We start from the raw sequence: 57,671 nt of genomic DNA, 5'->3' as shown, positions 1-57,671 counted from the left end.
TGCATTCACAATCGCAAGCTTCTTGGTCCAGACCCCCGCTTTCCATTTTCTAAAAAGCAGATGAAGTTCCAAGCCGATCAGGAACACGACCAACGGCCAATACCCGATGAGCACATCCTGATGAAAGAACGGAGTGAATTCTCTTCCGCTGTCAGTCTTTTCATACAATCCGACGATACTTGACGCTTTAAAGTAACCGGTTGCCCAGATGATCGTCCAGGCCAAGCCTCCGAAAATCTCAAATTTGGAAATTCGTTTTTCTTTCGGGATATACGGGATGTCTTTCAGGTCATCAGGCGTCCATTCTTTCCCTTTCATGGTAATCGGAAGCTGACTGTCCGAGGTAACGGTCCGCTCAATGACGGCAAAGGTAAGGGTCAGCCAAAAGAATACCTGCATGGCTGTTCCAATCGCCTCGACAACCCCATTTCCTGCAATAGACAAAAACACCTCCATGGGATTTGATTCCCCTGAATAGTTTAAAACGGATGTTACGGCCAACACGATGAACGTGATTGCTACGGAAAGTGGGAGAATGATTTTCAATAGCGTCAAATACAGATCATAATATCTTGGCCCGATCAAATACATCGGCCGGTCTTGATAATTCGAGGCAAGCACAGCAGGATTCCCGAGTGAAGTCAGTACCTCTCTCACATCATCTTCTGTGTAATCATCAGGCAACATGTCTTCAATCGTCGATTTCAATTCCAAGGCAATATCATCCCGGTTCTTCTCCGGAAGCCTTCTCATCACTTCTTGAATATAGAGTTCAACAAGCTTCATCCTTCCTCATCCCCTTTTAATAAAATGGCCAATTCCCCGGACATCTTTTCCCATTCTGCCTTTAATTGTCCGAGAATATCAGTGCCGTATTCACTCAGTACATAATATCTCCTCGGCCTGCTTTCCGCCCGGTCCCAGCTGCTCGTGACCAGTTCCTGCTTCTCCAACCGGCGCAGCAGTGGATACAGTGTACTCTGTTCCATCGAAATCCCGCTTTTCTCAAGCAACTGGACAAGTGAATATCCATACTGCGGTGTCCGCAATTGACTTAATACCGCCAGTGTCAATGTCCCCCTCCGCAATTCCGTCGTCAAGGATGTCAGCAGTGACTTATCCATAGGTTCACCTCTTTGCTTAATAAATACTGTGTGTCGTACACTATATGCTTTATACTATGTATCATACACTATAGACGTGCAGAAAAGAATGTTTTTTTTTGAGAAGCAAGGGGACGGTTCTCGTGCTTCCTTTTTGGTTAGAAAAGAAGAAGCAGAACCGGCCCCCAAGTACATCATTTACAAATTCCCACAATTTCCCGACTACCTTTTAGTTTATTTCTATTCCTATTGGATAATGAATAATAAGAATAAAACTATAGAAATGAGGTAGTGAGAAATGAGCGAAAATCATGATCAAGTAAAGGGAAAGCGAAACCAGGCAAAGGGAGATTTGAAGAAGGGCTTAGGCAAACTTACAAACGACGATTCTAAAATTGCGGAAGGCGAACGCGATAAGGATAAAGGGAAGCTTCAAGAAAAAGTTGGAGATGTGAAAGAATCTTTTAAGAAGAGTTGGTAACGGCAGTCAGGAAGCGCGGGGTCTTTTCCCGCGCTTCTTTTCTTTCTCAAAAGGAAGCAATAGAACCGTCCCCTTGCTTCCCCCTCAACTCCTCCTTCACTTCATCACTCACAAAAGCAGCCTCCACACTATTCATATAAATCTCCCGATAGTCTTCCTCACTCATCGCAAATTCACCCCATACCAACTCACATTCCTTCGTCATTGTGGTATCCGATACCGTTCTGTTGTCTGTATTAATGGTGATCTTGATTCCGTCCCTGTGAAAATTGTAAAGCGGGTGATCCTGGAACTCTTTTACCGCTTTCGTTTGGACATTACTCGTCGGACAGATTTCAAGCACGATCCCCTTATCCTTTACAACCTGATACGCTTCCGGACAGTTTGTAATATAGACGCCGTGTCCGATTCGTTCGGCACCTAGCCATTCAACAGCCTCGAGCACATTTCTACCGATTCCCGTTTCACCAGCGTGGATCGTGACTCTGTAGCCATATTCTCTCGCCAATGCGATCGGCTCGATGAATTTCCCGCAAAACCCCTTTTCTTCAGAGGCACATAAATCAATGGCGACGACTCCTTTCCCGAGGAAATCCTTCCCCTTTTCCACGACCTCAAAGGCACTTTCCGGCGACATCGTTCTCATACAGCACAGAATGATATTCCCTTTAATATCGAATTGTTCTTCAGCCTCTTTCATTCCTTCAATGACACTTCCAATGATTTCTTCGACCGATAATCCTTTCCGCGTATGAAGCAACGGGGCAAACCGCACCTCCATATATTTCACGTTTTCACCCGCTGCATCTTCATAAAGCTCAAAGGTGATTCTCTTTAAATTTTCTCTCGACTGCATCACGTCATTAGGGATCGAGAATTTCTCCAAGTATTCATCCAATGATTCGCAGTCCAAAGGGGCAATGAGTTCCCCTCGCATCTCTTCTCTATCAAATGAAGGTAGATCGATACCGTCCTTCTTTGCTAAATCAATAATTGTCTCAGGTCTCACACTCCCATCCAGATGGCAGTGCAGTTCAATCTTTGGCATAGTAGAATAATTCATGTTTAACCTCCTCAATTTTCATAAAAAAAATCCTGATTACGAAGAAAATACAATAACAGTACCTTCTTCGTAATCAGGATTTTTTGGTTCCTGGTAGAGACCTCCAAACCATATTATTGGAGTTATACGAAAGTGAAAATCGTATGTGGTTTTTTATAACGATAATAAACTTCTGTTGGAATGTCAAGGGAAGCGGGGGGACGGTTCTCGTGCTTCCTTTTAGGTCAGGATGGAAGCACGAGAACCGTCCCTGCGCTTCCCTCCCAAAAATATGGGTAGTATCCTCAAATTATTTCCACTATAATAATGTGAAGGAGGTGAGAAAAATGGACAAGCAAATCGTGAACATGCTAACTGATATTCAACAGAACATGAAGGAGTTAAATCTAAACTATAAAGAGCTAAATCATAAGATGCAAGGGCTCGATCATAAAATGCAAGGGCTTGAAGGTAATGTACAAGGACTCGACCATAAAATGCAAGGACTTGAAGGTAATGTACAAGGGCTCGATGATAAAATGCAAGGGCTTGAGGGTAGTGTACAAGGGCTCGATGATAAAATGCAAGGGCTTGAGGGTAGTGTACAAGGGCTCGATGATAAAATGCAAGGGCTTGAGGGTAGTGTACAAGGACTCGACCATAAAATGCAAGGGCTTGAAGGTAGTGTACAAGGGCTCGACCATAAAATGCAAGGACTTGAAGGTAATGTACAAGGGCTCGATCATAAAATGCAAGGGCTTGAAGGTAATGTACAAGGGCTCGACCATAAAATGCAAGGGCTTGAGGGTAATGTACAAGGGCTCGACCATAAAATGCAAGGGCTTGAGGGTAATGTACAAGGGCTCGCGGGTAATATGAGAGAGTTAGGGAGTGACGTAAAAGAAATAAAGGAAACGGTCAACAGAATTGAAACCTCACAAACAGAAGATGTCATTGCTCTGTTAAAAGTGGGCAACCAGCGCTCTGAAACAGATTTTCGTTATTTAAATACAAGAATCACTGATATCGACAAGCGGGTTTTCACCCTTGAAAATCGTGCTGAAGGGTAATGGTCCTTTCTCGATAAAATGATGATGGTTACCCATTCTTACTCTTCGTTTCCTCTCACCATGACCCACACTTTTTGCTTCGTTTTTTCTTTTATAGAATTTCCATCAATGAACGGAACCTGACCTTATGTGGTCAGGTTCCGTTTTTTAAGCGGGGAGCGGGATTTGAGCGCGATGTCGATGACCTCATTTTCTAGTGAAATAACAACCGTCCCCACTCTACCCTTATGGATGTCTGTAATCATACTTTCCATCAGGTATATTAATTTCTCCGGCCGTCTCTTTATATTGCCAATAGATATGTTTGGAGTCTGTATTTTTTTCATTTGAAAATAAAACACCAAGGACGGCATAATTCACCGTAGCTCCTCCGTTATTCAAGTACGTTCGCACTGTGTAGGCACCGCTTGGTGATGTTTTTTCAGAGATGAGTTCCCCCGGCTCAATTCTTTCAATATTGTAAAATGCCCAATGAACTATGTAACCAAAAACGCAAAAGACCATAATGAAAACAAAAGATAAAGATATTAAAACAGGATGTCTTATAAAGAATGATGAAAAACGCTTAAACAAACATACCCCTCCTATGATCCATTTACAAAAATTGTATCACATAGATGAGAAGCAGGGGACGGTTCATAACCTACTTTTTGGTGAACCAAATGCGTTTTCACCTTGTAAAATAAAAAAGTAGAGCGAGAAACGTCCCCACCCTACCCCTGCAAAATCATATCAACATGAGGAATCCCATCATCCAGATAAGTTTCCGTTACCACCCTGAATCCAAATGATCCATAGAACTCCCGCAAATATTCCTGAGCCTGGATCTTCACCGTTTGTTCTCCCCACTCATCATGAATGAAAGCCAATCCTCTTTTAACCAGCTCGCTTGCGAACCCTCTTCCGCGAAATTCTTCCTTCACGAGGATTCTCCCGATGGAAGGTTCTTTGTAGGAAACACCCGCAGGCAAAAGTCTGGCATAAGCAACCACCTCACCGTTTTCTTCCTTATAAAGATGAAAAGAATGCCGATCTTTCCCATCGACTTCCAGGTAGGCGCATTCCTGTTCGACTACAAATACCTCGGTCCTTACTTGTAAAATTTCGTAAAGCTCGTGGGTGGATAGTTCATTAAAGTTCTTTACCTTCCAGCTCATGATATGGGACACCTCTACTGTATTATTTTGATCATTTGAGCGAGCCACCGGGACAGGCAGCTCGGTCCATTTTTTTATTGTACCATGGAAGCATAAGGAATCTATTTAGGTACTCATTAAACAAGATCCATTGGGATAAACTACTTATGACCAATTACTGGAGGTATGTAAATGGAAATCAACAGTCACCACACTAAGATAAGTGCATCAGAACTCGCAAACCTTTGGACACAATATGTGAATGATAGCTTAGCACACTGTATGTTTCGTCATTTCCTTCATTATGTTCAAGACCCGGATATTACTCAGGTGCTTGAATATGCCTTTGAACTTACGGAAAGACACCGTCAAAAGGCTGGAGACTTTCTAACAACAGAAGGGTATCCCATACCGATAGGATTTACAGATGAGGATGTTACCGTTGATGCCCCTCCTTTATTTACAGATACCTATATCATTGTTTATCTCCATATCATGGCTATTCACGGACTCACCAGATATGCTGGCGCATTAGGCAATGTCATTCGGGAAGATCAGAGGGAATATTTTATCGGGGTTATAAAGGAAACGTTGGAATTGTATGATAGGTCCACTAAAGTCCTTACACATAAAGGGATTATTGGCAAACCACCTACTTTTAACAATCACCAAAAAGTTGAGTTTATAAAGAAACAAAAATTCATGACGGGTTGGTTAGGGAAACGCAGACCGATAAGTGCAGTAGAACTAAGCGGTACCTATCTGAATTTGCAGAAAACAATGGTGAAGACTGTCCTTGAATTAGGATTCAGTCAAGTGGCTAAATCGAAAAAAGTCAGGAATTACATGGAACGGTCCAGGCAGCTATGTAATGACCACTTCAAAGTATTATCTTCTATGTTAACCGAAGATAATTTACATGTTCCAAGGACCTATGAGACGGAGGTGACTGATTCAACAACTCCACCATTTTCTGACAAACTGATGTTGTTTCATGTCACGGCATTACTCTCTTCTGCCATTGGTTATTACGGTGAGGCAATGTCGGTAAGCCAACGAATGGATCTGGCGGCGAGTTACGCTAAAATGATTGCAGAAATTGGACTGTTAGCTGAAGACGGCATGAATCTCCTAATAGAAAAAGAGTGGATGGAACAGCCCCCTCTGGCAACAGATCATAGTGACTTGGCAAAAAACAAATGATGTATAGAGATGAAAAAAAAAGATAAAATCATTGAGAGTATATTATGGAGTATAGCCCTGCCTGGATTTCCACAATTATTAAATGGACGGCTTGTCAAAGGAATTCTCTTTATTGGATTGGAATTTGTAATTAACGTGATGGCAAACTTCAATGAAATAATCCGCTTGAGTTTCATTGGAAATATTGAAGATGCAGTATCACATACAAATTATCAGTGGCTTATGTTTTATCCCTGTTTATACTTCTTCGCGATGTGGGATGCCTTTAAAGACGCTGGTGGGGGAGAAAAACCTTACTCCTATCTTCCATTCGTCAGTTCCGCATTTCTTGTGACAGTCGGAATTATGTACTCAGCACAAGCGAAAATTTCCGGAATACTATTGGGATCAGTTTGGTTTCCCATGTTCTGTGTCATTCCTGGATTAATAATTGGATTCTCTTTAAAAATACTATTAAACAAAGCAAAGATAGATTGAGAAGGAAGTATGGGGACGGTTCTCGTGCTTCCTTTTTGAGCAAAGCGGAGCAACAGAACCGTCCCCGTGCTTCCCTTTTTGGTCAAGGCAAGTAACAGAATCGCCATAAAAACCACAAAAAAAGCCTCACTCCCAAACATGGAGTGAAGCTCACCTCTACTTTATCCCTGTAGCAAATCCTTCCGAATCGGCGAAAACATATCCAGAATCACACATTCCTGGAGCACCTTCACCCGATGCTGAATGCTCGATGGGATATACTGCGTATCCCCCTGTTTCAGGATTCGCTTTTCTCCATCAACTTCGAATTCCACTTGCCCTTTTTCAATGAAGCTTAATTGTTCTTCCGGATGCTGGTCGACATCACCGACGAATCCTTCAGAGAGTTCCACCTTTACGAGCATCATGGAGCCTTCACTGCTTAACACTTCTCTTTTTACCATTGCGATCGACTCTCCTTTTTATATCCAGGCAGCTCATTAGAATAAGCCTGGGTTAATTAATTTCGGAAGGTAGAATGCCACTTCCGGTAAAAATGCGACGAATAACAAGACAACAAGGACAATCAATATATACGGCATGACGGCAGAGAAGGATTTCTCAATGCTGAGATTGCCTATTTTCGCTGCCAGTAAGAGACATAACCCGTAAGGAGGGGTGACGAGTCCGATGGCGAGCGTCATAACCACGATCAGTCCAAGATGTACCGGCTCCATTCCGAATAGATTGGCTGTCGGCAGGATGACCGGGACGAATAAGATCATGGCCGGAATCGCGTCCATGAACGTACCGATAAATAGGAAGAATGCGATGATGATCAAGATGAAGACCCACTCTGTCCCAACGTTATTCACGAAGAATTCCTGCGCTTTCACCGATAATTGATAATAGCTCATCAACTCTCCCAGTGCACTTGCAGCAGCAAGGGCAAAAAGGGACAGCGAGCTTAGTGCCAATGTGTCTTTGATGATCTTTGGAAGATCCGATAGTTTCAATGTTTTATAGAAAAACATACAAATCAATAATGTGTACAAGCACGCAACGGCTGCGGCTTCCGTCGGGGTGAAAAACCCTGAGATGATTCCACCGATAATGATGATCGGCGTGACCAGAGCCGGCACCGTTTCATAAACCAGTTTGAAAAATTCGCTGAATGTCGCGCGTTTCGATCTTGGATACCCCTTTTTCAATGCCATGATATAAATGAAGAGCATCATGCCAAGCCCGATCAGGACACCGGGAACGATTCCACCGAGGAATAATGCACCAACCGAGGCATTCGTCAATCCGGCGAAGATGATCATCGGTATACTCGGCGGGATGATGACGCCGATCGTGGAAGATGCTGCCGTCACACCTACTGCCGTTTCCGTATCGTATCCCTGCTTTTTCATGTTCGGGATCAGGATTTTCCCGACACCGGCTGTATCAGCCTGTGCTGCTCCCGAGACTCCGGCAAAAATCATCGAGACGAGGATATTCGCGTGAGCAAGACCACCCCTGATATGACCGACCATCGTCAATGAAAGATCGATAAGCTTTTGTGAAATCTTTCCGTGGTTCATCAGATTGGCAGCCAATATGAATAACGGCACTGCCAGCAGGACAAACGAGTCAATCCCGTTCAGCATCTTCATCGGGACTGTCACTTCAGGAATATAAGGAACCGTGAAAATACCAAGGAGAGCAATGATACCGATGACAAAGGCAATCGGTACACCGATCAGCATCAAAATGAGAAATAATCCAACCAATCCTATACCAATCATGCCTGTGCCCCCCTTCCTTTAAGCGCTTTGATATTGGTGACTAATTGACCCCCGGAGTAGATCATCATGGTCGCTCCCATGATTGGGATGGAAATCCATACATATCCCATCTTCAATTCAGGGATGGAGGTCCAATTATAGTTCCAGAAATTCTGTACAGTTTCAATTCCATAGTAGAAAAGAGCAAATGAGAACATTAAAATAACCGCATCAATCACAATCAGTAATGACACTTTCGACTTCCCTTGAAGCTTCCCGATCAGAAAGTCGAAGCTGAAGTGTTCCCTTTTGCTTACCATGACGGATGCCCCCATAAAGACTGACCAAATGAACGAATAGTTGGCCACCTCTTCTGTCCAGATGACAGAAATCCCAAGATGTCTGGTGACGATTTGAACCATGATGGCCGCAAAGAAGATAAGTAAGAAAATAGCACCGATGGTCATTTGAATTTTTTCAAGAGCCTTAATCATCGTGATCGTCTTCCCCCTTTTCACAAGTAAAGGGAAGAACAGATCATCTCTTCCCTTTTAACAAGCGTTTTTATTTAAGCTTTTTAATCTTTTCAAGCAGGTCTTCTGCTCCCATATCTTTAGCTGCTTTCTCTTGAAGAGGTTCTGCCAGTTTGATGAATGGTTCACGGTCGATTTCGTTTACTTTCGCCCCTTCATCGATGGCTTTCTGTTTGTACTCCTCTTCCTGTGCATAAACGGCTTCTCTTTCCGCTTTCACAGATGCCTCTGCTGCTTCAATGATGATATCCTGCTGTTCTTTTGAATAGGAATCAAATTTTTTCCCGTTCACTAATAAGAAACGTGTGGTGTAATCATGTGCTGTCTCTGTGATATATTTCCCGTTATCCGTTTTGTGATGGTTCTGCTGTACAAAGTATGGATACGAGTTTTCAGATGAATCGACGACATTTTGCTGAAGCGCTTGATATAATTCTCCCCACGCGATCGATGTCGGGATGGCTCCGACTTTCTTCCAATAGTCCGCCACTACACCTGAAGTCTGTGTTCTGAACGTCATTCCCTTAATGTCTTCCATCTTTTCAAGTGGCTTTTTCCCGTAGTAATGTCTCACACCTGCAGACCAGTACCCGATCAGTTTGAAATCATTGTTCGACTTTTCATTGATCAATTTTGCCATTTCTTCCCCGACTTCTCCGTCAACCGTCTTTTCCCAGTGATCGTAGCTGTCAAATAGGTAAGGCAATGCCAAGAGGTCAATTTCCTTGATTCCTGTCTGAGTCATAAAACCAGGTGAAACGAGTACCACATCCGCTCCCCCAAGCTTCAGCTTTTCAACAAGTTCTGATTCTTCCGTTCCGATGGTTCCTGCGTGCACTTCCACTTCGATATCCCCGTCTGACTTACTTTCCGCCACTTCCTTGAATTTCAGCAAACCTGTTTGGTATGGATTATCCGGTGATGTCTGGTTATGCGCCGCTACGATCTTGATTTTCTTCCCTGCTTCTCCCCCTGATGCTTCGTCACTTCCGCATCCAGCCAGAATGCCGGAAACAGCCAACAATAATACAAATGAAAGTAAGAAAAATTTCTTCATCCCTAATTCCCCCTTGTTATGATTAAATGGTTTGAACAGCCTTTACCTTCTGAACGATTTGCCTGTATTCACGTGCTTTCTGAGTCAAACGCTGAAAATCTTCTTGATGCTGCAATTGCTTTGTATTCACTAAGTTGCCCCCAAGACCGACAGCCAACGCACCTGCTTCCAGATATTCCGCAAGATTATCCATATTGATCCCCCCGGTCACCATCAGCGGGATCGATGGGAATGGACCGTGAATGCTCTTCACATAGCCTGGTCCGAAGGTGTTTGCCGGAAAGACCTTGATCATGTCCGCCCCGAGCTCATATGCCGTCAGGATTTCCGTCGGTGTCAGGGCACCCGGTATACTCGGGATGCCGTAGCGCTTGGTCATCTTCACCGTCTCCGGATTGAAGGATGGTGAAACGATGAATTCACATCCTGCCATGATCGCGGCACGTGCCGTTTCCGGATCGAGGACAGTGCCTGCACCGGTCAAGACCCGACCGTCCATTTCCTCTCGGACGATCTCGATCAACCTAGTAAACTTCGGTGTCTCCGCCGTGATCTCAAGCACCTTCACTCCGCCCTCATTCAAAGCTTCTGCGATCGGCAGAATCGTTTGCGGAGTGGCTTCACGGATGACGGCCACAAGGATTTCTTCTTTCATAAACTCTACTGGATTCATTCCTTCACCGACCCCTTTACTCTATATTTGCATGCCGTTTGGCCATGGTTTCATTCGTATCCCCATCATCCAGTGTCCCGATGATGACTGCGTCAAGCACCAGATGGACCGACTGATCGAACTGGTTCCCGAGAGGCTGAATCGTTTCCGGTTCCTCCGCTCTCCGGAACTTCGTCGCAGCGGGGATGATCATGATCCCGTCGCTGATCGACGCAAGCTTTGATTCCCGGTTCGTTGTAACGAGGAAAACACTCGCACCAATTTCTTTCGCTTTCGAAGCAAATTGAACAATCGCTCCTGTAGAGCCAGACCCTGAAATGGCGATGAGAAGATCTCCTTCGTCCATGCTGGGTGTGATGGTTTCCCCAATGACATAGACCGGAAAGCCTCCGTGCATCAAACGCATGGCAAATGCTTTCCCCATCAAACCGGAACGTCCTTCACCATATACGAAAATTCGCTTGGCTGTTTTTAACTGCTCTGAAAGGTGGATCGCTTCTCCTTCGTTCACCTTTGATAAAACTTCTGAGATTTCACCCGCTACCGACGTGATGATTGATTTCATTCTTTGATCAGTCCCTTCATCGCCCTTGCAGCCTCTGCTGGATCGGCTGCCTTTGTGATAGCGCTGCCAATAATGACCGTATCGGGGCTATTTTTCACAATGCCTGGCAGTGTCTCAAGTGTGATCCCTCCGGCAACAGCCGTATCGAGTCCACTGATTCCTTGTATCAGATCAAACAGGCTGCCGGTGCTTTCACCTGTTTCCTGCATGTCTTTTCCAATATGCAGACTGACAAGGGATACACCAAGTTCCTGTAATTCCCGGACTCTCTTATTCTCGGAAACTCCCAGAAGGTCGATCATCACTCTTTTCCCTCGTGATGCTGCCACCTCGAGAGTATCGGTGATCGTTTTATAGGCAGAGAACGCCATGACAGTCGTGATATCCGCCCCAGCATCAAATGCTTGAATCGTCTCATGTTTACCGGCATCGCATGTTTTCATATCAGCGACAATGATTTTATCCGGATACTTCTCCCGGATGTCACGGACAATCGCCATTCCATATTCCTTAATCACACCGGTACCAATCTCAATCCAGTCCACGTAAGGACCCGTCTTTTCCAAAATCTGAAAGCATTCTTCCCTGGTCAGGCGGTCTAGCGCCACTTGTATATTCATCCCATCCCCCTATCTTTCCACTCGTTCTTTTTCCCCCAAATGGACAAGGACATCTTCTAAATACGGCAGCCCTTCATTATCACCTGTCACACTGACGACCATCGATCCGATGATGTTCGCGAAGTGAAGCGCTTTCTCCAAGGGCCAGTTCTGCAGGATCCCGTAAATGAAGCCTGCATCGAATCCGTCACCGGCACCTACCGTATCCACCACTTTCTTCGCTTTAACAGCAGGGGCTTCAACGTATTCACCGTCCGCATATCCAATTGAACCTTCCTCACCTTTCTTAATGGCAAGATGGGTGATGCCGAATTGCTTACAATTCTCGATGATTTCATTCGTGTCTGATGTTCCGAACAGCAGCTCGGCTTCCTCGATACCCGTCAGAAGGATGTCGACATATGGGAGGAAGCTTCTCAGCACGTCCCTCGCTTCATTCTCACCCCACAGTTTTAGTCTGATATTCGGGTCGCAAGAAACCCTCACTCCATGCTTTTTAGCCTCGATTATCGCATGGCGGATGAGCTCAATATTCTTCGTTTTATCCACTGCCAGGAATACCCCGGTGATATGGAGGATCTTCGTGTTTTTCAAAAACTCTTCGTTCAGGGTTTCCTTTGTCAACACCGTTGTAGGAGAACGGTCTCTGTAGTAGAAGGTCCGTGAGCTCCCATCCCCCATGATTTCCTTGAAATTCAGAGAAGTCGGATATCCATCCGCCAGTTCTACTTCGGACACATCCACACCTTCACCGCGGACGGTGTTGAAGATATGCCTTCCGAATTCATCATTCCCAAGGCGGCTGATCCAACCGGTCTTCAATCCAAGCCGTGCACAGCCAATCGCAAAGTTCAGCTCGGCTCCCCCGATTTTCCGTTCAAAAGAAGAGACAAACCGCATCGGGCCCGTCGATGACGGATCGAGAGTGATCATCGCATCGCCTATCGTCACTACATCATTCATGGGTAACACCCTTTCTCTAACAAGATTCCCGTATGATTAACTTTGGATCAAAACGGAATACCAATCCCTCATCCTGATCCTCTTTTTTCTGGATTTTGTTTAATAAAAATTCCGCCGCTTTCTTCCCGATCTCAAACGTGGGCTGAGCCACGATCGTCAATCCCGGTTCATAGAAACCCGCAAAGGACACATCGTCGATTCCGATGATGGCCAAGTCTTCAGGAACCTTCACATGATTTTCTTTTACATATTTCAAGATTTCAATTAGTGTTAAATCATTTCCCGCAAGGATCGCTTCCGGGGGATCGTCCAGGGTTAGCAGCTCGTGAACCCCTTCTCTGATCCTGCTTACTTCCAGGCTCTTGATGTAGTCCTCCCGGATGTCCAGGCCATTGGCATTCATCGTATTCTTATAGCCGTTGATTCTCTCCATCCTTGGCGTGACATTCCGGATTACGTTCGTAATGATGCCAATCTTCGTGTAGCCCCTGTCAATGAAATGTTGGATTCCTACCCCCGCCGCTTTCTCGTTATCAAGAAGCATCGATGGAATCGGTACATCAGGCACCGTCCGGTCAACGAATACAATCGGATAGCCCTCCTTCAGCATCTCATTGTATAAGGCCGCATTATCCCCGGTTGGCAGCAGGATGATCCCATCCACCTGCTTGGCACGGAGCATTTCGATATACTTCCGCTCCTTCTCAGGATCATCATCTGCGTTACAAACAATCGTGTGAAACTCTACTTCTTGGCAGGTGTCTTCAATTGCCCGGATTACCTGAGTCGAGAATGTGTGAAGGATATTCGCCACAATCACCCCGATCGTCGTCGTCGACTTCTGCTTGAGGCTCCTTGCGACAATATTCGGTCGATACCCAAGCTCTTTGATAGATTCTTCTATTCGATTCTTCGTTTCTTCCCTCATATAATCAAAACGATTATTTAAGTACTGGGAAACGGTACTCTTAGATACATTCGCATGCTGAGCAACATCAGCAATCGTCACTTTTTTCATTCCATAGTCTCCAACTTTCATTTCCTAAACCGGTTTACTAAATCGGTTTACTAAATCGATTTATTGAAATTATATGATAATTGAAAGCGCTTTACAATATGTTTTTTGAAAATTTGTAGATTTTTTGTTTTGGGCATAGAAAAAACACGTAAGGGACGCGTTTTTATAATAATAATTTACTGTGGACGGTTCTTACCCTACTTTCCGGGAAAATACGGCATGAAGTGGGGCTATTAATAGAAAGACCCACCTTTTTTAAAAAAGAAAAGTAGAGTGAGAACGTCCTCACTCTACCTCTATTTACCACTTAATTCCTGAAGCTCATTAACCGTGACAAATGTATATCCCTGATTTGATAATGATTGTATGATCCCTTCCAGAGCTCTCATTTCCTCACCTGTTTCGTCATACATGGCATGCATTAAAATAATGGAACCTGGTGTAATTAGTTCGTTCACATATTCAATTTTATCTGCAGCATCCGTATAAAAAGTATCCGGTTCGATATTCCAAGTGATCGTGTCTCGATTATGCTTCGATAAATAATAAGGCAGTCCTACAATCTTTTTACCGTTTGGTGGTCGAAAATCAATTTCTCCTGAATAACCAGCTTTCCTAATTAAATCGTCTGTTTTTTCAATTTCTTCTTTAATAAACGAAGGTGATTTCAAAATCATTCGCTGGTGGGAATATGTATGATTTCCGATCTGATGACCTTCGTTTACTAGTTTCTGCGCTTCTTCAGGACTTTCTTCCATTTCGCTCCCGATCAGAAAGAAAGTTGCTTGGATACCATACTTTTTTAACAATGCGGTGATATCACCCACATTCTTGGTCGGACCGTCATCAAACGTTAATGCAACCATTTTTTGATTGGTTTCCACTTTATGTGTCAGCCCTCCAAATAATTGAAACGTTCTTGCATTCATCAATTTAAACGTACCGAATAATAAGAAGAAAATGATTAAAATGACTGCGCCCATAATTATGAGTTTCATTTTCATCAGTGGTCATTACCCCTTTTATGTCTTAATTCCTTTAATAGTACTCCGATTACAAACCTGCCCCTTTAACGAGCTGCCGGGACAGGTACCTCGGCCCGATTTTTAACTATTGTACCATGCAGAAGCATGGAGACGGTTCTCCACTTAAGAACAAAGGTCCGTCCCAGCGTGCATTAACGAATTAACGCACCCTGGGACGGACCTTTGAAATTACAATTACCAAACGAGGCACCTATCCACCAGACACCGCATCTTCTTTCTGTCAAACCGATGCATTCTACGCCTTCAACTTCTCATCCTTCACACTAGCCATACTTTCAGTCTTCTCATCCACTGTCTTGCCACTCTTGAACAAATGGCTCTTGAAAAATCCGAACGTCAATCCAACAGTGATGACAAATGTGATGGCCATTCCGGTAAAATAAAACGCCCAGTGTTCAGGATAAACAGAAAGGAACGATAACACTCCGCCTACCCCGACGGATGTAGCTCTCACCCCTTGTGATGCGAGGTACGCGCTTCCGATGGCGCTTCCGATCATGACGGCGATGAACGGGTAGCGGAATCGAAGGTTGATTCCGTAGATGGCTGGTTCCGTGACCCCTAGCCATGCAGACAGTGTTGCCGTTAACGACACACCTTTCAATTTCTTGTTCTGCTTTATGATGAAAAACATGGTCAACGCGGCCGCACCTTGAGCGAGTGTAACCGTTTCCCCGATCGGCCATAGCGTGACGTAGCCAAGCGTTCCAGCCATTTGCAGGTTTACTCCTAAAAAGATGTGATGCATCCCTGTGATCACAAGGGGGCCAGAGATGAATCCATACACGGCACCGGCAAATGCAGGCGAAACTTCAAATAAATAAAGTATTCCATCCGTGATCCAGTTCGAGCCTGTCATCGTGATCGGTCCGATGACTCCGAACGTCAACAGCCCCGCAAATACCAATGCAAGCGGTGCCACAAAAATCATCTGTAAATTATCAGGAATGTACCGCTTCAATTTCTTTTCCGACCAAGTCAAGATCAATGTCGCAAAAATAACCGGGAGCACCTGACCCTGATAGCCAATCTTAGCAATGTCCCATCCGAACAAGCTCCAATATTCAACATCCCCCGGATTTTCTGCATACGCATATGCGGACATCAACGAAGGGTGAACCAATAACAACCCGAGCACGATTCCGAGTAATGGGCTTCCGCCGAACTTCCTGGCAGCAGACCAGGCGATGAGTACAGGCAGGAATGTAAACGCTGTATTCGCTATCACATTAATGAACTCGGCAAAGCCTGTCCACCCCGTATGAACATCTAATAATGATTTTTCGTCGTAAAAGATGCCCGGATTGGCAAGAAGGTTATTCAATCCTAACAGCAGTCCGGCCGCAACGATAGCCGGCAGGATCGGGATGAAGATATCCGCCAGGACCCTCACACCCTTTTGGATGACATTCCCTTTCTCCGCCACTTCCTTCTTCATTTCGTCTTTGCTCACAGCCTCAGCTCCAGTTTGCTGGACAAACTCGCTGTAAACCTTTTCAACCATGCCCGGACCGATAATCACCTGAAATTGACCACTCGCCGAGAACGTCCCTTTCACGAGTTCGTTTTCTTCCAACGCTTCTATATCTACCAGACTCTCATTCACTAACACCAAACGGAGCCTTGTTACACAATGCGACACACTGCTGACGTTTTCCGCACCGCCTATATTCTTTATAATGTCAGCAACGTTTTCTTTAAATCCCATCTTCTTGACCTCCTCAGTTAATCGCTTTCATAAAAATTCTAACTTGTTTAAACAAGTTCGTTATAGTACAGTATAAATTGTTATGAATCATTGTCAAGACAATTTTGAAAAAGGAGTGTTCAACATGGATATAAGCATCACACCGATGAGCCACTTCGGTTCCTATATGGCCCTAACCTACCAGGAAAGCGATATTCCTGAAAAAAACGGATTGTATATAAATTCAGTAAGGGGGAAATCCAAGCAACATCAGAATGCCCTCAAGATCATCCCTACTGTGAACGGGGCCTCTGCCCCCTACACATATAAAGCGGATGAATTTCAAATCTCACTTTCATTCGACGGAGGGGAATTGCACCTGTGCTTTGAAGACTCAGAGCGTATTTATGTAAAAGGCATCGGGGAAAACGTCGGGCTCACACTCGATACCCAACCCGTCTTCAACTTTGAATATAACTATCTATTAGGTAATCCAGGCAAAGAGTTCAGTCTGATTAACAGCTACAAGAATCTCACTAAGTACATGATCTTCGCACCGAACGGCACCGTTTCCCTGCAACAAAATGTATTCATGGACACGACAGGCAGCACGGTAGAAGCGGATAATCTCTCCAATATCCACATTACTCAACCCGACGGTGCACAGGAATTCCTATGTGTCATTGAAGACGTCCCAACCCATGGGGCCATGCCTGAAGAAAGAGAATACAGCTTTGAAGCGGCTCTTGATAAAAGCACGAACCATTTTCTGACGTTCTTATCAAAACAGCCCCCTGCCCCTGATGGATATGAACAAACACTCAGAGAAGCTGCTTACCTGAACTGGAGCTGTATCGTCAATGAGCAGGGCCTCTTGAAACGGAAAGCGATGTACATGTCGAACCGCAACTTCCCGGGGGTTTGGAGTTGGGACAACGCCTTCAACGGTCTCGCTCTCGCCGGTGTCGATGATCGACTCGCATGGGACCAGATCCAGCTCTTATTCGATCACCAGGACGACAAGGGGCAGATCCCGGGATCCATCAGCGACTCGACCATCCGCTGGAATTTCTCCAAGCCACCGGTGCAAGGATTATTCGTATTGAAGATGATGGAAAAAATGATTCTCTCCACCGACCAATTGGAGACCATCTATTCCCAGATTAAGAGACACGTAGAATTCTATCTTCACTACAAGGATTTCAACCGTGACGGCATCTGTGAGTATCATCATGGAAATGATTCCGGCCAGGATAACAGCACCGTTTTTAAAGATGCCAATATCATCGACTCACCCGACTTGACCGCGTTCTTGATCAAGTCGATGGACATGCTGGCTATCGTATCCGAAAAACTGGGGCGTCCTCATGATATGGCCTATTGGGAAAGAGAAGCAGACAGATACATGAAAAAATTCTGCGACTACTTCCTCGTAGATGATCTTCCCGTCGCACGCTTCACAAAGGACGGAGCATTAATTGAAAGTCAAGGTTACCTGCCGCTTGTGTCGCTTATCCTTGCCGGGAAACTGCCCGAGGCTGCACGCAAAAAAATGATCGGGACGCTGAGCAGTGACCGCTACCTAACAAAATGGGGAATCGCTTCTGAAGCCATCGACAGCCCACTTTATGAAGAAGATGCCTACTGGAGGGGACCGATCTGGGCGCCGACGACACTACTTTTCGTGGAAGCATTTGAAGAATGTGGGGAACATGAACTGGCAAAAGAAGTGGCCCGAAAATTCCTCGAACTCTGCAAACACGGCGGATTCGCGGAAAACTTCCACGCCGAAACGGGAGAAGGATTAAGGGACCTCGCCCACACATGGACATCCAGCGTGTTCATCCACCTGGCTGCAAAACTGGCTCAATAATGCAAAAAAAGTGTACGGGACATATGCCTCGTACACTTTTTCATTTCCGCTGTGTCTGATCAAAGAAGACGAAATTTCCAGGTGTGTGACGCGACCGGGTATGCTCGAACATTACACCATCACCATTGAAGATGTGGCTCGTCACCACCACGACACTATTGAATCCATCCAGCTTCAAATACTTTTCGTCCGCTTCCGTTGTCCGCTCCACCACCATCTTTCGCTTCGCCGTGACCGCCCGCTGGTTCAACTCCCTGTCCAGATACTCATAAATTGAATCCTCCGCAATCTCGACCGTGAGCCCCTTCACGACATCCTTACGGAAATAATTGTAGTCCATGATCACCGGATTTCCTTCTAAGTAACGGATCCGCTTCAGATGATACACCTCAACTCCGACCGGGATCAACGTATGTGCATGAAGTGTCTCATCCACCGTCAACTCCTCAAACACAACCACCTTCGTCTCATGCTTCTTATGGTTCCTAAGGGAAAACTCCTTGAACGTCTCCGTCTCCCCGAACATATACTCATTCTGCTTGAAATCCTGATAAATCACACGAGCCCCCTGCCCATGCTTCGTCTGCACATATCCCTCGCTCACTAGATTCCCAATCGCCCTCCGCACCGTATTCCTCGAGCAATCATACTCCTTCACCAGCATATTCTCAGAAGGCAGCAGCCGCTGATACTCATAGACATTTTGTTCGATTTTTTGTTTTAAGTCTTCGTAGATTTCTATGTATTTAGTTTTTGGCATAGTGGCCTCCTAGACATAACCGTTGTTCTTATAGTAGATAGTAACATAAGTTAGGAAGCATGGGGACGGTTCTCGTGCTTCCTTTTTGAGCAAAGCGGAGCAACAGAACCGTCCCCGTGCTTCTTCTCACCCTGCCCCAGATCCAATCCACCCTTTCACCCTCGCAATCTTCACGGCATCGAGACGGTTTTTCGCTTCTACTTTTTGGATGATTTCAGAGATGTAGTTCCGTATGGTGGGAGGAGATAGATATAAGAGTTTACTCATTTCGTTTACGGAATAGCCTTCTTCAAGATGGATGAGGATGTCTTGTTCCCTTTTTGTCAGTGGATTCATTTCTTCGAACATCGAATGGGAGAGTTGTGGACTGAATACTTTTTGACCTGTTAGGATGGTCCGTAAATGCACAGCCAATTGGGATACGGGGGAATCTTTCAGGAGATAGCCATACACCCCTGCCTGGATGGCGCGCTGCAAGTAGCCGCTCCGTGCGAAGGTGGTCACGATCACAATGCGGCAAGGGTGTCCCTCCCCTTTCAGTGTTTCCGCTGCTTCAAGGCCGCTTACGATTGGCATTTCTATATCCAGGATGGCGATGTCAGGGGATGTCTGTCTTATGAGGTGCAGGCCTTCTTCCCCATTTTCCGCTTCCCCCACCAGTTCAATATCCGGTTCTAAGGACAATAGCTTCCCAATCGCCCCTCTTACCATCCCTTGATCTTCTGCGATGATGATTCTCATGTTCTCACCTCTCTTCACTTATTGGCTTTTCAATTTTTGGTACAGAAATGGTTATCTTCATCCCTCGACCAGCATTCGATGTCCAGTGCAGAGTCCCTTCAATCATGCGAAGGCGCTTCTTCATCCCCATCAAACCGCTTCCTTCATGACCTCTATTCATCCCTTCCATGCCGACTCCATCGTCTTCAATCTCCAGGATGAAAGAATCACTATTTTCATAAATGGCCATCCAACAATTTTCAGCCTGACTGTGCTTCACGATATTGGTCACACATTCCCGAAGGCACAAGCCGAGGATTTTCCCATTCACCAGAGGGATTCTTTCCAAATCCATCGTCTGGACATGGACCTCTATTCCCGCTGACTGGAGGAAATGTGAGACTTGCTCCACTTCTTCCGATAGCCTGACAGACTGCATATCACTGACCAATTTCCGGACTTGTATCAACGTATTCCGGGAAATGTCTTGAAGCTCGCGTACCTCCTGGATCGCCTCATCAGGGTTCCGACGAACGAGCTGTTCCACGAGTTCCCCCTTCAAGGTTAAAAGGGATAGAGTATGCCCGAGCGTATCATGCAGGTCTCTCGCAATCCGTTCTCTTTCCTCAATTTTGATGAGGCGGGCAATTTCTTCATTCGCACCCAGAAGCTCTGTTTTTATTTGATTCGAAATCTGTTGGTTACGGAGGAAATACGGCAACCCAATGAAAAGGATGAGGATCGGGATCCAGGACAAATCCTGTGTTCCTAAGTTAAATTCAACATGATACCATACAGACGTGACATACAAGGCGGCCATCGATCCAGTATAGACCGTGATTCTTCTAAACGAGGGAAGAAATCCGGTGACAATAGCAGGATACATTCCGAACCAGATATTCCACGGATTAAAGAGGATGATCAATGCCATTACACACAAATGCTGAATCACTATGCCTGATTCACGATATTTTACGTGTGACGTACTTCCCCAAAAGGCAAGGGCAAGCACTAGAAAAAAAACATACCCATACCACTTATCTTCAAAAGGCAGGAGCAACATATAGAAAGAAGGAATGATGAGCAGCCTCCACCAAGGAAACGTTGCGATTGTCGGCATCCTTCATCCCCCTCCCTCTACGAATCTCAAGATTTTGTTCTACTGACCGTCCGATCCATCCAGCCCGGAAGCCATGCAATGGAAAGAGTCGCCACAAATCCATGTAACGTATTCGCTACACCAGCAATACCCGGCTCTGCAGGAAACGCCCAATCAAATAGGGAAAGGGCCAATGCCACCCCAATCGTAATGAAGGCATACATCCATCGCGGTCTCGCACTTCGCTTCTTTAACTTCGCATAAATCAGTGCCCCGACGATATTCACGACAACCGACATCAAGAAGATCGACACCGGCGTTATCTTCTCAAATGTAACGTCTAACAAAAAGCATAGCAAGTAATACACCACGATTGCGGCCACACCGGAAATCGCCCCCACCATACACCCAACCTTTACACTATTCTTCATACATGCACCTACTCTCATAAACTAAAAATCTGCTTACATCGTAGCATGTGGTAATAGGTGGAAATAGTGATAAATATCATTTGTTTGGAAGCGCGGGGACGGTTCTTATGCTTCCTTTTCACCCATAGAAAACCTCAAACCTCCCCTAACTCCTCACCCAACAATCCCACCAGCATCCAATCCCGTCCCTTTATCATTGGCTATCTATGAGCCAAGGGACCTGGCCCTCAGTATCAGAGTTCACCCAATATCAGAGTAGTATCATCCATTCATATCCACTATAATAGTATGAAGAAGGTGAGAAAAATGGACAAGCAAATCGTGAGCATGTTATCCGATATTCAACGGAACATTAAAGAATTAGACAGTAACATAAAGGAATTAGACAGTAATATGAAGGAGTTCGACGGTAAACTGAAGGAATTCGGAAATGATTTAAAAGAGGTAAAGCAAACGGTAAATAGAATTGAAACATCACAATCAGAAGATGTCCTTGGTAAGTTAAAAGTAGGCAACCAACGTTCTGAAACAGACTTTCATTATCTGAACACAAGAATCACTGATATTGATAAACGGGTGTTCACCCTTGAGAATCGAGCTGAAAGGTAATCGTCATTACTCTATACAACGTTATGGCGAATTACCCTATACCTACTCTTCGTTCCCTCTCACCATGATCCACACTCCATTTCTTCGATTTTTCTTTTGTTAGACCATTCCATCATAAAACCAAAAAGGGTGTCTGACCTACTGGGGTCAGGCACCTTTTTTTCACGACTCATTTAACCATCTGTCAATCCACTGCTGGAAAGCCATGGGGACAGATACCTTCGTCTACCTTAAAAACTCTAGAAAAGAGGCCCTTCACACCTTTATCCTCCGCCCCTTCCACTTCACAGAATGAAAAACATTCACCCGAACGAAAGAATAAAGGAAAATCACCGCGAAGAATAAAAACAGCAACGGATAAAAAGGGTAATACACCCATCTGAAATCCCCGACCCTGCGGGCAAACCATGCCGTTTGAACCGCATAGAGGATATACAATACCCCATTGACGATCGTAGCGGCGGTTCTTCCCTCTATAATCGAAGAAATCAATGAAGATGCGGTGGTTAAACTGCCCGTAATCCAGAGGATCACCATCAACATAACGACGGGATGAGTGGACTTCGAACCAACGGCAAAACTTTTGCACCAGCCTTCGATAAGACTCCCCAAGCCTTCCGGATACATGCGGAACGAAATGATTCCCCTGCCGCCAAGACAGCGAACGGGAAGATTTTGATCGAGAAAGGCCTCTCCCAGTGCCAGATCATCCATGATGGCCCCCTCGATTTTTTCATGTCCTCCGGATAAAAAGTAATCGTCTCGATTACATAGAATACATGGTCCGAACGAGCCGGCTGCCTTGAACCGGGATCCCCAGACAGTAAAGAGATTCATGCCCACCACGACGATGATGTTAAAGACAATGGAGAGGTGCTCATACACACGCTCCACGGTGTGATAGGGCTGCAAGGCGAGGATACCCCTTGCTCCTTTTCCCTGGTAGTAATGAAGAAGATTACGTAATCCATCCACACTGGTAAATCGGGTATCGGCATCGAGGAACAGCAGCCAGCTCCCTTTTGCTTCCTTGGCCCCGCGCCAGCAGGCAGACGATTTTCCTGCCCCTTTATTCTGGAGGACCGTTACACCATAGCTTTCTGCGACAGCCACGGTACGATCCGATGAATCGTCATCCACCAACAGAATTTCAAATCCCTTAAATCGCTGCTCCTGCAACGACTGCAATAACGGGGAGATCCTGGCTTCTTCATTCCTGGCAGGGATAATGATGGACACAAACGGCAAGCCGTCCGTACTTCTTGAGATGAAACCCGGAACCGGCAAGGACCAAAACATAATGATGCCAATGATAATCCCCAGGAAACCCAGGATGAGATTGATCACTTCTGAAGCTGTCATTTAACCTGCCTCCTCCCTCTAGAAACTACCAACGTGACAATCCCCGTTCAACCTTTATGTAGCTACTTCCTTACAGTAGTCCGCTTCATTTCTTCCCAATGCCTGACGTGATCGCCGATATGCGGCCCCGATTGTACCGTTGAACAACAATAATCGGAAGGTTGAAGACAACAGCATACAGGATCATCACCCATCCCGCCCAAACTGGATTCCATATAAAGAACAGCGGCGCAGGGAGAATGGAGAGCCAATGGGTTAATTCCGCGCGTTTCGTTTCTGCCGCGAATATCATCAAGTCCCTCGACCTCGTGCCATGCAAGCCCTTTTTACTGTATCCCTTTTTGAAAAAAATCGTGCCATCCAGAATCAATCCCTTCCACGTTTTCACCCGGAATAAACGCTGCCACAGCTTTCCGGACTGTTCAAAAGGGAACGTCCGAAACCATAAATGGTCTTTCAGAAACCACGTCAAAGGCAGTTTCAAACAAACGGCCGAAATGGCGAGATGAAAGAACGTCCAGGCAATCACATCAATGAGTATGATCCAATGATCAGGCAGTGAGACGATCATGACACCACTCCTTTTTTAAAAAGAATCCCTCTTCACAATGCTCTCGCCTACAAGCTGGCCGCTTAAGGTCACCATCGGCATTCCGCCTCCCGGATTCACCGTCCCCCCGACAAAATAGAGGTTGTCGTAGCGTTCACTCTGTTTCGGATGCTTCAACCCTTTGTTCTTCTTACTGTCTGACACAGTCCCATAAATCGCTCCGCGGTCGGAGCCATACGTGCGCCTGATATCTTCCGGTGTCCACATATCCCTGGTGACAATGTTATCACGCAAGCCATCAAGGCCCATTTTCTCCAACTTGATCAGGACCCGCTCAGCGAATTGTTCATAGTCCTCTTGCGTATACGGATTCGCGTCCCGGATAAAAGGAATATGAGGCAGCACCTTAATATTTTCATGGCCTGGAGGTGCCTGAGTCGGATCGGTCTTATTCACATTGACGAGATATATGACCGGATCATCCGGCAGTTCATGGCGGTGGAAGATCGATTCCATTTGCTCTTTCATATTTTTAGCAAAAAAGAAATTATGATGGCCGAGCTGCGGATAACTCTTCTTCACACCCAGATGCATCACGAGACCGGAACTCGCTGGTTCGAATTTCTTTTTTAATTTATCAATATATTCGCTGTCTTCCTCCAGTAATCGCTCGTAAACCGGTATGACTTCCATATTGGACACATAATGATCGGCGGTCACCCGTGTCCCGTCTTCCAACACGGCTCCGGTAATGTCGCCATCCTTCTTTTCAAGTTTGACGATCTGCTTTCCAAGGTGGAAGGTCACCCCCACTTCTTCCGCCAGCTTCACAAGGGCGTCCGCAAGCTTGTGCAAACCGCCGGGAACGTACCATGCTCCCTGATCATGCTGCATGTAGATCATCATATTCATCACGGCCGGCGCATCGTAAGGGGACGAACCCACATACTTGATAAAATAGGAAAGCATATCGCGAAACTGCTCATGACTGATCCGCTTATCGAGGGATTTATGCACTGTGGACATCAGGTCAATGTTCTTCAAGACACTGAACAGTCCCGCCTGCTTGACGATTCCTTTTGCCGTATCCGCACCTTTAAATAAGGTTTTATCCGTCATATCGTAATGAGTCTTCGAATGCTCCAACAGACGTTGATATTCACGAATGTCCTTTTCACTGAGAGAGGCATTCTTCTCTCGCATGTCGTTCACATCTTCATATAAGTCTATGACATTTCCATCGGGGAAAAAGGAACGCCATTGATGATCCAGCTTTTCAATTTGGACATAATCTTTCATCGATTTACCGCTGGCCGCAAACAATTTCTCAAAGATCTGCGGCATCGTCAAAATGGAAGGGCCAAGATCAAAACCAAAGCCGTCTTGCTCGAGCCGGTTCAACTTTCCTCCAATGTGATCGTTTTTTTCATATAAGGAAACATCGTATCCCGCCTGTGCGAGTGTAATGGCAGCCGACACCCCGCCGAGTCCGCCTCCAATGATAAGTACCGTTTTCGTTTTCAATGGTTACCGTTCCTCCTGTTCGGAAATCTTGTTTGGAGTATGTATGTTTATCTAAAACACTTTCAACATCTGCCTGGAATTGTGCCAGTGCTTCTTTCAATACATCAAGTCTGTATCTTCCGCACTTATCTTATACCCTCACTGCCACTAAGAAAAAACGTTGAATGTGCTTGGGTCATGGTTCAATATGGAGGGGAAGCATGGGGACGGTTCTCCTGCTTCCTTTTTGAACAAGGTAAAGCATTTCAAGAAAATAGTTACAAAATAGCCCCACTCCCAATCATGGAGTGAAGCTCATCACTACCTTATCCATATAATAAATCCAAAATAGGAGAAAACATAAACAAAGGGGCGTATCCCACCTTTGGCAAAGTGAGATACGGCCCCATTTAGCTATTAAATAAGAAACTGTCGCATTTCTTCATCTGTTAAATCTTTTGGCTGAACACCGTGATCTTTGCAGTATTTGTCCAATGCCCTTATTTTCACTTTGGGGGATTCGGCGGGTGCAGGGAATGCAAATACTCCATCAGGAAAAGCATGATCAAATTTCTCGATATCTTTATGCATACTATCACTCCTGGTTATAGTATGCCCTCCTGGAGTTTTTTTAAAATACTTTGATTTCAACTTGGTTCCTGCCACCATACTACACCTCCCGGAAAATATATTTTTACAAGCCTTTCAGAGGCAATATCGTTAAACATAAAATGCTGCCCCATATGTCAGTCGAGCTCCCAGACTCTCATAAAAGGGATATTTGTTACTTTTGGATGTAAGACCTACATACCCATCATACCCTTTTTCTATACTGTACCAACAAGCGAATGCTATGAGGACTCTTCCAACATTAATATATAAGCGCTCTTTGTTAAGTACACCTTTTATGAACTTCTTATTTTGCGGTGAAGACTCAATAATATCTATATGTCAGGGGTCAGGCATCGCTTTATGTGTTGGGCAAGGGAGCGTAACCGTGGATTGTTTTCATCCTATTTCCTGATAGATTCGTTGAATCCAGCCATAGGGTGGTGTCGGCCCCCACTCCCACCTATCCATCCACCCCCGGATACACGACTGTCCCATCCTCTTCAATGATCGGCAAGGCTCCCCATTGGCCAAGTTCGTGACTGATCACATCAGCCTTTCCATCAGAATCATCGATGATGTGGGAGACATCCCAGCCATTTGCTTTCAGCACATTGCTGATCAACAGGCGGTGACACCTGGCCGGGTGGCGTTCCGAGCACGTATATGCCAATTTGTTCTCAGCAGCCGCTTCCTTCAACTCTTCAAGTCCATCCTTGAACTCATCCGTCAAGGTGTAATCTGCATAATTGTGGAACGATCGGTTGTTCCAGCCTGCGTTCAGGTCTTCACCAATCACCCCCGACAAACGCCTCCTGCCTCCGAGCTTCGGGAAATGACGGTATTCTATTCCTGCTTCATCCAGCCACTCTCCCATGCTCTCCTTCTTGAATTGAGGGTGTTTTCGACTGGCGGGAAAAGCACGGATATCCGCTATGTATTCGATTTCTACGGCATCAAGCATGGTCAGGAATTGTTCTTTGGAATGCGTCGAGTGCCCGATGGAGTAAATTTTCATGAAACCTCCGCCTTTCGTATAGAATATAATCTCCGTGTAGTTAAAAAGGGAGACAATGGAACTGCTCTTACGTTTCTTATACCCGTTCTCTTACTTCACTAGTCTTTAGAAGCATGGGGACGGTTCTCCTGCTTCATAGATGAAATCAATAACAAAAGAGGACCTCACACATAACGGAGGTCCTTTCTTATACTGAACTCTATCTTTCAATCCTCGCTTCTTTCCTTATCACAAACTGGTTACCTGTTCCCCTGGGTTAAAACAATAGAAAAGGAACCTTCTGCTTGTGGAGGGTTCCTTTTTTAGGTTAGTTTGAAAAATCCTCATTTATTATTGACCATTTCAAGATGCTCACCGACGTTTCACTGCAATGCTTCTTTAGCTAGCAGAAGTGAGCCGACAATTCCTGCGTTATCTCCTAGCCCCGGGCTTACGATATAATCAGAAAGCTCCGGTAAAGACACATAGTCATTTAAAAATTCCGGTAAATACTTATAAACAGAAGAAAACACCTGCTTCTGGTTCATGACTCCGCCGCCAAGGATGATTTTCTTTGGGGAGAGAATCAGGATGTATTGCATGAGTGCCTGGGCGATGTAGTAGGCTTCCAGATCCCAAACCTCTTCGCGCCCAATTAGGTCGATGCCTTTTGCTCCCCAGTGTTCTTCTATTGCTGGACCTGCAGCCAGGCCTTCAAAACAGTCCTGGTGGTATGGGCATTTTCCTGCATACTGGTCCTCTGGGTGCCGTCTTACGAGAATGTGTCCCATTTCCGGGTGGGAAAGTCCTTGAAGCAACTTTCCTTGAACCACTGCTCCGGCGCCAATTCCTGTTCCTACCGTAATATAAAGGCAGCTGTCTGATCCTTTTGCTGCACCAAAGGTTGCTTCTCCTAATGCAGCGGCATTTACATCGGTGTTAAATCCTACCGGAACAGCTAATGCCTCTTTTATCTCCTGAACGAATAATACGAGTCTTTTTTTCTTATAATCCGGCTCTCTTTCAATTGATTCGTAGATCATCGCATTCATCGAAGTGCCGATCATATTCATGGCTATCGGCGACAGAATTCCAAAGATCAACAATGAAATAAAGACAGGGTAGGCCGAAATCAGTACTGAGCTCAATAATATTGTAAATGAACCAATCGCAAAAACGGTAATCCGGTCCCTGGCTTTTGAATACTTTGCAAGCATATAGTAGGCCAAGATAGGAATACACTTTGGAAAACACCTGATAAGGATGTTCCAAACGCAAAAAGTGCATTCATCAGCAGATAAAACTTCAATTCCATGGAAAAAGATCTAAAGGCTCAACAAGGACTGCTTCCATCATCACCCCTCGGTTATCTTCGTTTTCACGCTATTAATTGCTTTTACCCTTAAAGTCTCCCACGGAATTTCTTTCCCTTCGGCCTGGCTTACTTTAATTGTTTTTGTCATATGAGGCTGCTGGTCAAAAAAGTTATCCTCGAGCACAAGCTGTTCGATCTCCATTTCAATCGTCATCATTCGTGCCAGAGCATCACTTGATAGAGTGATCTCATTATCTTCTCTGCTGTATTCTACAGTTAGCTCAGCATTAGGAAGCTTTACATCCTTTTGATCACGGAAGTAATAAGTATTTTCAAAGGTTTTATCGTTTAATGAACGAAGAATGATCATTGCCTCTTCCGGCTTTAATCCTCCTAAAGCCTTTCCCTCTAAAACCGTGTCTACGTGATAAACGGAATTTGCCTCAACAGAGACATTCCACCTCTTTGAGAATGCTATTTCTCCATGAAAATCATAAACAGCAAGCTCGATTTCATCCTCATATCCTTCTAATCTGTCATTAACGACCCATACTTTCAGGCTATCACAAGGATCATGATCAATGGTTAATAAGATAGGATGATAGAATTTTTTTGCATAGTGGTAGGAAGCTTTCGGCAGCAAATAATAGTCGATGACAGACCAACTCGTACCAGGCCAGCAATCGTTTAACTGCCAAAACAAAGCACCACTGGTTTGGGGTTTATTCCGGCGGTAATGTTCAATGCCGTATTTCAATCCTTCAGCCTGTGTCAGCATTGAATAAGCAATATACTCATCTAAATCCTTTGGCACTCCAATGTACCCTTCCATCAGTAAAATCCCCTTAGGATGATGGATGTCTTTATTTCTGTAGGCCATTTCTTCACTGCCCCAGAAGAATTGGTCTTCAGGGATGTTCCGTTCCAGTGTATAGCGGTTAGAAGACGCATGCATGCCGAATTCACTGGCAAACGTGGTACGATCGTTTTTAAAGTTTTTAAAAGAAAGGCCGTCAACACTGTAATTCACAGTCTGCGGCTCGCCAAAGTTGCGCGGCTCGATATTGCCGTGCCATACCTGCCAGTTATGCGAATCACCCTGCTCCCTCGAGTTGTGGTCATTTCCTCCGTACGGAGAACTCGGCCAGAACAGTCGGGTTGGGTCCAGTTCGTCTAAAATTTCCGGCATCAGTTCGTGATAAATTTTTTCGCCGTAAAAAGGATCGGTAATTTCACCTGAAGAAAACAATGCTTCATAAAGCCAATCGTTTTCATTATTCCCGCACCATAAAGCCAGCGATGGATGATTCCGCAGGCGCTTGACGACCTGGATGATTTCATTCCGGACATTGGCCATGAAGTTTTTATTGTAATCAGGGTAGAGCGCACAAGAAAACATGAAATCCTGCCAGACTAAAATCCCAAGCCGGTTGCACTCCTCATAAAAAACATCTCGTTCGTAGATGCCGCCCCCCCAAACACGAAGCATATTCATGTTCGCGTCCTTTGAAAGCTTAATTAAGTGGCTATACCGAGAGACCGGAACGGCCGCTATGAAGCTATCAATCGGAATCCAGTTCGCTCCCTTTGCGAAAATTTTCTCGCCATTAAGCACAAAGGTAAAACACTGATTCCCTTCCTCATCAACACGAAGAACTTCAATCGTCCTGAGTCCAAAATCCTCGTGTTTTTCATCGATTTTTTCTCCATCAGAATATAATTCAACATTCAATAGATAGAGGTGGGGCGTTCCCAGGTCATGGGTCCACCACAGCTTCGGATTTTCAACTTCCAGGGTAACGAAAGTCTTTTTCCCTTCAACCTTTGCACTTCCAGTGAACTTTTCTTCACCAAAAGACAGCTCTACCCGAACTTGATAGTCTTTTCCTCTTCTAAAAGCATCCACTTCAACCTCTACATCAACTTCTGCCTTATCTTCGGAAAGAGAGGTTGTTTTCGCAAACACAGAATGAATGTTGGCATATGTCCGTTTTTTCAAATGAACATCTTTCCAAATACCCGCTGCTACAAGCCGTGGTCCCCAGTCCCAGCCCCAATGGCTTTGATTCTTCCTCGTCCAGATCCGTTCCTTGCTGAATCCTGACCAGTAATATTGAACCTTCTCCTTCACATGCACATCGATGGGATCGAATTTTACAGCAAGGACGTTTTTGCCTTTTTTCAATTCCCTAGTCACTTCAAAGGAATGGCTGATGAACATATTATCCGTTGAACCAAGTTCGACTCCATTCAGGTAAATCGTCGCATACGTATCGAGCCCTTCAAACAGCAAATCATATCTTTCATCCTTATGTTCTGTTCCGTCGAATTCAAAGGTGGTACGATACCACCAAACCTTTTCCTCTACCCACTGACATTTCAAATCATTATGGCCATAGAATGGATCCTCGATTAACTTTCGGTCAATCAGGGTGGAATGGACGTCACCAGGAACCGAAGCAGTCATCCAAAAGTAATCAATAAACTCAGGTGCGGCCACCTCCAGTTCACGTGCGTCCCCCACATCGAATTGCTTAATCTTCCAGTTTTTATTAAGCTTCATAGAAACAGAACCTTTCATAATAAAGTCACTACAGGACACAAAGACCTTCATTAACATAAAAGCCAAAATCATCACGTGATTTTGGCACTAATATCGAAATTATTTAATATAAGTCAATGAATCCAGGATTTCCTGAAGGCTTAACTCAGCACATGCCATTGAAGTATCTGCAACTCCGTAATACATTTTTACAACGTCGCCTTCAACGACCGCACCGCATGAGAAGACCACATTTCCGAAGAATCCTTCCACTTCATAATCTGCTTCAGGCTCAAGGATTGGTTTGTCAGAGCGGGCGATGACCTTGGTTGGGTCTTCCAGGTCAAGCAATACAGCCCCCATGCAATAGCGGTGGTCCGTCGTTGCGCCATGGTAAAGCTCCAGCCAGCCTTTTTCCGTTTTGAACGGAACTGCTCCGCCGCCCATGCGGGCACTATCCCACATACCCTCTCGCAGGCCAAGTAAATATTTATGATTTCCCCAGTGCAACAGATTAGGAGATTCTGCAATCCACATTTCAGGCTCACCAGTACTCCTTGGAACAGGACGATGAAGAGCATAGTACATGCCGTTAATTTTCTCAGGGAAGATTAACACGTCTTTGTTTTCTGGCGCAAAAATCATTCCCCGATGCTCAGTTGTGACAAAGTCCTTTGTTGTAACCATCGATTCGCCAACACCAACAGGTGAGACAGCACTGAAGTAAATATAATAAGTATCATCAATCTTCGTAATCCTTGGGTCTTCAATCCCGAATGTTTCAAGCTCATTTGAAGGGTAAACAAATGGCTTTTCATCGACCGTAAAGATATGTCCATCCTTACTGCGGGCAATCCTTAAATAAGATAATGAAGTCAGAAAAGCGAAACGGTTCGTCTCTCCGGCTTTTTGAATCGTACGGGGATCTGAAAAATTGTACTTAGGATCGTTCAAATTGAATTCCAGAATTTCTAGCTCATTTGTTTCCGGATTATAAACAGGTGATTTCACAATCTTAGGGTCATCACTGATCGGACGCTCTGCGACACGGAGCAGCATGATAATTTCATCGTTAAAAGTCGTAATTCCCGCATTGAATGCGCCAATGACTTCAAAGTCCTCGCGATGCGGTTTTACATCCATTGGTGTCACTACCGGATTCTCTTCATATCTATAAACATTCATGTTGTAATCTCCTCAATTCAGTAAGTTTTTTGCTCGTATTGTAAAAATGGATCTGCAATCGTGATTTTTTGCGCTTCGGCATCACTGATTCCGGCATAGATATCTGCTGTGCCGTCCGCTTTCCGTACAATTCCCCCACTGAACACAACATCCGTCAGGTCAGGTCGCTTGGAATCACCTGGAAGAAAATTACTTCTCGTTGCAATCAGCTCCATATCCGAAAACACTCCTGTTTCCGGATCAAGGGCGAAAACCATCGGATAATAATGGCGGTCGCAAGCTGCATCAAACGAAGCAACGTGCCCAAGTACACCAACCAAACCATTTGCAAGCAGATGCGGCTCGTTCGCTCCTCCCCATTCTTCATCTATAAACTGACCTTCAAATAAAGGAGCCTCATTGATGACATCCAGCGTCAATTCTTCCAATGTAGAAATACGGGTCCAGCCAATCTTTCCCCTGCCTCCCTTATCTCCCTGAGGTCTTGTTAACACACCGATGCTGCCATCAGCCAGTTCAACAAGGCGCAGATCCTTCATTCCATCTGGTCCCTTGGCAAATTCCTCTAAACTTGCAATATTCTTTCCTTTATAAAAAACAGTACGCCAGCCAAATGCATTTTCGATTGCAGGATGCGGGAATATCTGTACGCCTCCGAGGACTAAGCAACCGGCAATCCTTGTGTAAAAAGGATCCTGCAATTCAAATACAGGCGCGTTTTTCCGAGGAACCCATTCGCCGTCTCTCTCCACAAAGAAATAAACGCTGGAATGCTCGCTGTCACGCGATTCTACGCGTCCTGCAATGACCTGATCACCCTCATCTTCAAAAGGTGCTGAAATATTATAGACATCCTTTCGTCCAACACCAGAGAATACGATTTTTTCTGGATGGTCCGGCTGTGCTTTCGAAGAGAACTCCTCCAAAAGCTGTTTGCACGTTTTTACATTACCTTTGGTTAAGACTGTCATTCCCAGCATCCTCCTTTAAAATAATGACTTCATTTCCTACTATCGTTAGTACCTCACTGTTTTCAACCTTATTTCGCTTATTTGAAAGCAGCAGGTTCATGTTTTTCAACTCTAATTCAAGGGATTTTTCCTCTTCAGAAAAGTTCAGAGCCACAAATGTCCGTTCCATCTCGTTGCTTCTTATGTAAGAAAGGATTCCATTCTGAAAGCGCAAGAATTCATATTCTCCTGCTTGGAAGGAAGTATGTTCTTTACGCAGTTTCAACATTCTTTTATAGAAGGAGAGCATGGAATCAGGGTTGCCTTCCTGATTTTCAACATTAGTGTGGAACGCATCCTCTGGCACCGTTATCCACGGGACAACTTCGGAAAAACCTGCATGAGGACCAGAATCCCACTGCATCGGAGTACGTGATTTATCACGGCATCGTTCGTTCGCAGCAAACAGCGCTGCCTCCTTAGATTTACCACTCTTCACTGCTTGTTCATAGGTGAGGCGCCCCTGGACATCCATCATCTTCATAATGTCATCTGGAACCCAATCCTTCATGCCAAGTTCATCGCCCTGGTAAAGGAAGGGCACACCCTTCGCTGTAAGAATCAGCACCGCTGCCATCTTCGCACGATCCTCATCACCTCCAAACCGTGAAATATGGCGTGACATATCGTGACTTGAGAAGAACAGAGTAGCAATCTGCCCGGAATCATACGCTTTCTCTGTTTCAACCAATTTCTTGTAAATCTTTTCTGCATCAAACTCTGCAATACTTCCAATGTTGAAGTTAAAGGATACATCCAATTTATTCAGTCCGGAGTACCGTTTCAGTATATTAATATCTTCAGAACCAACCTCACCGACAAGGAATTTACCCGGATATTGATGAACCACATCGGCGATTTCCTCGATAACCGATAAAATCCCTTCCTGATCCTTGTCATACAAATGTATTTGTTCCTTTTTTTCATGGTGATATGGGTTATCGATAAAGGATTCGTTGATCGTCAGGAAGTTGATGACATCCAGTCTGAACCCATCCACGCCCTTTTCCAGCCAAAACCTCATGACATCATACATCGCATTTTTGACTTCAGGGTTGGCCCAGTTCAAATCCACCTGTTCCCTAGCAAAAGCATGGTAATAATATTGACCGGTTGCCTCATCAAATTCCCATGCCGTTCCGCTGAAAAAAGATTCCCAGTTATTCGGTTCGTCTCTCCATATATACCAATCACGCTTGGGGTGATCCTTGGAGGACCTTGATTCCTTGAACCAAACATGCTCGGAAGACGTGTGGTTCAATACGATATCGACTATGACTTTGATATCTCGCCTATGCGCCTCCGCGATAAATGCTTCAAAGTCCTCCATCGTCCCATAAACCTCATCAATACAATAATAATCAGCAATGTCATAGCCATTATCAACCTTCGGCGATGGATAAAAGGGAGTGAGCCACAGCCCATCTACTCCGAGCTCCTTGAGATAATCCAGCTTGGAGGTGTTTCCCGCAAAATCCCCCAGTCCATCTCCGTTTCCATCCTTGAAACTTGGCATATATATTTCATAGAAAGCTGATTGCTTCCACCATTTAACCATTTGCTTGAACTCCAATCTCTGGTTACTTAAGTGTAAATTGCATTCCCTCTTGAAACTTCTTCGCGAAAAGCAAGAAGATGATGATAATCGGCAATGTCAATAATACGGATGCAGCATACATCGGTCCTGGATAGCCGCCATACGGGCCGAACATTTGTGATAAAAGTACGTTTAACGTAAGCATGTTATCACTCTTCGCAACAAGCATATCCCATAACAGCTCTGTCCATCTTTCCATGAACAAGAACAAGAAGATCACGGTAGTAATCGATTTTGACATTGGCAGTACAATCTTGAACATGATTTGCATTTCGCTTGCACCGTCCAATTTTGCCGCTTCAATGAATGTATCCGGGATTGCCTTGAAGAAGTTCGTGTACATGAATACTGCCCATAAGCTCATCGCCTTTGGCAGGATCATTCCCCAGTAAGAGTCGTACATTCCGACCTTTTGGATAACCAAAAATGTAGGAATTAGCAAGATGATTGCCGGGAAGAACATTTGGAATAAGACCACGTTATTAATCGTATCTCTTCCTTTAAAATGTATCTTCGCTAGCGCATAAGAAACCATTACCGCTGAGACCATCATCAAAATGGTCGAACCAGCTGATACGATAAAGCTGTTAAAGAAGGCATTGAGCCACGGGCGAGGGATGACAGATTCTCCGCCGCCAAGCAGCCATTCCCATGACTTCAATGAATATTCTGTCGGGAAGAATTTCTTATCGACCTGACTCCAATCAGCAAAGGAATTCAACACCATATAGATATATGGATAAATCATGATTAACAATAGGACGAGCGCAAACAGGTAACGAAAAACCAATCCTTTTTTCTTAGGTCCAACCATTTCGTTTCCCCCACAGTTCTAAGAGTTTTCGAATGATGTAAATCGCAATAAACGTTACAATCGATGCGATGATGGCAATAGCAGAAGCGTATCCGGCTTGCAGGTTAGAGAATGCTTTAGTGAAAATCTCCATTTGCCATGTATTCGTGGCAAAATCCGGCCCACCTCCGGTTAACTGATAAACTTCTGTGAAAATACCAAATGTAACACCAATCGATAAAATCAATACAGTAAACAACGCTGGATAGAGGAGCGGAAACGTAATTTTCCAAAAACGCTGCCAAGGTGTTACTCCATCAATCATCGCTGCTTCATAGACATCTTGACTGATGCTTCCAAAGCCCGATGTTAAAATCAACGCGTAATATCCGGTGAATTTCCAGGCAATAATCAAGGCTACAACAAAGAGTGCAGAAAACGGTGTTCCAAGCCAGTTAATATCGATGTTCAATGTACCTCTAAGGAATTCATTCAGCGGACTGTTGTAAGATAAAATCCCTTTCACGATCAGCGAGGAAACAACTCCTGAAGCCAGGTACGGAAGAAAGAATCCGATTAAAAACAATCCTCTAAATCTTGGAAGCCCTTGAACAACCAATGCCACAATAAGGGAAAAAGCAATAACTAGTGGAACAAACACGCCCATAAATTTAAAGGTTACAAAGAAGGCGCTCTGCACACCCTGACTTTTGAGTGCCTCGGCGTAATTCTCCATTCCGACGAAATTATACGTCGGCGAGATTAAGTTCCAGTCTGTCACAGATAGAAACAGTGACCAGACAAGTGGTATCAGGAAGAAAACAATTGAATATAAAAGATAAGGACTGGCAAAAAGCCAGCCCAACCATCCTTGGTTCTTTTTCATTATTTGAGAGCCCCCTCAATGGCCTCTTGCATATCCTTCCATGCAGCTTTCGGATCTTTTTCTCCTTTTACCACTGGATTGAAAGCTTTCTGGCCAATCAATGTCTGAATCTCATTGTATTTAGGGTTATCCATAGGCGGTATTGCATTTGGAACGGCAGCAGCGTATGGCTGTAATGCCGGGTTGTTTTCAAAGAACGCTTTGAAAGTATCGTTCGTTGTTAAATCATCACGTGCCGGTGGCAGGTTTGTCTTTTCAAGCCATTTCAAATCATTTTCAGGATTTGAATAGACCCACTTAATGAATTCGCCCGCAGCCTTTTGTTGTTCTTTCGTTGCTGAAGCATACACGACAAGACCCTTTGTATCTGCGAATGTCTTAACGTTTTCTGTATCCATTCCGTCTGGAACTGGAGGCAATGCTAACGCATAGGTTTCATTCAATTTCATTTTTGGGAATTTCTCTTTCCAATAAGAAATTGTCCAAGGGCCAATATCCGTAAAAATTCCCAATCCGCTTTCAAATGGATCTTTAGACTGCCTAGTCATTAAAGCATCTGCTTTTTGCAGCTTATCTACAAATCCAAGAACTTGCTTTCCTGCTTCTTTATCTGCAGTGAAATCAGTTCCCTCTACGAACTTGTTGCCATCAGATGCGGCATTATAGAGCATGAAGAAGTCGAACCATCTTTTCCACCCTGTTGGATCAGCAAGGTCTGGTTTAGCCCAAACATATTTGTCCGGGTACTTTTCTTTCAATTTCTTCGCAACTTCCAGCATTTCACTATATGTTTTTGGTGGTTCATTAATGCCAAGTTCCTTCAGGAGGTCCAATCTCCAGCCGAACAACATAGCATTCGAATAGATTGGCAAAACGTATTGGTGGCCGTCAGCAAACTGCCAGCCTTTCATTGTATCTTCCATATTTCTCTTTTTCTTAATTTCATCCCAGCCTTCTAGTTCATCCAACGGTAAAATCGCTTTACTTTCAGACAGTTGAGCAGCAAAACCACGGTTGATATTTTCTGACATCGTTGGTGCACTGCCGCCAGCAAGCGCTGATTGGATACCAGCTTCAGATGTCGGGCTTTCCTTCATCGGGCTTACGTTTACCTTGATATCCGGATGTTCTTTTGAGAACTCTTCCGCTATTTCCTTCCAATACACTTGCTGTGATGGGTTTGGCGCCGCCCAGAATTCGATTGTTGTTACTCCGTCTTTGGTGCTTCCGTTTCCTTTATCTCCATTACTACAAGCCGCAAGTCCAGAAACAGTCAGTGAGGCAGCAAGGAGTATTGAAGCTGCTTTTTTAATTTTCATCCGATATTCCCCCAATTATTAGTATGATTTCCTAACTTTATGTTTTCAGTAAGGTTCCCGGTAGAATGAGAAAACTATTAGCCTATCTTTTTAATGAGGATGTAATGATAGCGCTATCATAACTTTACAAAAAAAAGTATAATCAATTGTATCTGGGTCACTTTTTTAAATAATTTATCCTTTACCCCTCATTTCTAAAGATTTTTTATAATCATTACAAGAAAATAGGTAATTAATAAATAATGTAATTAGTAACTTTACAAATACATTATTACACCTTGCTTATTATCTGTCAAACTCAAATTAAATTAAATTTTCTGTAAGGTTGACTTTTTCATGTAGTGGTTAATCTTCCAATCTTATCAACCGCCTTATATATATAGTCGTATTTTAACACCTATAACAAGTTGAACAATTACAATGATAAGTATGTTGCTAAAAATAATTTGTAACGTTACAATATAATTACAAAACTAATTACTATTATTCACTTTCATTAAGGAGAAGTCTTATATATGAAGAAAAAAGTAACGATGCAGGATATCGCTGACCGCCTGAATATTTCTAAGAATTCTGTTTCGCAGGCTTTGTCGGGTAAGCCTGGGGTTAGTGAAGAAACAAGGATGTTAATCCAAAAAGCCGCAGATGAGTTAGGGTATACCTATTTGAATAATAGAAATACCCAAAAGCCTGATGAGAAAAAAGGAATCAACATCGCCCTTATTGCCTCTGACTATGCTTTTTCTCTTAAAAGCTTTTTCGGGGAGATTTACCTCAGTGTGGAAAAGGAAATGAGGACACGCGGCTGGAATTTATTAATTGAATCAATCGATCAGGATTCAAAGGACAAGTTAATCCTTCCCTCCCTGCTATCGAATCATCAAATCGATGGGATTTTAGTTCTATCTCATATCAGCACCGATTATATTTCAAAGATTATTAATACTGGAATCCCGACTGTGATGATTGACCATCACTCTCCATACCTGCAGGCAGATGCTATTTTGACGAACAATCGCTTTGGCGCTTATAAGGCAGTTGAGCACCTGATTCAATTAGGACATCAACACATTGCATTCGTAGGAGATATAGAGGTTTCCCCAAGCTACCAGGAGAGACTAGAAGGCTATATGCTTGCCCTGAAAAAACATGGAATAGAACCAAGTCAGCCTCTATTATTTACAGACGCAAAGGAAAACCAGGAAGAAATAAGTGGATTTGTCAACCGACTGTCTTATATGCCGACTGCATGGTTTTGTGTAAACGATGGACACGGGTTCCTTGTCCAGTCCGTACTGCAGCAAAAAGGATTCAACATTCCTAAAGACATATCAATCTGCAGCTTCGACAACGGTCAGCTATCCCAAATAGCCACACCAAAAATTACAACAGTTAATATTGATTTAAATTACTATGGTAAAAAAGCAACCGAACAGTTGAGCTGGAGGCTTAATCATAAGGATGAACCTATCCACGAAATTCTGCTGCCCACCACATTGATCGTTAGAGAATCAACCGCTGTTAATAGGTGAACCACGGGGACAGGTTCCTTGGTTCACCTCTCCAATCAACATCCTATTTTCATAGTCTATATCCACCCCAATCCCTCCCCATTTATCATCACCTATCCAAGAACCAACAAACCTGTTCCCCCAACTCACTCAAACCGAAGCAACAGAACCGTCCCCCTGCTTCAGTCCCCCCGCTTCATCCATCCCCCACGAAACCGCCCAAACTCCTTCACAAACTCCAGCTTCACCGTCCCCACCGGCCCATTCCGATTCTTCGCAATCTTCACTTCCACTTCCTGCCCGTTCTTCGAATCTGGATAATAATAATCATCCCGATACAAAAACAACACCACATCCGCATCTTGCTCAATATTCCCCGAATCCCGGAGATCCGACAACTTCGGCCGCTTGTCATCCCTGGACTCCACTCCCCTCGATAACTGGGACAACAGAATGATCGGAATCCCAAACTCCTTCGCCATCCCCTTCAGCTGCTTCGTAATATGTCCAATCGCCAGGTCATGCCGGTCAAACCGCTCCTTCACCGTAATCAGCTGCAGGTAATCAATCACCACAAGAAACGGTTCCGTCGGGTACTCCCGCTTCAGATTCATGATCCGCTGTCTGATTTCAGGCAGGGTGATCATCCCATTCTGCGAGAGTTCGAGCTCACGACTGAGCAGCCGGTGAGGATACGCTCCCTTGATCATCTTCACCAGCTCCCTGAACTCTCCCGACGTCATGCCTCCGTCACAATCTCCTCAAGCCCCTCCAAGAAGTCATCCATGTCCTGCATCGATTCCCGAGGAGTGATGTACGCCTCAAGTGCCTTCTCCAAATACTTCGGACTGTTGATCGTCAGCTTCGGATTGATGCTCTCCTGCTTGTCAAACTGCTCATCCATGAACATAATCAGCTCATCCGTAGACAACTCGCTCAAGCTGATCCGCTCCATTGCCACGTGATCCATCGGCGTCAGCAGAAATCCTTGTCCCCTCCTGCCAACGAAATGCCCGATCAGCGCCTGCAGTCTATTTACATCCATAGTGTCTCTAGTGGCAGTGGTGTTGATGTTGTTGTTCTCTAAGATCTCTTCTTTCTCTAAGTTCTTAAGTCTGTTTGCAGGTTCTCTCCGCACCTGTTTCACATCCTTTTCGCCGCACGAAGACATCCCGGAACCAGCCCCATCATCAGGCTGGTCACCACCGGATTCCTCACATCCCTCCTCCTTCTTAGACATCCCCATCCAACTCAAATACTCTCCACAGGCGAAATCCTTCGTCGGCCGGAGCGTAAACACATACCCATGCTCATACTTCTCCGCCTTCAACCACCCACACTTCTCCAACCGCTTAATCGAACGCTGAATCCGCGAATGCGAATACTCATCAATCTTCTTCCCATTATAGAACCACAGATCCTCCCGCAGCTTCCGGAGCGAACGCACATACTGCCTCTCCCCAAGCACCACACCCCCAACCTGAACCCCGCCTTTATGCGTCGCATTCAACAGAATCAACACATACAACCGAAGATCCTCCGTGTGATGAAACGTCTCCTTATCCAACATACCTGTCTCAAGCTTTCTCCATCCATTCATTACAATCACTCCTCATTCATTTTGGTTTCACCCTTTATATAGAGAGATGGGAGTGAAAGGGACACCCTATGGATAAATTTTTTATAAAAAAAACATTCGGGTGGGGTCCGAATGTTTAAAGGAGGACATATGAGCTTAATGAATACGCCATTTAATGGCATGAAAACCCTTGAACTTTCATCTATATAAACTAGACTTAAAGTAATGACCATTAGAGAGGATGACCATATGTGCAAAAGAAAACATTCACATTCAAGCTGTCTGATGACGGATATTATGAGCTCCTTAAATACATGCCCTACTTTAGAAAAGTTTACTTCTTTGGAAACATCGGAGTGTTTGTGATTTCCACAGTATTCTTTTTGTATTGGAATCATGAATTTCAAGAATCAGCCAGTACATCTTCCCCAGTGATGTTCGCATATGTATTGCAAGTGATGGTCCCGGCTCTATGGGCGTTTGGTTTATCCCTTGTCGTACATCTTGTGTTGTATTTCTATTTCCGCTTCAGAATCCATGCATTCCTAAAACAATCAGCCCGCCGTTTAAAAGAGAAATACCAGCCAGTAAACAATGAGGAATACATGATTGTGTTTGATCAGGATCAAAATGCCTTCTTACTAGGAAAACAACAACATAGGATTGGTCAGAATCTAAAAGTAGTATCTACTTCTAGACATCTTCTTTTTTATGATGGGGATGGGAAGTCTCAGGAGAAGTTTTATATTCCTAAGGATGGAGATCAAGAACATCAGGAAAATGTAGCTTATATTTTGGATTACTTAGAGAAATCATTAGAGATACAGTATAAATAGAAGGAAAAAGACAGGTGAATGTTTACGTGGGGTTAGATCGAAATGAGAAGTTAGAGCCCCTTTTGAATCTGGTAATTTAGTTTACGGAAGTGTTTTTTTTAAATAGAAATCAAGGCTTTATATACAAATTATTAAAATCTTGTATATAAAGCCTTATTTAACTTAAGAGCTCAATTGTTGTATATCATTTCTCTATTGAACAGTATGGTTTTACTGTGCAGCAAGATATCCTCTTTTAAACCTGGTTGCTTCTTCAACATAAGCCCCCTATAGTTTAAGTGAATATCCTCAAAATATTTTGTGTGGGAGCATATAAAAATGACGCCTTCCTACTAAGAACCTTGTTGAACATCTTTAAAAGCTCTCGATTCCCCTCCGAAATTGAGGAGGATTGCTCATGCTCTATAGTATTTTCTAATAAATAATATATAGTAAGAGCCTAAACTCTACATCTACCTTTACTCTTTACTTTGCTATGCTAAAAACTCACACGAAAAGATTAGACATAAGCTCCTTAGATCTTTATCTACTATCTTTATCTATAATTAATTGGTCAAATTATCCTATTACATATATTTAACATATAGCTTCTTATATTCCGCTGCAAATTCAGCAACAAGTTCTTTATCTATTGAAGTAATCCAGGTTTCATCATTATATTCAGCAGCATAAATCCAATTATATGAGCCATGCATTACTAATTCAAAATCCACAATACAAAATTTATTATGAACAAGGTTGTATCCATATGTACCAAATCCAGGAACAAATAATGCATTAAAGTCTCTTATTAACTCCGCCTTTACTTTACCATTATTAGGAGCATCTGAAGTAATAATCCTAACTTGTATGCCTTCCTTTTTCTTTGTTAAAAGTTCTTGGTAAATTACTTTGTCTGTAAACCATGCAACAGATACCCAAATAACATATTTTGCGATACGGATGCCTTGTATAATTTCTTCTCTAATCTCTTCAAATACAACAGAATGCTCTATGTTTTCAATATCTTGTCCTTCAACTGGTTTAGGTCTAATAAGCACATTTCTTAAATCATATTCTTCAGTCTCTCTCTATATAAAAGATACTAAATTTCTAAATGATTTGATTAATTTTTTTGCTTCTTTCAACATCGGTATTCTAACTCTAATAGCTATATCTTCATAGTACTGATAAGACTTTCTTGTAAAAGTTGTTGTCTTTTCAAGGTCGATTTCCGCATATCGCAAAATACTAAGCATTTTTTCTTTATTCTCGAAGTCATCACCATCCCATTTCAATGTTTCTATCATTGTTCTTAAAAATTGTTTTTCATCCATAATTTCACCTACCAAAATTTTACGATTTTATATATTCGAATTGTTTTTCAATCCATTCTTCCACCATAGTTTCAGATTTAAAAAATAGTTGTGCTAGTTCTAATAAATCAGAAAACATGATGTTGTCTGCTCTTATTAAATGTGTTCTAACAGATGCGTCTGTTATAACGCCTCCAGAAGCCAAGCTACTTCCCATTCTTTCGCTTATCTTATTATTTTTATAAATATTTATTGCTAAATCTAAATGATTCAATCGTATTTCATTGAATGGTATATCATATGAATCTATAGCATCTAAATGAATCATTCTTCCGACTAATATTCCTTCAGATAAACTCTCCTCTGACAGTTCTTCTAGTGACATACTAAAGTGTTTCTGATTCGATTCATTTTTCATAGTTGCATTCGTTTCTAATTTTCGAATCCCCTTAATACTGTACTCATAAAATTGCTTCCTTTTCTTTTCATCCTTTCCAAACTCCCCATCACCTAAATCTGGTAAGAAAATTTCACAACCCTCACTTTTTCCAGGGTATATTTTTAACCTCGCTATCCACTTTGGATTTGGTGTTCTTAAAAATTCTTCTTCTAATATCATTGGTGGTGCAACCTTACTTAACATATAAGGATCTATACGGATGTATAAATTCTCATTACCATATTTATCAATAAAATATCTTGGTATTCTACTATCTAAATATTCATTTATAAACAAATAATGCTCCTTATATTTACAAGTTCTATATTTCGGAAAATTAGGAATGGGATTATAATTAATTGCTCTTAATTTGATTAATTCTAAGTCCTTACTTCCATTTGGCTTTTTACGTAATTCATCAATTAACTCAGGAAATTTTTTGAAAACTGTTTGTTCTGAATGATACTTTTCAAATGATCGATTAGCATGGAATTCTTTACTGAATGAGAGTACATCTTGAATTATCGAGGAAACAACTAATACTATAGAAGCATCACCTTCAAGAATAACGTTGTGTAAGTAGTAAAAAACACCATTTTTATCATTTTCAGTTATTATGGCTTGTCTAGTAGGTATAAATGAATCTATCAATTGATTATTAGTTTGTAATTCTTCTTTGAAAAAGGAAGCTAAATCGAGTAAATCCCATTTTTTTATTTTTGCTATTTTTTCTATATACTCATAATATAATTCTAATTCATCCATTATTTTCTCTCCTTAATTTCTTCGATGGTCCTTCTTATTCTACTAAATCATTCCGTTAGTTTAAGTTTTTTCACTATCTCTATATATATTTCAGCATTATTATCCAATTAAAATGTAAATTATTATTCAAAAAATGGCCCGATTGTTGAACACAAGTTAACCACTCATCTTCAACAATCCGACACTATAGTTTAAGTAATATCCTTCACAATGTTATCTGAAGCTGATCCTCTTTGCTGCGCAGTATTTAGTCTATTACTCAATATAAGAGTTATTCTACAATACGTCTTCTTTGTTTCCCAGCTCGATTACACCTTAAATTAAACAAGGATTGATATGTCAAAACGCCATCTTCCCAAGCTTTATTCGTTAAATTAAATGACTTAAAATAAAAATAAATAATCAAGATGATATAAAAAAAGCAATTCAATCGGGGCATTCATACATCCAAGTCAGGAAAGGAAGTATCCATTAATGAAAGTAGAAAAATTCCGTAACCACAATAGTTACCAAGTGACATATCCTGATGAGAAAAAACAATTATTGAAAGCATTGGAGAAAGATAATCCGATCCTTACAGAAGATGAAATCAAGAAGATGTTAAAGGGCTGATGGGGGATATATAAGATTAATGACCACCACAAAGAAATATCCACACCTTCCATACAAAGGATTGGATCTTTCTAGTTAAGAAAAGAAAACCTATCACATCAAACCAGAAAACCACAATCCCAATGTCGTCCCAATATAATTCCCAATAATATACCCTAAAGTCCCCACCACAAGTATCGGTCCAATCAAATCTTTCCATCCTTTCGCAATAGCCATCGCAGCAGCGGTTGTCGGCCCTCCCACATTGGCATTGCTGGCCAGAAGGATCTCTTCAAGGTCATACTTTAATAGTTTTCCTACTGTTAAAGACACAGCCAGGTTCACTACGACAATAATGAACACAAATACAAGAAGCAGCGGAGCATTTTGGACAATGAGTGGGATTGATGCCGGAATACCAATCACCACAAAGAACAAGTAAATGAGGAACGTACCGATTTCCTGGCTTCCATTAATCGATTCAAAGTACTTCGGAAACAAGGCAAGTGCCAGGAAGGTTAATGTAGTCAACATTAAGTACTGGTCGCCGAACAATCCATTCAGCAAATTGAGAAAGAAAGACGTCTCCTCACCGGAAGGAATCACTCCGTCCAGGAATTCGGCAATTTTAAACGAAACCATCACGAGCAGGAAGGCAGTCCCTACAGACAACGCAATATCCTTTAGAGAGATATCCTTTCGCTCCCAAAAGCTTTCCGCAAGGGTCTTTCCCTCATCTTTCATTCTTCCGCTCTCAACTTTTTCCACATGCGGTGCGTTAAAGCGTCTTCTGAAAAAGCTCATGGCCGGAATCATCATCAGAACGATGAAATAAATCGCCATCATTAAATTGTCTGCGACCACGGCGGAAGAAACCATTTCCCCAGGCGCTTCGAACTTTGCTGCCATCGCTGCAAAATTTACCCCGCCACCAACATAAGAGGCACTAAGCATCGCGCCAATCTTATCAAGGACTGGTATATGATCCTTTAACAAAAAGAAACTGATGATCACCCCTGCAACCGTCCCGATGGAGCTGATCAAGAAAAGAATCAACAACCGTCCGCTTTCCTGCCAGATCTTTTTAAAGTTCACATGGAAAAGCAGCAGCGGAATCGCAAGCGGAATGATAAATGTCCAGACAGCATCATAAACCGGCGACTCTGTAGGAATAACCCCCGTATTTGATAGAATAATAGCACCTATCAGCGCAACAATGGCTCCAGAAATCTTCGCCGCCCAACTATAGCGCTGCTCTAAAATAATGCTCACCGAAGCCCACACGACAATGATTCCCCACAACGTTACATAATCATCTGCTTTAATTAAAGTCTGCTCCATAACGTTTCCTCCTTTTTACAGTTTTTCTCACTATTCATATAGTACCTGTAGTAGGTGGAAAATTCAAAATATTGGTGGTGGGGTCGAGAACTCAATTAACTGGGAACGTACCCACTCTACTTAGTAAAAAGAAGCGCTAGCTACGTCCCAGCGCTTCCAATTTAACAAACAGGGACAGATACCTCGGACCAATAGCCGAGGTATCTGTCCCTGTGAATTTGAGACTTTGAAAGGAAAGGGAGTTTCGTTCCCTCAGTTCTATCATTATTTGATTACTAATAACATAATTGAACTAAGTGATACTAAAAAAGAAACAGATAGCACAACAAAAGGTACTTTATATTTATTTTTATACGATGCAAACGACATTACTCCCGTGAAAAATAAAAAAAGAAACTGTAATCCCAGTGATTGAGCGAACGGGCCAATATAAACAAGAAATCCAATAAGCAACGCCGACACAAAAAATATTAAAATTATTTGATTCTTCATTTAATCACCTCATTATTGGCAAGCTCTTGTTCCTTACCAACTTCTTACTGAACTATATTGTCGACTAAAGGTTAACTGGGGAAGGTTGGCATTCTACTTTTCAAGGTAGAGTGAGAACCGTCTCGTAATTATTTTTGTTTTTCGAGCTTAACCTTTGTAGTCGTCCCCAAAGCAGAAACCTCATAACTTAATACCCCATCTTGGTATGTCATAGTTTTAGTATCATCCGAAGATGCAAGCATAGCATTTTCCGTTTTACTATGGTCATTTTCTGAATCCCAAGTATAAGGTTCGCCTGCAGATGTAGGAGCGGTAAATGAGCCAGCCCAATATAGAGATTTTGTGTCGCCGTTATCGCTTATCCAGTAGATTTCAATCGTATCATTGCTAATTGTAGCAGCTTGATAAGTGTCTGAGGATTTACTATTTGTCTGTTTCCACTCACCTGCTAACTCTGGTATTTTCTTTGAGGTTTTATCGCTGTTTCCTGAACTTGTTGAACTACACCCAGCAAATAGACCTGTAAGTACTGATACTAAAAGGGCAATGAATATCGTTTTTTTCATTTTTGTCATCCTCCTACTATTAATTTATCTAGTCATTTTCTGACTCGAAATGCGACTTCAAATTGGTCTGCTGGAGTTAACCGGGGACGGTTCCCTCTGTATGAGTAGAAGAGATTCCGCCCCCACTCACTCCTTAGCTTCCCTGGTACCCTCCACCGTTCATAAATGATTTCAACTCTTCCAGATTCTCACCGTCCATCAAGTAAGTCACTCCAAATGTTTCGCCTTGTCCATTATGATTTAGAGCAATGTCTAAATCGTGGACGATTCTCTTCATATACATATATGAATAATTCAAATCCAGACTGGCCGGCCTCCAATCACTCACGGCTGTTTGAGCTTCCGTCTCCCCTCCCGTGTCGTCTATATGGGCCGTTCTTACATACTGAAGATGCCCGATTGTAGCAGCAAGCAACCTGATATTCAACAAGTCGCTTGATTTAGGTTTAGCCTGAAACCTTAGGAACTCATCGACTTCATTGGATACTTTTTTAGACTTTAAATACCAATCATATTCCTTATCAAAACCAGCTTCGACCAGAGAAGCGTCCATAGGCTCATCCAAGATCCTCTTTAAGCTCTCTACGACTTTAACGGCTTCTTCCTTATTTTCCAAGAAGTTTTCCTTCATCTCATTCTGTTCTTCGTCTTGTATAGACTTGAATGATTTCACTTCTACATTCGCTACTTTTTCAACTGGTTGTTTTGGTTCAGACGTTTCTTCTGCTGAGCAACCGACCAATAATGTTCCGATTAAAATGGATGCGGTGTAGTACTTTAATTTCACCAAACTTAATTCCTCCTAAAACTCCTTTTTCCGTGTCACATGTATATCTTTTAGGTTTACCAGGGAAGGATTTCATCTTACTAAAGTAATGTTGGTTAGAAAAATGGTGCTTGACCCCTAACTAAAACATTAACGTACTAAGCGTCAGACAAATTATCTTCCTAGATTACTGACTAAACACAAAACTCCTTATCAAACTAAAAGCCCGTGCCGGCTGCTTCCTCAACAATTCCAAAGAAACAACCTCCAAAACCTCACCATCCTGCAAAACCTCAATCCGTCCACTAACCCTATTCAACAAAACCTCCACATGCCCAATCTGATATGCCAAGACCTTCCGAGCACGATCCACAGAAACATCATCCAAACTAGTAAACACCCTACTACTCAACCGCCTCAACATCCTCCAAAGCTTAATCTCCTCCCCAGACTTCATAAACAACTCCGGAAGCTCCTCAGACTGCTCCAACAATGACATTGTCGACATCATATGAGATTGGATCCCGTATCCTACAGGCTTAATCACCTTCTTCAAGACTTGCCAACTCTCCACTACAAACCTAACCTTACCGCCATTAACCTTTATATCTTCAACTCTTCCATAATACTGAATCCCATTCACAGGACCCGCCTCACTACTCACTTCACTCGTCACATACAGAGCAACATACAAACTCTCCTGCCATCCCCTCTTTAAAGAAGAAGAGTCTAGCTCAAAATACTTTTCCCTCTTATACTCTTGATAATCGGACCTGTCATTCACCGTTCCAACAAGCACCTTCACATCCAAAGAAGACTCCCAATGCTTCCAAGCACCCGTAGGCAGCACACCCTCTTCCTGCAGATCCTCAGGATTACTCTCCACCAATCGCTCCACTAATGTCTCCACTAGCACAGTCGAATTAGGCAAAAACGGCAGTCCACCAATATTCACCTCATCAATGCTCTTATAAAAAGGATGGTCTAAGTAAACCTGTTCTTCATGCCACGGAAACAACACAAACGCACCAAACGAATACCGCTCATAGCTATCTCTCTCATGATGCTTTCTCACCAATGCATCTCGATAACGATGCATCGTATTAATATCCTCTTCCAACGGCCCAACCTTTTCAGCCTGATCAGATCCAAAACCGAAATCAATCCGATACTTCGCATCAAACACATAATGATAGCGATTATGTGAGTACTTCTTCTCCACCTCAAGCATAATATCAGGCTTCTGCGTAACTGTAGGTACCTTCCCTTCTCTCTTTTGAAAAGAAAGGACAATTCGCTCTCCGGTCTGAGGGTGCGTGAACACCTGTTTTGCGTTAGAAGTTTGGTCTAAGTCAACAAATAATGCGCCATGACGAATTGCCACAACATCCTGATATTCGGGCACATACTTCGCTCGTAATATCTGTCCCATCTTCAGGTACGTCCAATACTCATAAAGCGTCGCGACATCCTTCACCGACATTTTGAAAAGCTCACCTTCAAGCATCAACCCTCTGGTCACAACAAGATAGATTTTATACGCATCCCGATAACCAATCTTTCTCTGGATCACCATGCTTGTGACCGTTCGATCCACACTACTTATCCCTTTCCAAAATGGTTTATTCAAATAAGCTTTCAGGGTACCTTGCATCCCTTTGACCTTGAGCAGCAAATCTTCATCTACCTTCCGCTCATACCTACCCGATTGACTGCTTATCTTAGCAGCAAGATCCGCTAGCTTATGAGTTAGCCGCTCCATTATCCACTTCACAAATCGGTTTTCTAACGTATCATAAGTAATCGTTTTTCGAGCATTTAACCCCTTCACAGGAAAAACAGGCTTATCATGCAGTACTAGTCCATTGTCTGCTTCCATAAGCAACTGAGGATTGCTTCGTAAATGCTTACGTCCCTTGCTATCTAACCTCTTAATCCGTTCCCCTCTCACCATTTGATGCTCCGTCAACAGCTGGTGATGAGGCTGTTCCTCAATCCGTTGAATCGACTTAATAAAGCTCTGAAAATAGAACTCTATCAACCGATAAAACTCCGCCAAAGAAGGATTCTCCGATAAGTGGTTAGAAGCCCCGAGAAACGTCTTCTTAATAAAATGAAAAGCAAGATTATACACTTCATCATTTACTTCCTCTAGAAGCTTACGATAATCATCCTTATAACCTAATTTCGTTGGGAAAATTTCAAGCTTCACTTCAAGCAATGTTTTCTCATGATGCTTAATCGAAAAACTCGTATATCCCACTTCATTCATAAACTGTAAATTCCCCATCAGGATCGGATGACTTCCTCTACCAACTGGTTCAACCGCATTCCTTAAACCTGGATGCTCATGATAAAAAGACAGGCTTTTATCTTTCTTTGGAGAAATCACAAACTGATACACTCCATTTTCAAAGAAAATAGGTGAAAATGGCTGACCCTGCACTTCTTCAAGAGAATCCGTTTCAACATCGTACAATTCTACCGATTGAACGCTCTCACCTCTATAGGTAAACGCCATAACTTTTTTCTCAAGAGCAGAATGCTTCCGATACTGTGTTAAACTCTCAAATCTCGCATTATACGGCATACCCTTAATATAAAGGGAGAAATCGTCAGTCTCAATATACAGCAGCTCTTTCGTTTCCAATCCATTCATCCTTAACTACCCCAGAAGGAAGTGAAGCCATCATGCATGATTTTCGGAATCATATTAGACAGCTTTTCCGCTGATTTAGAAAAACGAGCTTCCTTCACGATCGAGGCTGCATTCATCTCATCCCACTCATGGCTTGTACAGAATAGAAATAGCTTCTTCAATGCCTCTTCCGTTTTCAAATCGTTCCCTGTTAATCTTGGAAGAACCTTTTGAACTAACTGATAATCAAAAGCGTCATCAAACTTCATCAGTTGTCCCTCATCGTTATAAATCATGTAGAAGCAAACTTCATCACGTACCCGGTACCCGAAATGAGCCTTAATCGGTTCCAATATTGTATTTACTTCAACAAGCAACCCAGTAACCTTTCTCACAAGATCCTCATGATCAAAGAAAGCATCCTTCAGATTTAGAAACCTTCCAGCCATTTGTTTATTGTCTATATCTACTGGTTCAGCAATCGAATCCTTTGTTAAAAATCCAAAATGATCTAGCACCACGTCATTGTATTCAATCGTATTCGCCCGATCTAACACCTTTGGACTGAACGGATGAGTCGTCTCATCCATGTTCACTGTGCCAATAATGTAGAAATTATCTCGTAAAAGAAGTCTTCCTACTTCTTCTTCCTCCACAACAGGAGCTGATACCATCTCACCATTCTGACGATCACGACTTTCCATCACACTCAACAAGTCACTAAAATAGTATTCTACTCGCGCTAGATTCATCTCATCCAACAACAAGAAATAAGGCTTATCACGGTTTTCTGGCTTATTCGCTTCCATTAATACTTTTGTTAACGGTCCTGCCTGAAACTCTCCTTTAATATCCCGATATCCAATTAGATCGGATCCGTCACTCCAGTCAGGTCTTACTGGAATTAGGGCAAACTGTCCATTTTCTGCCGTAGCACCAAGACTTTCAGCAAAGAGTTGTACGATTCTTGTTTTTCCGGTACCTGAGATACCGGAGAGGATGACGAATGGTTTTGTTTTAAGAGATAGATATAGGTTAATGATATCTTTTCGTTCATAGTAAAAACCTTTGTTTGAAATGTAAGAGTGAATATGATCAATCCCTTGCTGGTCAGTAGAAAAAGTCATAATTTCACTCCTTATATTTTCATCATTAATATCATCTGTTACCTGAAGATGATTAACGATTTCTTGAGGTAATCTATCTTTAAATTTATTTAACAATTTAGTACTAAAAGAATTTGATACTTTGTAAAAATACCCCTGCTTTACATTTCCATTGCGATCAAACGGACCATCTTCATCCTTTCTCCATTGCTCAGGAATTTCTGCCTTATTTATAACTTGATCTAAGGTATTGAACAGAACCTTCAAGTAATTGCCTTGCTCTTCCCAATTACTATGGCTAGAAAATGAAGAAGGCTTTGGCTTATCTTCTGAAGCTCTTTCTACTATACATATAGAACGAATCGCAACATCTGAATAAGCAAATACAATATCACCGGGTTGCGCTAGCATGACATCATTATGGTGGGCAAGGGGCGTACCTTTTTTATCTGTTTTCGGTGACCATAGGAAGCCTCCTTCAATCTGAAGTTTGGCGCTTTGTCCTTGGTTTACCCACCAGAAGTTAACACTCTTAGAACTATTAAGATCTGCAAACCTAGAAACAACATCTAAATTGTTATCAATAAGTTTAAATCCTTGTAACCAAGATAAAGTATCTCCTAATCTTCTAGTTGCAACCGACTCGGTTATTGGAGTACCTGTTGTAGAACTTTTAATTGTTAAATACATAATTTCCAACAAAATATTCCTCTTAATCTGTGGCGATAACCTTCCCATGTGATCTAGAAGATTGTATATTAACCTAAAAAAAGGTGACTTTAAAATTAATTCCCTATTAAGTACATTTTGATCGGTTAGAAAGTTCATTGAATCATTAAAATGTCCTGGAAGATCCGATGTCCTATAAGATCTAATTTCAATAGTATTATTTTTTTTAGCTTCAACAAATGGAAGTAACTTTAACATATAAAATACTAAGGCCTCTATTGATTTTTCATCTTTGTTATTAAAAGATATATTCCTATTTTGAATTAAATGCTCAAAATATTTTAAGAATACATTTTTCTTAATAAAGACTTCACTTGTTTTATTTTGATTAATATGTAATAGAAAACCGTCTATTTTTACATCCACTTTGAATTGAGTAAAGGCGGCGAAATTTACAATGTTATTTTTTGAAAAAAAGCTATCAAAAAATTGTTCAAACATTTTGTTTTGCATTTTATTACCCCTATTTCTTAATAATAACTAATACCATTATATCCTAAATTAAAACACCCACGAGACTTACCAATTCTAGTGGGTATTTGATAAAATTTAATTATTCTATTTTATATTAGTAGTCGGCCAAGTAAAGTTACTTTTATAGTATCGTGATTTTAATTTCGTCAAATCATATTCCCATTCACCGATGGCATAGCTAAACTTTTTCGTTTCATTTTTTTGCCCTTTTCTTAACTTGACATGTTGTGCTATTGTATATGCTACTTTACGTAATCCAATTTGTTTAACAGCGATTTCGAGAACTTTCCATCTTTTCTCTCTTGATTTACCTGTGATTTGATATCCCATTTTTCTTAAATCACTTTCCTCATTCAATAAGTTATTATCTTCGGATCTTATACCACTATGGTTAGTAGATAGTTCAGTACTTGGCCATGTAAAGTCATTTATATTTCTCTTTTGACTCTTCATTTGATCTTCATCATTGCTTTCTCCTTTGTATTCTCTTACATCAACCCACATATTTCCGACCTTTTTTACTATTTCTTTAAAAAGCTTATGAGTAACATATGCTTTTCCTAATTTATTGTCAGAAAGCGCCTTTACTAATACATAACCTTCTTCTTTTCTTGAGAAGGTATCTTTGAAAACTTTTAAATATATCCACTCTTCAAATAGTTTCTTATTTGTGTCTGGTAGTTGATATTCATTTCCATTTATTTTTATTACATACCAGATTTTCCTATGGTTTCTCTCGATATTTTCTTGTGCATTGCTATTACCCGGCACTTTTTTTGTTTTCCTTTCAAATCTTTCAAGTCTCTTGTCTATAGACTTAAAAATCTTTTCTTTTTCTTTAAGATCCAGAAAGATTACCTGCTTTTGATAGGATTCAACTTTTTTAAAATCTGTATGTGAAACATTATTCCCTTTTAATATACTTGTACATAGTTTATAAAGAGCAAAATCTTTTTCGGGCCGTGTTAAATAAGCTTTAGAGGCTTTAGTTTTCTTGAGCAAATTTTCATCCTTATCTAAATAAAATGCTAACCATAGTATCCTAACAAAATCTTTTTTATCTATAGTTGAATCAATATAATCCCATTCATTTATGATTCTATCAAGATAACTCATAAGAATATCGTTCATATCAAAGCATAAATAAAGGCTTCCGAGCTCAGAGATAATGTTTGGTTCATTTGTGTCTATAACTTGTTCGGAGATTTGTTTTGCATTAGTACGCATGAAGCTCTTGATTTCTTTCAAATGATTCAAATTTTTTATAAAGTCGAAAACAGCCTTGTATGAAGTATCTAGTTCATGTACATCTTGCGGCCGGTATTTAAACAACTCAGAAAAATATTGTGTAAGAAGTTTAAGTGTTTCCTTATTGTATGAACTAGTTTCCAATGTATTAAGAGCCACAATAGTATCCTTACTTTGTAGAGAATCAACTTTACTCTCTATTTTACTGAGCCGATTTAAATAATGATTTGTCTCTTTTTGTTGAACAAGTTCTATTTGATCAACTTTCTTTTCTTCATCAAATGCTTGAAATCTTAGTTTAAGTTCATTATTTTCACTTGAAATAACGTTTATTTCTTCTTTTAAATTCAATATCTGGTGATCAAGTGACTTATTCACTCTCTTTAATTCCTGAATCTGCAACTTATACTCCTCAATCATTTCACTTAGCTGACTGTCAATCAAAGCTAGAATACTATCTTTAGTAGTAGAAGTTTTCATCTATACTTGCTCCCTTTAAATCACTTATTCCTTGTATATTTTTATTATCGGATTTTACAGGAAACTCTTTACAAACCTATGGTATATATATCATTCCTATTTTGCTCAATAAGCAGGACCACAAAAAAAAGAGCTGGCAAACGCCAGCTCAAAAAGTAATTAATTATTTTACATACCTCTTATATTTGTTCTTAAATGTTACTGTACTCATCATTAATTCGGGAACTTTTACTCCTTCCCAAGTGTTTGTTGTATTAATACCATCATCATACAAGGAGATTATTTCTTCACAAACATCAATGACATCATTTAGTGAGTAATCCTTTCCTTCTTCATCTAATTTTTTCTTAATATGAACTGGTATTTGTTCTGGCCATTTGGATTGTTTTTTTGCAATAGGCTCTGCCATCGTTAAACTCATTCCTTCGTTATTATCTACTTAAGAGCAAAATCAACGATATCTAAATCGTCTGTATCTCTTAGATCATAGTCAAACTCATTTATCAACTGATACATATTCTCTAATAAATCTTCCTCGTAATTTGAGGTTGTTATATCTGCAAGAAGTTTTTCATGCAGCTTCTCAACACCACCAAGAACGTAACTTATAAATATTTTATTGTTTTCTTCTGTTGATTCTTTACTGCCTTCTTTGAAAGCCATCTTTATTCTTTCTTCTGCATCTGATTTTTGAGAATTTAACAACATAACTAATCTGTAAAGAAACTTTAGTCTCCTTTGTTCTTTTATTAAAGTTTCTACAAATATTTTTGTGGTTTTTCCAGTATTCTCTTCATCTACCACGTGGTTATAGTGAAGTCCTATAAGGGGGGCAATAAACAAGACATCAAGGTTTCTATTAAAAATTCCGTATTCTTTATCGGTTAACTCATTTACAAGTTCTGCATGCTTACCTTTGAATATAAATTCTTTATCGAACATATATCTAACACTCCTTGAGAACGGTACTAGTCTCTGATTGCTTTTTTAATTCATATGTTTTAGCTATTTTATTTTTCAACACTTTTTCTGCATGATTCCAGTCCTTGTGCATTACAAATATTAATATCTGTTCAGCTACTTCAGGCATAATCTTAGCGATATTTTCAATATGTTTTTCATCAGCATTCGAGAATGGTCCATCCATTACAAGGGGATAAGGTTCAGAGGTAAGTTCTAAACTGTTGTCAATACGATTTATATTCTCTCTTGCTAACTTGACTATTCCACATATAAACGAAAAGCTGGTTACAATCTCAAGGCCTTTTGATTCATCAGCTTTATTAGAGAACCCTTGATTAATATTTGGCGTATCTAATTGATAGACATATTTTTCATTGATTTTGATTGACCTTGACCCATGATACATCTTTTTGAAAATCTCATTTACTTTTTCTTCAAGTTTTGCACGAAACTCTTTTTCATTTTTATCATAAGAAGATTTTAGAATATCATTAACGACTTGAGCATATTTAATATATTCACTTATATGTTTGTTCTTTTCATCTGCTGAACTAAATTCCGTAATTTTTTTGACAATATCATTGATTTGTTGATCAATGCTTCCCAATCGTTCCTTTAATGATTCTCTATGGCTGTTATATTCACTAATTTTTCCTTTGAATAATTTGTTTTCTTTTTCAACTTCTCCAATGTCTTGGAAAGAAGAAATATCATCACTAATTTCATCATTTTTCTCATGTAATATTGAAATTTCATTTTCATTTTCTCTAAATTTCTTATATTGATTGATAAAACTCTCCTTTAGGTTGTTGGAGGGAGAAAGATGAAGAGAAGCATCGTTTCTAAAATTATTGATTAATGTACCTAATGATTGTGGTGGTAAGTAAGATTGTTCTAGTTTCAAATGATTGATTGCATCTTCATTAGAATTTATAATTGTTCCACACACACACTTACCTCTTTTTATTAAAAAATCGATTGAGTCACCATGCATCTCAGGTATTCCTTTATCATGCATTTTTTGCTTTTCTAGTATTTCTTGTGATTTTGAGATCAACTTAGTGCCAAAATACATAAATTTCTCATTGAATTCTTTTTTTATACCTTTGTATATTTCATTGTTCAACTCTCTCTTTGTTGCAATTGAATCTTCATTATGTTTTCTTCTTAGTTGTATCTCTTTGATTTCTTGATTTTCCTTTAATATCTTCTCATTCTTTTCAACCTGATTTTGGAAATATTCAACTGAATTTAAATTTGAAGTTATTTGTTCTTCGATTGATTTTTTCTGGTCTAAAAGATCACTCTTATTTTTTTGAGATGTGTTTAATTCTGCATTTCCACTTAAATCTAGACTTTCTCTAAAACGTCCTATAACTGAATGCTTATGCCCCGCACTTAAATGTTCAACTGCATTGTTTAAGGCTTCAAGCCCTAATACTGTTTTTACCGCACGGGCTAGATCTTCTTTGCCTTTTTTCTCATTTCTCCCTAAATTCTCTATTCTTTCTCCATCAAAAAAGAAATAAGATGTTAATTCTTCTGGAATGATTTTATTTACTGTATCTTCTAGATCAAAAGAATCTACGAATTTTGTTTGGCCATCTTTATCTTTATAACTTATTGACTGCTTAGCCTGCATTGGATTAACACTTTGGGATGTATTTTTGTACTCTTGGCTTCTCTCTATCGTATATTGAGTAGAATTATGCATTAATACTAGTTTCACTTTAACAGTTTTAGACTCATTAACTTTTAAATCCTGAGCGAGCTCAAGATTTAATAAAAAATCCTTTGTTTTGAAATTTGCTTTTCCATATAATACCCAATTGAATGCTTGAAGAAGAGTCGTTTTCCCGCTAGTATTCTCCCCTAATATAACTGTCACATTCTTATCTTGAGAAGTGCCAAAATTAATTGTATGTTTATTTTTATATTGTCGGAAATTTTCAAGTGTAATACTCTTAATAAACATTCTTTTTGACCTCCTCTTCTATAATTTTTTGAATTTTTTTTAGCATTTCTTCTTTTCGATATTTCTTTGTTCTCAAGTTATCTTTTTCAAGTTCCACAATTCTACGCATAATATTTTTGACTTTTCCTTCGTCTAAATTATTCAATGATTACACCTCTTTAATACTGTATGCTTCCTTTAACTCGTTAATAAGTTTCAGGCCTTCTGCCTCATTTAAGGCTAAACTTGAAAAGTCATTGATTCTTTCTATCTCTTTTTTCACCAAAGAAAGGTCAGTAGCAATCTCTTGTTCATT

General features: G+C 41.8%; 58 protein-coding genes and 1 riboswitch (2 of these 59 running past the window's edge). Of the genes, 9 read left to right on the top strand and 49 right to left on the bottom strand.

The genetic code is table 11. From position 1 onward, the window contains the following. Both AC0VXY_RS04675 and AC0VXY_RS04670 read right to left on the bottom strand, forming a co-directional pair. Positions 1-786, bottom strand: the 5' portion of a protein-coding gene (locus tag AC0VXY_RS04675; protein WP_475527090.1) for an HAAS signaling domain-containing protein. Its footprint begins 228 nt before the window's first position; the window shows 786 of its 1,014 coding nt (coding positions 1-786); it begins with the start codon at positions 784-786; the stop codon falls past the left edge of the window. Then, on the bottom strand, positions 783-1,124 hold the full coding sequence (locus tag AC0VXY_RS04670) for a PadR family transcriptional regulator (RefSeq protein ID WP_475527089.1): 342 nt from the start codon (positions 1,122-1,124) through the stop codon (positions 783-785). The genes AC0VXY_RS04675 and AC0VXY_RS04670 overlap by 4 nt, the downstream gene beginning before the upstream one ends. Positions 1,125-1,401: 277 nt before the next feature. Here AC0VXY_RS04670 and AC0VXY_RS04665 point away from each other — a divergent pair, with 277 nt between their 5' ends. After that, a complete protein-coding gene (locus AC0VXY_RS04665) occupies positions 1,402-1,584 on the top strand; it encodes a CsbD family protein (protein WP_435992924.1) in 183 nt (60 codons plus the stop codon). A gap of 46 nt (positions 1,585-1,630) precedes the next feature. Here AC0VXY_RS04665 and add read toward each other — a convergent pair whose 3' ends face one another. Continuing rightward, a complete protein-coding gene (gene add, locus AC0VXY_RS04660; protein WP_475527088.1) occupies positions 1,631-2,647 on the bottom strand; it encodes an adenosine deaminase in 1,017 nt (338 codons plus the stop codon). Between the two features lie 50 nt (positions 2,648-2,697). Beyond that, a riboswitch (purine riboswitch) is annotated at positions 2,698-2,797 on the bottom strand. A gap of 176 nt (positions 2,798-2,973) precedes the next feature. On the opposite strand from add, the gene AC0VXY_RS04655 reads away from it, so the two are divergent. Beyond that, positions 2,974-3,696, top strand: coding sequence for a hypothetical protein (locus tag AC0VXY_RS04655; RefSeq protein ID WP_475527087.1), 723 nt, complete (start codon positions 2,974-2,976; stop codon positions 3,694-3,696). A 225-nt stretch (positions 3,697-3,921) separates the two neighbouring features. Here AC0VXY_RS04655 and AC0VXY_RS04650 read toward each other — a convergent pair whose 3' ends face one another. Both AC0VXY_RS04650 and AC0VXY_RS04645 read right to left on the bottom strand, forming a co-directional pair. Beyond that, on the bottom strand, positions 3,922-4,269 hold the full coding sequence (locus tag AC0VXY_RS04650) for a DUF5412 family protein (RefSeq protein ID WP_475527086.1): 348 nt from the start codon (positions 4,267-4,269) through the stop codon (positions 3,922-3,924). 140 nt (positions 4,270-4,409) lie between these two features. Further along, positions 4,410-4,853, bottom strand: coding sequence for a GNAT family N-acetyltransferase (locus tag AC0VXY_RS04645; RefSeq protein WP_475527085.1), 444 nt, complete (start codon positions 4,851-4,853; stop codon positions 4,410-4,412). Between the two features lie 171 nt (positions 4,854-5,024). On the opposite strand from AC0VXY_RS04645, the gene AC0VXY_RS04640 reads away from it, so the two are divergent. Together AC0VXY_RS04640 and AC0VXY_RS04635 are read left to right on the top strand one after the other, a co-directional pair. Further along, complete coding sequence (locus AC0VXY_RS04640) at positions 5,025-6,035, top strand: DUF3231 family protein (protein ID WP_475527084.1); 1,011 nt, start codon at positions 5,025-5,027, stop codon at positions 6,033-6,035. A gap of 9 nt (positions 6,036-6,044) precedes the next feature. Next, positions 6,045-6,512: a hypothetical protein gene (locus tag AC0VXY_RS04635; RefSeq protein WP_475527083.1), complete on the top strand. Its 468-nt coding sequence runs from the start codon at positions 6,045-6,047 to the stop codon at positions 6,510-6,512. 161 nt (positions 6,513-6,673) lie between these two features. Here AC0VXY_RS04635 and AC0VXY_RS04630 read toward each other — a convergent pair whose 3' ends face one another. The 11 genes from AC0VXY_RS04630 to AC0VXY_RS04580 all read right to left on the bottom strand — a co-directional run bounded on the left by AC0VXY_RS04630 (position 6,674) and on the right by AC0VXY_RS04580 (position 16,443). Further along, positions 6,674-6,955, bottom strand: a complete 282-nt coding sequence (locus tag AC0VXY_RS04630; protein WP_475527082.1) for a cupin domain-containing protein — start codon at positions 6,953-6,955, stop codon at positions 6,674-6,676. A 36-nt stretch (positions 6,956-6,991) separates the two neighbouring features. Next, positions 6,992-8,281, bottom strand: coding sequence for a TRAP transporter large permease (locus AC0VXY_RS04625; RefSeq protein WP_475527081.1), 1,290 nt, complete (start codon positions 8,279-8,281; stop codon positions 6,992-6,994). Then, positions 8,278-8,778, bottom strand: a complete 501-nt coding sequence (locus tag AC0VXY_RS04620) for a TRAP transporter small permease (protein ID WP_475527080.1) — start codon at positions 8,776-8,778, stop codon at positions 8,278-8,280. The genes AC0VXY_RS04625 and AC0VXY_RS04620 overlap by 4 nt, the downstream gene beginning before the upstream one ends. Positions 8,779-8,824: 46 nt before the next feature. Then, positions 8,825-9,850 carry a TRAP transporter substrate-binding protein gene (locus tag AC0VXY_RS04615; protein WP_475527079.1) on the bottom strand — a complete coding sequence of 342 codons (1,026 nt, stop codon included), beginning with the start codon at positions 9,848-9,850 and terminating at the stop codon, positions 8,825-8,827. A gap of 22 nt (positions 9,851-9,872) precedes the next feature. Next, a complete protein-coding gene (locus AC0VXY_RS04610) occupies positions 9,873-10,523 on the bottom strand; it encodes a bifunctional 4-hydroxy-2-oxoglutarate aldolase/2-dehydro-3-deoxy-phosphogluconate aldolase (RefSeq protein ID WP_475527078.1) in 651 nt (216 codons plus the stop codon). Between the two features lie 16 nt (positions 10,524-10,539). Next, entirely contained in the window at positions 10,540-11,088 is a 549-nt protein-coding gene (gene hxlB, locus AC0VXY_RS04605; protein WP_475527077.1) for a 6-phospho-3-hexuloisomerase, read from the bottom strand. Then, positions 11,085-11,708 (bottom strand): 3-hexulose-6-phosphate synthase, encoded by a 624-nt coding sequence (gene hxlA / locus AC0VXY_RS04600; RefSeq protein WP_475527076.1) that lies wholly within the window; start codon positions 11,706-11,708, stop codon positions 11,085-11,087. The genes hxlB and hxlA overlap by 4 nt, the downstream gene beginning before the upstream one ends. Positions 11,709-11,717: 9 nt before the next feature. Beyond that, entirely contained in the window at positions 11,718-12,671 is a 954-nt protein-coding gene (locus AC0VXY_RS04595; protein WP_475527075.1) for a sugar kinase, read from the bottom strand. 16 nt (positions 12,672-12,687) lie between these two features. Beyond that, positions 12,688-13,689, bottom strand: coding sequence for a LacI family DNA-binding transcriptional regulator (locus AC0VXY_RS04590; RefSeq protein ID WP_475527074.1), 1,002 nt, complete (start codon positions 13,687-13,689; stop codon positions 12,688-12,690). A 296-nt stretch (positions 13,690-13,985) separates the two neighbouring features. Beyond that, the gene (locus tag AC0VXY_RS04585; protein WP_475527073.1) at positions 13,986-14,693 is read right to left on the bottom strand and encodes a polysaccharide deacetylase family protein; all 708 of its coding nucleotides are present in this window, start codon (positions 14,691-14,693) and stop codon (positions 13,986-13,988) included. A gap of 277 nt (positions 14,694-14,970) precedes the next feature. After that, positions 14,971-16,443: a PTS transporter subunit EIIC gene (locus tag AC0VXY_RS04580; RefSeq protein ID WP_475527072.1), complete on the bottom strand. Its 1,473-nt coding sequence runs from the start codon at positions 16,441-16,443 to the stop codon at positions 14,971-14,973. Positions 16,444-16,567: 124 nt separating this feature from the next. Here AC0VXY_RS04580 and AC0VXY_RS04575 point away from each other — a divergent pair, with 124 nt between their 5' ends. Beyond that, the gene (locus tag AC0VXY_RS04575) at positions 16,568-18,295 is read left to right on the top strand and encodes an amylo-alpha-1,6-glucosidase (RefSeq protein ID WP_475527071.1); all 1,728 of its coding nucleotides are present in this window, start codon (positions 16,568-16,570) and stop codon (positions 18,293-18,295) included. Between the two features lie 40 nt (positions 18,296-18,335). On the opposite strand, the gene AC0VXY_RS04570 is transcribed toward AC0VXY_RS04575, so the two are convergent. From AC0VXY_RS04570 to AC0VXY_RS04555, 4 genes are all read right to left on the bottom strand, one after another. Continuing rightward, positions 18,336-19,055, bottom strand: coding sequence for a UTRA domain-containing protein (locus AC0VXY_RS04570; RefSeq protein ID WP_475527070.1), 720 nt, complete (start codon positions 19,053-19,055; stop codon positions 18,336-18,338). 126 nt (positions 19,056-19,181) lie between these two features. After that, positions 19,182-19,796, bottom strand: coding sequence for a response regulator transcription factor (locus tag AC0VXY_RS04565; RefSeq protein WP_475527069.1), 615 nt, complete (start codon positions 19,794-19,796; stop codon positions 19,182-19,184). Positions 19,797-19,800: 4 nt separating this feature from the next. After that, the gene (locus AC0VXY_RS04560) at positions 19,801-20,895 is read right to left on the bottom strand and encodes a sensor histidine kinase (RefSeq protein ID WP_475527068.1); all 1,095 of its coding nucleotides are present in this window, start codon (positions 20,893-20,895) and stop codon (positions 19,801-19,803) included. A 26-nt stretch (positions 20,896-20,921) separates the two neighbouring features. Beyond that, positions 20,922-21,305, bottom strand: coding sequence for a DUF6069 family protein (locus AC0VXY_RS04555; RefSeq protein WP_435992942.1), 384 nt, complete (start codon positions 21,303-21,305; stop codon positions 20,922-20,924). A gap of 306 nt (positions 21,306-21,611) precedes the next feature. Between AC0VXY_RS04555 and AC0VXY_RS04550 the strand changes: the two genes are divergently transcribed. Then, positions 21,612-21,914, top strand: a complete 303-nt coding sequence (locus AC0VXY_RS04550) for a hypothetical protein (protein ID WP_475527067.1) — start codon at positions 21,612-21,614, stop codon at positions 21,912-21,914. Between the two features lie 255 nt (positions 21,915-22,169). Here AC0VXY_RS04550 and AC0VXY_RS04545 read toward each other — a convergent pair whose 3' ends face one another. The 13 genes from AC0VXY_RS04545 to AC0VXY_RS04485 form a co-directional block, all read right to left on the bottom strand. Next, positions 22,170-23,276 (bottom strand): glycosyltransferase, encoded by a 1,107-nt coding sequence (locus tag AC0VXY_RS04545; RefSeq protein ID WP_475527066.1) that lies wholly within the window; start codon positions 23,274-23,276, stop codon positions 22,170-22,172. Between the two features lie 85 nt (positions 23,277-23,361). Beyond that, positions 23,362-23,847, bottom strand: a complete 486-nt coding sequence (locus tag AC0VXY_RS04540) for a glycosyl-4,4'-diaponeurosporenoate acyltransferase CrtO family protein (RefSeq protein WP_475527065.1) — start codon at positions 23,845-23,847, stop codon at positions 23,362-23,364. Positions 23,848-23,862: 15 nt separating this feature from the next. After that, positions 23,863-25,350 carry a phytoene desaturase family protein gene (locus AC0VXY_RS04535; protein WP_475527064.1) on the bottom strand — a complete coding sequence of 496 codons (1,488 nt, stop codon included), beginning with the start codon at positions 25,348-25,350 and terminating at the stop codon, positions 23,863-23,865. A gap of 396 nt (positions 25,351-25,746) precedes the next feature. Continuing rightward, entirely contained in the window at positions 25,747-25,998 is a 252-nt protein-coding gene (locus AC0VXY_RS04530; RefSeq protein WP_435992952.1) for a hypothetical protein, read from the bottom strand. A gap of 403 nt (positions 25,999-26,401) precedes the next feature. After that, a complete protein-coding gene (locus AC0VXY_RS04525; protein ID WP_475527063.1) occupies positions 26,402-26,956 on the bottom strand; it encodes a DUF488 domain-containing protein in 555 nt (184 codons plus the stop codon). A 362-nt stretch (positions 26,957-27,318) separates the two neighbouring features. Further along, positions 27,319-28,164: an ROK family protein gene (locus AC0VXY_RS04520; RefSeq protein WP_475527062.1), complete on the bottom strand. Its 846-nt coding sequence runs from the start codon at positions 28,162-28,164 to the stop codon at positions 27,319-27,321. Positions 28,165-28,290: 126 nt separating this feature from the next. After that, positions 28,291-30,813 (bottom strand): beta-mannosidase, encoded by a 2,523-nt coding sequence (locus tag AC0VXY_RS04515; RefSeq protein ID WP_475527061.1) that lies wholly within the window; start codon positions 30,811-30,813, stop codon positions 28,291-28,293. A gap of 99 nt (positions 30,814-30,912) precedes the next feature. Continuing rightward, positions 30,913-31,977 carry a BtaManbiosPhlase gene (locus tag AC0VXY_RS04510; RefSeq protein ID WP_475527059.1) on the bottom strand — a complete coding sequence of 355 codons (1,065 nt, stop codon included), beginning with the start codon at positions 31,975-31,977 and terminating at the stop codon, positions 30,913-30,915. Between the two features lie 17 nt (positions 31,978-31,994). Then, positions 31,995-32,948 carry an MTP-1 family protein gene (locus tag AC0VXY_RS04505; RefSeq protein WP_475527058.1) on the bottom strand — a complete coding sequence of 318 codons (954 nt, stop codon included), beginning with the start codon at positions 32,946-32,948 and terminating at the stop codon, positions 31,995-31,997. Then, positions 32,926-34,545, bottom strand: a complete 1,620-nt coding sequence (locus tag AC0VXY_RS04500) for an alpha-glucosidase (RefSeq protein WP_475527057.1) — start codon at positions 34,543-34,545, stop codon at positions 32,926-32,928. Before AC0VXY_RS04500 ends, AC0VXY_RS04505 begins: the two co-directional genes overlap by 23 nt. A 22-nt stretch (positions 34,546-34,567) precedes the next feature. Then, on the bottom strand, positions 34,568-35,398 hold the full coding sequence (locus AC0VXY_RS04495; RefSeq protein ID WP_475527056.1) for a carbohydrate ABC transporter permease: 831 nt from the start codon (positions 35,396-35,398) through the stop codon (positions 34,568-34,570). Further along, positions 35,385-36,263 (bottom strand): carbohydrate ABC transporter permease, encoded by an 879-nt coding sequence (locus AC0VXY_RS04490; RefSeq protein WP_435992967.1) that lies wholly within the window; start codon positions 36,261-36,263, stop codon positions 35,385-35,387. The genes AC0VXY_RS04495 and AC0VXY_RS04490 overlap by 14 nt, the downstream gene beginning before the upstream one ends. After that, positions 36,263-37,582, bottom strand: a complete 1,320-nt coding sequence (locus tag AC0VXY_RS04485) for an extracellular solute-binding protein (protein ID WP_475527055.1) — start codon at positions 37,580-37,582, stop codon at positions 36,263-36,265. The genes AC0VXY_RS04490 and AC0VXY_RS04485 overlap by 1 nt, the downstream gene beginning before the upstream one ends. 515 nt (positions 37,583-38,097) lie before the next feature. Between AC0VXY_RS04485 and AC0VXY_RS04480 the strand changes: the two genes are divergently transcribed. After that, a complete protein-coding gene (locus tag AC0VXY_RS04480) occupies positions 38,098-39,114 on the top strand; it encodes a LacI family DNA-binding transcriptional regulator (RefSeq protein WP_475527054.1) in 1,017 nt (338 codons plus the stop codon). Between the two features lie 161 nt (positions 39,115-39,275). Here the strand turns inward: AC0VXY_RS04480 and AC0VXY_RS04475 are convergent, their stop codons facing one another. Both AC0VXY_RS04475 and AC0VXY_RS04470 read right to left on the bottom strand, forming a co-directional pair. Beyond that, entirely contained in the window at positions 39,276-39,836 is a 561-nt protein-coding gene (locus tag AC0VXY_RS04475) for a DnaB-like helicase C-terminal domain-containing protein (RefSeq protein WP_475527053.1), read from the bottom strand. After that, positions 39,833-40,693: a hypothetical protein gene (locus tag AC0VXY_RS04470; protein ID WP_475527052.1), complete on the bottom strand. Its 861-nt coding sequence runs from the start codon at positions 40,691-40,693 to the stop codon at positions 39,833-39,835. The genes AC0VXY_RS04475 and AC0VXY_RS04470 overlap by 4 nt, the downstream gene beginning before the upstream one ends. 230 nt (positions 40,694-40,923) lie before the next feature. Between AC0VXY_RS04470 and AC0VXY_RS04465 the strand changes: the two genes are divergently transcribed. Then, a complete protein-coding gene (locus tag AC0VXY_RS04465; protein WP_475527051.1) occupies positions 40,924-41,508 on the top strand; it encodes a hypothetical protein in 585 nt (194 codons plus the stop codon). Positions 41,509-42,074: 566 nt separating this feature from the next. Here the strand turns inward: AC0VXY_RS04465 and AC0VXY_RS04460 are convergent. Genes AC0VXY_RS04460 through AC0VXY_RS04450 form a run of 3 tightly spaced genes read right to left on the bottom strand, consistent with a single transcriptional unit; the run spans position 42,075 to position 44,007 of the window. Next, positions 42,075-42,548 (bottom strand): phospholipase D-like domain-containing protein, encoded by a 474-nt coding sequence (locus AC0VXY_RS04460; RefSeq protein WP_475527050.1) that lies wholly within the window; start codon positions 42,546-42,548, stop codon positions 42,075-42,077. A 30-nt stretch (positions 42,549-42,578) separates the two neighbouring features. Further along, on the bottom strand, positions 42,579-42,824 hold the full coding sequence (locus AC0VXY_RS04455) for a hypothetical protein (protein ID WP_475527049.1): 246 nt from the start codon (positions 42,822-42,824) through the stop codon (positions 42,579-42,581). A 19-nt stretch (positions 42,825-42,843) separates the two neighbouring features. Next, on the bottom strand, positions 42,844-44,007 hold the full coding sequence (locus AC0VXY_RS04450) for a hypothetical protein (RefSeq protein ID WP_475527048.1): 1,164 nt from the start codon (positions 44,005-44,007) through the stop codon (positions 42,844-42,846). Between the two features lie 474 nt (positions 44,008-44,481). On the opposite strand from AC0VXY_RS04450, the gene AC0VXY_RS04445 reads away from it, so the two are divergent. After that, the gene (locus AC0VXY_RS04445; RefSeq protein ID WP_475527047.1) at positions 44,482-44,619 is read left to right on the top strand and encodes a hypothetical protein; all 138 of its coding nucleotides are present in this window, start codon (positions 44,482-44,484) and stop codon (positions 44,617-44,619) included. A 93-nt stretch (positions 44,620-44,712) separates the two neighbouring features. Here the strand turns inward: AC0VXY_RS04445 and AC0VXY_RS04440 are convergent, their stop codons facing one another. The 11 genes from AC0VXY_RS04440 to AC0VXY_RS04390 all read right to left on the bottom strand — a co-directional run. Then, the gene (locus tag AC0VXY_RS04440; RefSeq protein WP_475527046.1) at positions 44,713-45,939 is read right to left on the bottom strand and encodes a DUF819 family protein; all 1,227 of its coding nucleotides are present in this window, start codon (positions 45,937-45,939) and stop codon (positions 44,713-44,715) included. Between the two features lie 620 nt (positions 45,940-46,559). After that, positions 46,560-46,997, bottom strand: a complete 438-nt coding sequence (locus AC0VXY_RS04435) for a hypothetical protein (RefSeq protein ID WP_475527045.1) — start codon at positions 46,995-46,997, stop codon at positions 46,560-46,562. A 133-nt stretch (positions 46,998-47,130) separates the two neighbouring features. Beyond that, a complete protein-coding gene (locus AC0VXY_RS04430; RefSeq protein ID WP_475527044.1) occupies positions 47,131-47,787 on the bottom strand; it encodes a hypothetical protein in 657 nt (218 codons plus the stop codon). Positions 47,788-47,950: 163 nt separating this feature from the next. After that, positions 47,951-50,422 (bottom strand): DUF2357 domain-containing protein, encoded by a 2,472-nt coding sequence (locus AC0VXY_RS04425; RefSeq protein ID WP_475527043.1) that lies wholly within the window; start codon positions 50,420-50,422, stop codon positions 47,951-47,953. Between the two features lie 2 nt (positions 50,423-50,424). Next, a complete protein-coding gene (locus AC0VXY_RS04420) occupies positions 50,425-52,689 on the bottom strand; it encodes an McrB family protein (RefSeq protein WP_475527042.1) in 2,265 nt (754 codons plus the stop codon). A gap of 105 nt (positions 52,690-52,794) precedes the next feature. Then, positions 52,795-54,438 (bottom strand): hypothetical protein, encoded by a 1,644-nt coding sequence (locus AC0VXY_RS04415; RefSeq protein WP_475527041.1) that lies wholly within the window; start codon positions 54,436-54,438, stop codon positions 52,795-52,797. 163 nt (positions 54,439-54,601) lie between these two features. Further along, positions 54,602-54,847, bottom strand: a complete 246-nt coding sequence (locus AC0VXY_RS04410; RefSeq protein ID WP_475527040.1) for a hypothetical protein — start codon at positions 54,845-54,847, stop codon at positions 54,602-54,604. Between the two features lie 26 nt (positions 54,848-54,873). After that, positions 54,874-55,380 (bottom strand): hypothetical protein, encoded by a 507-nt coding sequence (locus AC0VXY_RS04405; protein WP_475527039.1) that lies wholly within the window; start codon positions 55,378-55,380, stop codon positions 54,874-54,876. A 4-nt stretch (positions 55,381-55,384) separates the two neighbouring features. Beyond that, complete coding sequence (locus tag AC0VXY_RS04400) at positions 55,385-57,376, bottom strand: AAA family ATPase (RefSeq protein WP_475527038.1); 1,992 nt, start codon at positions 57,374-57,376, stop codon at positions 55,385-55,387. Continuing rightward, positions 57,366-57,521: a hypothetical protein gene (locus AC0VXY_RS04395; protein ID WP_475527037.1), complete on the bottom strand. Its 156-nt coding sequence runs from the start codon at positions 57,519-57,521 to the stop codon at positions 57,366-57,368. The genes AC0VXY_RS04400 and AC0VXY_RS04395 overlap by 11 nt, the downstream gene beginning before the upstream one ends. A 3-nt stretch (positions 57,522-57,524) precedes the next feature. Further along, positions 57,525-57,671, bottom strand: partial view of a DEAD/DEAH box helicase family protein gene (locus AC0VXY_RS04390; RefSeq protein ID WP_475527036.1) — the end only. The gene runs 2,004 nt beyond the window's last position; 147 of the gene's 2,151 nt are visible here — the last part of the coding sequence; the start codon falls outside the window, past its right edge — the gene reads right to left on this strand; it ends in the stop codon at positions 57,525-57,527.

The sequence above is a fragment of the Rossellomorea sp. QJM3NY_18 genome (assembly GCF_056173145.1).
This window is presented reverse-complemented; position numbering and strand designations above follow the sequence as displayed.

What these genes read in the sequence shown, in the direction of transcription:
- AC0VXY_RS04670 (WP_475527089.1), bottom strand. Translation starts at nt 1,124, where the DNA reads ATGGATAAGTCACTGCTGACATCCTTGACGACGGAATTGCGGAGGGGG.
- AC0VXY_RS04665 (WP_435992924.1), top strand. Translation starts at nt 1,402, where the DNA reads ATGAGCGAAAATCATGATCAAGTAAAGGGAAAGCGAAACCAGGCAAAG.
- add (WP_475527088.1), bottom strand. Translation starts at nt 2,647, where the DNA reads ATGAATTATTCTACTATGCCAAAGATTGAACTGCACTGCCATCTGGAT.
- AC0VXY_RS04655 (WP_475527087.1), top strand. Translation starts at nt 2,974, where the DNA reads ATGGACAAGCAAATCGTGAACATGCTAACTGATATTCAACAGAACATG.
- AC0VXY_RS04645 (WP_475527085.1), bottom strand. Translation starts at nt 4,853, where the DNA reads ATGAGCTGGAAGGTAAAGAACTTTAATGAACTATCCACCCACGAGCTT.
- AC0VXY_RS04640 (WP_475527084.1), top strand. Translation starts at nt 5,025, where the DNA reads ATGGAAATCAACAGTCACCACACTAAGATAAGTGCATCAGAACTCGCA.
- AC0VXY_RS04635 (WP_475527083.1), top strand. Translation starts at nt 6,045, where the DNA reads ATGAAAAAAAAAGATAAAATCATTGAGAGTATATTATGGAGTATAGCC.
- AC0VXY_RS04630 (WP_475527082.1), bottom strand. Translation starts at nt 6,955, where the DNA reads ATGGTAAAAAGAGAAGTGTTAAGCAGTGAAGGCTCCATGATGCTCGTA.
- AC0VXY_RS04625 (WP_475527081.1), bottom strand. Translation starts at nt 8,281, where the DNA reads ATGATTGGTATAGGATTGGTTGGATTATTTCTCATTTTGATGCTGATC.
- AC0VXY_RS04615 (WP_475527079.1), bottom strand. Translation starts at nt 9,850, where the DNA reads ATGAAGAAATTTTTCTTACTTTCATTTGTATTATTGTTGGCTGTTTCC.
- AC0VXY_RS04610 (WP_475527078.1), bottom strand. Translation starts at nt 10,523, where the DNA reads ATGAATCCAGTAGAGTTTATGAAAGAAGAAATCCTTGTGGCCGTCATC.
- hxlB (WP_475527077.1), bottom strand. Translation starts at nt 11,088, where the DNA reads ATGAAATCAATCATCACGTCGGTAGCGGGTGAAATCTCAGAAGTTTTA.
- hxlA (WP_475527076.1), bottom strand. Translation starts at nt 11,708, where the DNA reads ATGAATATACAAGTGGCGCTAGACCGCCTGACCAGGGAAGAATGCTTT.
- AC0VXY_RS04595 (WP_475527075.1), bottom strand. Translation starts at nt 12,671, where the DNA reads ATGAATGATGTAGTGACGATAGGCGATGCGATGATCACTCTCGATCCG.
- AC0VXY_RS04590 (WP_475527074.1), bottom strand. Translation starts at nt 13,689, where the DNA reads ATGAAAAAAGTGACGATTGCTGATGTTGCTCAGCATGCGAATGTATCT.
- AC0VXY_RS04585 (WP_475527073.1), bottom strand. Translation starts at nt 14,693, where the DNA reads ATGAAAATGAAACTCATAATTATGGGCGCAGTCATTTTAATCATTTTC.
- AC0VXY_RS04580 (WP_475527072.1), bottom strand. Translation starts at nt 16,443, where the DNA reads ATGGGATTTAAAGAAAACGTTGCTGACATTATAAAGAATATAGGCGGT.
- AC0VXY_RS04575 (WP_475527071.1), top strand. Translation starts at nt 16,568, where the DNA reads ATGGATATAAGCATCACACCGATGAGCCACTTCGGTTCCTATATGGCC.
- AC0VXY_RS04570 (WP_475527070.1), bottom strand. Translation starts at nt 19,055, where the DNA reads ATGCCAAAAACTAAATACATAGAAATCTACGAAGACTTAAAACAAAAA.
- AC0VXY_RS04565 (WP_475527069.1), bottom strand. Translation starts at nt 19,796, where the DNA reads ATGAGAATCATCATCGCAGAAGATCAAGGGATGGTAAGAGGGGCGATT.
- AC0VXY_RS04560 (WP_475527068.1), bottom strand. Translation starts at nt 20,895, where the DNA reads ATGCCGACAATCGCAACGTTTCCTTGGTGGAGGCTGCTCATCATTCCT.
- AC0VXY_RS04555 (WP_435992942.1), bottom strand. Translation starts at nt 21,305, where the DNA reads ATGAAGAATAGTGTAAAGGTTGGGTGTATGGTGGGGGCGATTTCCGGT.
- AC0VXY_RS04550 (WP_475527067.1), top strand. Translation starts at nt 21,612, where the DNA reads ATGGACAAGCAAATCGTGAGCATGTTATCCGATATTCAACGGAACATT.
- AC0VXY_RS04545 (WP_475527066.1), bottom strand. Translation starts at nt 23,276, where the DNA reads ATGACAGCTTCAGAAGTGATCAATCTCATCCTGGGTTTCCTGGGGATT.
- AC0VXY_RS04540 (WP_475527065.1), bottom strand. Translation starts at nt 23,847, where the DNA reads ATGATCGTCTCACTGCCTGATCATTGGATCATACTCATTGATGTGATT.
- AC0VXY_RS04530 (WP_435992952.1), bottom strand. Translation starts at nt 25,998, where the DNA reads ATGGTGGCAGGAACCAAGTTGAAATCAAAGTATTTTAAAAAAACTCCA.
- AC0VXY_RS04525 (WP_475527063.1), bottom strand. Translation starts at nt 26,956, where the DNA reads ATGAAAATTTACTCCATCGGGCACTCGACGCATTCCAAAGAACAATTC.
- AC0VXY_RS04515 (WP_475527061.1), bottom strand. Translation starts at nt 30,813, where the DNA reads ATGAAGCTTAATAAAAACTGGAAGATTAAGCAATTCGATGTGGGGGAC.
- AC0VXY_RS04510 (WP_475527059.1), bottom strand. Translation starts at nt 31,977, where the DNA reads ATGAATGTTTATAGATATGAAGAGAATCCGGTAGTGACACCAATGGAT.
- AC0VXY_RS04505 (WP_475527058.1), bottom strand. Translation starts at nt 32,948, where the DNA reads ATGACAGTCTTAACCAAAGGTAATGTAAAAACGTGCAAACAGCTTTTG.
- AC0VXY_RS04500 (WP_475527057.1), bottom strand. Translation starts at nt 34,545, where the DNA reads ATGGTTAAATGGTGGAAGCAATCAGCTTTCTATGAAATATATATGCCA.
- AC0VXY_RS04495 (WP_475527056.1), bottom strand. Translation starts at nt 35,398, where the DNA reads ATGGTTGGACCTAAGAAAAAAGGATTGGTTTTTCGTTACCTGTTTGCG.
- AC0VXY_RS04490 (WP_435992967.1), bottom strand. Translation starts at nt 36,263, where the DNA reads ATGAAAAAGAACCAAGGATGGTTGGGCTGGCTTTTTGCCAGTCCTTAT.
- AC0VXY_RS04485 (WP_475527055.1), bottom strand. Translation starts at nt 37,582, where the DNA reads ATGAAAATTAAAAAAGCAGCTTCAATACTCCTTGCTGCCTCACTGACT.
- AC0VXY_RS04480 (WP_475527054.1), top strand. Translation starts at nt 38,098, where the DNA reads ATGAAGAAAAAAGTAACGATGCAGGATATCGCTGACCGCCTGAATATT.
- AC0VXY_RS04475 (WP_475527053.1), bottom strand. Translation starts at nt 39,836, where the DNA reads ATGACGTCGGGAGAGTTCAGGGAGCTGGTGAAGATGATCAAGGGAGCG.
- AC0VXY_RS04470 (WP_475527052.1), bottom strand. Translation starts at nt 40,693, where the DNA reads ATGAATGGATGGAGAAAGCTTGAGACAGGTATGTTGGATAAGGAGACG.
- AC0VXY_RS04455 (WP_475527049.1), bottom strand. Translation starts at nt 42,824, where the DNA reads ATGGATGAAAAACAATTTTTAAGAACAATGATAGAAACATTGAAATGG.
- AC0VXY_RS04450 (WP_475527048.1), bottom strand. Translation starts at nt 44,007, where the DNA reads ATGGATGAATTAGAATTATATTATGAGTATATAGAAAAAATAGCAAAA.
- AC0VXY_RS04445 (WP_475527047.1), top strand. Translation starts at nt 44,482, where the DNA reads ATGAAAGTAGAAAAATTCCGTAACCACAATAGTTACCAAGTGACATAT.
- AC0VXY_RS04440 (WP_475527046.1), bottom strand. Translation starts at nt 45,939, where the DNA reads ATGGAGCAGACTTTAATTAAAGCAGATGATTATGTAACGTTGTGGGGA.
- AC0VXY_RS04435 (WP_475527045.1), bottom strand. Translation starts at nt 46,997, where the DNA reads ATGAAAAAAACGATATTCATTGCCCTTTTAGTATCAGTACTTACAGGT.
- AC0VXY_RS04425 (WP_475527043.1), bottom strand. Translation starts at nt 50,422, where the DNA reads ATGAATGGATTGGAAACGAAAGAGCTGCTGTATATTGAGACTGACGAT.
- AC0VXY_RS04420 (WP_475527042.1), bottom strand. Translation starts at nt 52,689, where the DNA reads ATGCAAAACAAAATGTTTGAACAATTTTTTGATAGCTTTTTTTCAAAA.
- AC0VXY_RS04415 (WP_475527041.1), bottom strand. Translation starts at nt 54,438, where the DNA reads ATGAAAACTTCTACTACTAAAGATAGTATTCTAGCTTTGATTGACAGT.
- AC0VXY_RS04410 (WP_475527040.1), bottom strand. Translation starts at nt 54,847, where the DNA reads ATGGCAGAGCCTATTGCAAAAAAACAATCCAAATGGCCAGAACAAATA.
- AC0VXY_RS04405 (WP_475527039.1), bottom strand. Translation starts at nt 55,380, where the DNA reads ATGTTCGATAAAGAATTTATATTCAAAGGTAAGCATGCAGAACTTGTA.
- AC0VXY_RS04400 (WP_475527038.1), bottom strand. Translation starts at nt 57,376, where the DNA reads ATGTTTATTAAGAGTATTACACTTGAAAATTTCCGACAATATAAAAAT.